Source organism: Bacillus jepli (assembly GCF_047238305.1).
Lineage (GTDB): Bacteria > Bacillota > Bacilli > Bacillales > Bacillaceae_L > Ferdinandcohnia.
The window spans coordinates 1,557,130-1,614,800 of record NZ_JBDFMO010000001.1 but is presented as its reverse complement, the minus strand read 5'-3'; the positions used below and the strand labels follow the sequence as shown (position 1 = coordinate 1,614,800).

The 57,671-nt window shown below is 37.0% G+C and carries 50 protein-coding genes and 1 riboswitch (2 of these 51 only partly in view); of the genes, 9 read left to right on the top strand and 41 right to left on the bottom strand.

Annotated elements, in window-relative coordinates:
• The 4 genes from ABC371_RS07980 to rfbB form a co-directional block, all read right to left on the bottom strand.
• On the bottom strand, positions 1–258 hold the 5' portion of the coding sequence (locus ABC371_RS07980) for an acyltransferase (RefSeq protein WP_412896310.1). The gene continues 303 nt to the left of window position 1, outside the view; 258 of the gene's 561 nt are visible here — the first part of the coding sequence; its start codon is at positions 256–258; its stop codon lies off the left edge, out of view.
• Between the two features lie 184 nt (positions 259–442).
• On the bottom strand, positions 443–853 hold the full coding sequence (locus tag ABC371_RS07975; RefSeq protein WP_412896309.1) for a sugar 3,4-ketoisomerase: 411 nt from the start codon (positions 851–853) through the stop codon (positions 443–445).
• Positions 854–863: 10 nt separating this feature from the next.
• A complete protein-coding gene (locus ABC371_RS07970) occupies positions 864–2,441 on the bottom strand; it encodes a glycosyltransferase family protein (RefSeq protein ID WP_412896308.1) in 1,578 nt (525 codons plus the stop codon).
• A 15-nt stretch (positions 2,442–2,456) separates the two neighbouring features.
• The gene (gene rfbB / locus ABC371_RS07965; RefSeq protein ID WP_412896307.1) at positions 2,457–3,491 is read right to left on the bottom strand and encodes a dTDP-glucose 4,6-dehydratase; all 1,035 of its coding nucleotides are present in this window, start codon (positions 3,489–3,491) and stop codon (positions 2,457–2,459) included.
• 517 nt (positions 3,492–4,008) lie between these two features.
• Here rfbB and ABC371_RS07960 point away from each other — a divergent pair.
• Positions 4,009–4,953, top strand: coding sequence for an LCP family glycopolymer transferase (locus tag ABC371_RS07960; RefSeq protein ID WP_412896306.1), 945 nt, complete (start codon positions 4,009–4,011; stop codon positions 4,951–4,953).
• A 72-nt stretch (positions 4,954–5,025) separates the two neighbouring features.
• Here the strand turns inward: ABC371_RS07960 and ABC371_RS07955 are convergent, their stop codons facing one another.
• Positions 5,026–5,466: a hypothetical protein gene (locus ABC371_RS07955; RefSeq protein WP_412896305.1), complete on the bottom strand. Its 441-nt coding sequence runs from the start codon at positions 5,464–5,466 to the stop codon at positions 5,026–5,028.
• A gap of 260 nt (positions 5,467–5,726) precedes the next feature.
• Between ABC371_RS07955 and ABC371_RS07950 the strand changes: the two genes are divergently transcribed.
• Positions 5,727–7,163, top strand: a complete 1,437-nt coding sequence (locus ABC371_RS07950) for an oligosaccharide flippase family protein (protein WP_412896304.1) — start codon at positions 5,727–5,729, stop codon at positions 7,161–7,163.
• A gap of 81 nt (positions 7,164–7,244) precedes the next feature.
• Here ABC371_RS07950 and ABC371_RS07945 read toward each other — a convergent pair whose 3' ends face one another.
• From ABC371_RS07945 to ABC371_RS07920, 6 genes are all read right to left on the bottom strand, one after another.
• Positions 7,245–8,183, bottom strand: coding sequence for a glycosyltransferase family 2 protein (locus ABC371_RS07945; RefSeq protein WP_412896303.1), 939 nt, complete (start codon positions 8,181–8,183; stop codon positions 7,245–7,247).
• Positions 8,184–8,229: 46 nt separating this feature from the next.
• The gene (locus ABC371_RS07940; protein ID WP_412896302.1) at positions 8,230–9,210 is read right to left on the bottom strand and encodes a glycosyltransferase family 2 protein; all 981 of its coding nucleotides are present in this window, start codon (positions 9,208–9,210) and stop codon (positions 8,230–8,232) included.
• Positions 9,211–9,424: 214 nt separating this feature from the next.
• Positions 9,425–10,432 (bottom strand): LCP family protein, encoded by a 1,008-nt coding sequence (locus ABC371_RS07935; protein WP_412896301.1) that lies wholly within the window; start codon positions 10,430–10,432, stop codon positions 9,425–9,427.
• Between the two features lie 392 nt (positions 10,433–10,824).
• Positions 10,825–13,779, bottom strand: a complete 2,955-nt coding sequence (locus ABC371_RS07930; RefSeq protein WP_412896300.1) for an N-acetylmuramoyl-L-alanine amidase — start codon at positions 13,777–13,779, stop codon at positions 10,825–10,827.
• A 104-nt stretch (positions 13,780–13,883) separates the two neighbouring features.
• The gene (locus ABC371_RS07925) at positions 13,884–14,687 is read right to left on the bottom strand and encodes an SGNH/GDSL hydrolase family protein (RefSeq protein ID WP_412896299.1); all 804 of its coding nucleotides are present in this window, start codon (positions 14,685–14,687) and stop codon (positions 13,884–13,886) included.
• A gap of 150 nt (positions 14,688–14,837) precedes the next feature.
• Positions 14,838–16,853: a penicillin-binding transpeptidase domain-containing protein gene (locus ABC371_RS07920; RefSeq protein ID WP_412896298.1), complete on the bottom strand. Its 2,016-nt coding sequence runs from the start codon at positions 16,851–16,853 to the stop codon at positions 14,838–14,840.
• 154 nt (positions 16,854–17,007) lie between these two features.
• Between ABC371_RS07920 and tagU the strand changes: the two genes are divergently transcribed.
• Positions 17,008–17,964, top strand: coding sequence for a polyisoprenyl-teichoic acid--peptidoglycan teichoic acid transferase TagU (gene tagU / locus ABC371_RS07915; protein ID WP_412896297.1), 957 nt, complete (start codon positions 17,008–17,010; stop codon positions 17,962–17,964).
• A gap of 167 nt (positions 17,965–18,131) precedes the next feature.
• Positions 18,132–18,218, top strand: a riboswitch (cyclic di-GMP riboswitch).
• 21 nt (positions 18,219–18,239) lie between these two features.
• A complete protein-coding gene (locus tag ABC371_RS07910; protein ID WP_412896296.1) occupies positions 18,240–18,371 on the top strand; it encodes a hypothetical protein in 132 nt (43 codons plus the stop codon).
• Positions 18,372–18,468: 97 nt separating this feature from the next.
• Here the strand turns inward: ABC371_RS07910 and ABC371_RS07905 are convergent, their stop codons facing one another.
• The 18 genes from ABC371_RS07905 to ABC371_RS07820 form a co-directional block, all read right to left on the bottom strand.
• Positions 18,469–19,353 carry an ROK family protein gene (locus ABC371_RS07905; RefSeq protein ID WP_412896295.1) on the bottom strand — a complete coding sequence of 295 codons (885 nt, stop codon included), beginning with the start codon at positions 19,351–19,353 and terminating at the stop codon, positions 18,469–18,471.
• Positions 19,350–20,039 carry an N-acetylmannosamine-6-phosphate 2-epimerase gene (locus ABC371_RS07900; RefSeq protein ID WP_412896294.1) on the bottom strand — a complete coding sequence of 230 codons (690 nt, stop codon included), beginning with the start codon at positions 20,037–20,039 and terminating at the stop codon, positions 19,350–19,352. Before ABC371_RS07900 ends, ABC371_RS07905 begins: the two co-directional genes overlap by 4 nt.
• A gap of 115 nt (positions 20,040–20,154) precedes the next feature.
• Entirely contained in the window at positions 20,155–22,173 is a 2,019-nt protein-coding gene (locus ABC371_RS07895) for an exo-alpha-sialidase (protein ID WP_412896293.1), read from the bottom strand.
• An 80-nt stretch (positions 22,174–22,253) separates the two neighbouring features.
• Positions 22,254–23,195 carry a dihydrodipicolinate synthase family protein gene (locus ABC371_RS07890; RefSeq protein ID WP_412896292.1) on the bottom strand — a complete coding sequence of 314 codons (942 nt, stop codon included), beginning with the start codon at positions 23,193–23,195 and terminating at the stop codon, positions 22,254–22,256.
• A complete protein-coding gene (locus ABC371_RS07885; protein ID WP_412896291.1) occupies positions 23,192–24,217 on the bottom strand; it encodes an ABC transporter ATP-binding protein in 1,026 nt (341 codons plus the stop codon). The genes ABC371_RS07890 and ABC371_RS07885 overlap by 4 nt, the downstream gene beginning before the upstream one ends.
• On the bottom strand, positions 24,204–25,214 hold the full coding sequence (locus ABC371_RS07880) for an ABC transporter ATP-binding protein (protein WP_412896290.1): 1,011 nt from the start codon (positions 25,212–25,214) through the stop codon (positions 24,204–24,206). Before ABC371_RS07880 ends, ABC371_RS07885 begins: the two co-directional genes overlap by 14 nt.
• Before the next feature lie 16 nt (positions 25,215–25,230).
• Entirely contained in the window at positions 25,231–26,160 is a 930-nt protein-coding gene (locus ABC371_RS07875) for an ABC transporter permease (RefSeq protein WP_412896289.1), read from the bottom strand.
• Positions 26,161–26,173: 13 nt separating this feature from the next.
• A complete protein-coding gene (locus ABC371_RS07870) occupies positions 26,174–27,133 on the bottom strand; it encodes an ABC transporter permease (RefSeq protein WP_412896288.1) in 960 nt (319 codons plus the stop codon).
• Between the two features lie 101 nt (positions 27,134–27,234).
• Entirely contained in the window at positions 27,235–28,932 is a 1,698-nt protein-coding gene (locus tag ABC371_RS07865; RefSeq protein WP_412896287.1) for an ABC transporter substrate-binding protein, read from the bottom strand.
• Between the two features lie 104 nt (positions 28,933–29,036).
• Positions 29,037–30,047 carry a succinylglutamate desuccinylase/aspartoacylase family protein gene (locus ABC371_RS07860; protein ID WP_412896286.1) on the bottom strand — a complete coding sequence of 337 codons (1,011 nt, stop codon included), beginning with the start codon at positions 30,045–30,047 and terminating at the stop codon, positions 29,037–29,039.
• Positions 30,044–31,540, bottom strand: coding sequence for a M81 family metallopeptidase (locus tag ABC371_RS07855; RefSeq protein WP_412896285.1), 1,497 nt, complete (start codon positions 31,538–31,540; stop codon positions 30,044–30,046). Before ABC371_RS07855 ends, ABC371_RS07860 begins: the two co-directional genes overlap by 4 nt.
• A gap of 18 nt (positions 31,541–31,558) precedes the next feature.
• On the bottom strand, positions 31,559–31,945 hold the full coding sequence (locus tag ABC371_RS07850) for a RidA family protein (protein ID WP_412896284.1): 387 nt from the start codon (positions 31,943–31,945) through the stop codon (positions 31,559–31,561).
• A 44-nt stretch (positions 31,946–31,989) separates the two neighbouring features.
• The gene (locus ABC371_RS07845) at positions 31,990–32,724 is read right to left on the bottom strand and encodes an MBL fold metallo-hydrolase (RefSeq protein ID WP_412896283.1); all 735 of its coding nucleotides are present in this window, start codon (positions 32,722–32,724) and stop codon (positions 31,990–31,992) included.
• Between the two features lie 16 nt (positions 32,725–32,740).
• On the bottom strand, positions 32,741–33,745 hold the full coding sequence (locus tag ABC371_RS07840) for a Gfo/Idh/MocA family protein (protein ID WP_412896282.1): 1,005 nt from the start codon (positions 33,743–33,745) through the stop codon (positions 32,741–32,743).
• A gap of 29 nt (positions 33,746–33,774) precedes the next feature.
• Complete coding sequence (thrC, locus tag ABC371_RS07835; protein WP_412896281.1) at positions 33,775–34,893, bottom strand: threonine synthase; 1,119 nt, start codon at positions 34,891–34,893, stop codon at positions 33,775–33,777.
• 43 nt (positions 34,894–34,936) lie between these two features.
• Positions 34,937–35,764 carry an IclR family transcriptional regulator gene (locus ABC371_RS07830; RefSeq protein ID WP_412896280.1) on the bottom strand — a complete coding sequence of 276 codons (828 nt, stop codon included), beginning with the start codon at positions 35,762–35,764 and terminating at the stop codon, positions 34,937–34,939.
• The gene (locus ABC371_RS07825) at positions 35,758–36,672 is read right to left on the bottom strand and encodes a fumarylacetoacetate hydrolase family protein (RefSeq protein WP_412896279.1); all 915 of its coding nucleotides are present in this window, start codon (positions 36,670–36,672) and stop codon (positions 35,758–35,760) included. Before ABC371_RS07825 ends, ABC371_RS07830 begins: the two co-directional genes overlap by 7 nt.
• Positions 36,673–36,690: 18 nt before the next feature.
• Positions 36,691–37,998, bottom strand: coding sequence for an aspartate aminotransferase family protein (locus tag ABC371_RS07820; protein ID WP_412896278.1), 1,308 nt, complete (start codon positions 37,996–37,998; stop codon positions 36,691–36,693).
• A 448-nt stretch (positions 37,999–38,446) separates the two neighbouring features.
• On the opposite strand from ABC371_RS07820, the gene ABC371_RS07815 reads away from it, so the two are divergent.
• From ABC371_RS07815 to ABC371_RS07805, 3 genes are all read left to right on the top strand, one after another.
• Positions 38,447–41,104 carry a tetratricopeptide repeat protein gene (locus ABC371_RS07815; protein ID WP_412896277.1) on the top strand — a complete coding sequence of 886 codons (2,658 nt, stop codon included), beginning with the start codon at positions 38,447–38,449 and terminating at the stop codon, positions 41,102–41,104.
• A gap of 185 nt (positions 41,105–41,289) precedes the next feature.
• Positions 41,290–41,850 (top strand): sigma-70 family RNA polymerase sigma factor, encoded by a 561-nt coding sequence (locus ABC371_RS07810; protein ID WP_412896276.1) that lies wholly within the window; start codon positions 41,290–41,292, stop codon positions 41,848–41,850.
• Entirely contained in the window at positions 41,834–42,883 is a 1,050-nt protein-coding gene (locus ABC371_RS07805; RefSeq protein ID WP_412896275.1) for a hypothetical protein, read from the top strand. Before ABC371_RS07810 ends, ABC371_RS07805 begins: the two co-directional genes overlap by 17 nt.
• A 144-nt stretch (positions 42,884–43,027) precedes the next feature.
• Here the strand turns inward: ABC371_RS07805 and ABC371_RS07800 are convergent, their stop codons facing one another.
• The 6 genes from ABC371_RS07800 to ABC371_RS07775 form a co-directional block, all read right to left on the bottom strand.
• A complete protein-coding gene (locus tag ABC371_RS07800) occupies positions 43,028–43,570 on the bottom strand; it encodes a D-lyxose/D-mannose family sugar isomerase (protein WP_412896274.1) in 543 nt (180 codons plus the stop codon).
• A gap of 474 nt (positions 43,571–44,044) precedes the next feature.
• On the bottom strand, positions 44,045–45,172 hold the full coding sequence (locus tag ABC371_RS07795; protein ID WP_412896273.1) for a M15 family metallopeptidase: 1,128 nt from the start codon (positions 45,170–45,172) through the stop codon (positions 44,045–44,047).
• A 10-nt stretch (positions 45,173–45,182) separates the two neighbouring features.
• Entirely contained in the window at positions 45,183–45,923 is a 741-nt protein-coding gene (locus ABC371_RS07790) for a TraX family protein (protein WP_412896272.1), read from the bottom strand.
• Positions 45,924–46,267: 344 nt separating this feature from the next.
• Positions 46,268–47,221: an FkbM family methyltransferase gene (locus ABC371_RS07785; protein ID WP_412896271.1), complete on the bottom strand. Its 954-nt coding sequence runs from the start codon at positions 47,219–47,221 to the stop codon at positions 46,268–46,270.
• A 539-nt stretch (positions 47,222–47,760) separates the two neighbouring features.
• A complete protein-coding gene (locus ABC371_RS07780) occupies positions 47,761–48,711 on the bottom strand; it encodes an IS110 family RNA-guided transposase (RefSeq protein WP_412896270.1) in 951 nt (316 codons plus the stop codon).
• Positions 48,653–48,886 (bottom strand): hypothetical protein, encoded by a 234-nt coding sequence (locus tag ABC371_RS07775; protein WP_412896269.1) that lies wholly within the window; start codon positions 48,884–48,886, stop codon positions 48,653–48,655. The genes ABC371_RS07780 and ABC371_RS07775 overlap by 59 nt, the downstream gene beginning before the upstream one ends.
• 529 nt (positions 48,887–49,415) lie before the next feature.
• Here ABC371_RS07775 and ABC371_RS07770 point away from each other — a divergent pair.
• Together ABC371_RS07770 and ABC371_RS07765 are read left to right on the top strand one after the other, a co-directional pair.
• Positions 49,416–49,790, top strand: coding sequence for a hypothetical protein (locus tag ABC371_RS07770; RefSeq protein ID WP_412896268.1), 375 nt, complete (start codon positions 49,416–49,418; stop codon positions 49,788–49,790).
• 54 nt (positions 49,791–49,844) lie between these two features.
• Positions 49,845–50,585: an N-acetylmuramoyl-L-alanine amidase gene (locus ABC371_RS07765; protein ID WP_412896267.1), complete on the top strand. Its 741-nt coding sequence runs from the start codon at positions 49,845–49,847 to the stop codon at positions 50,583–50,585.
• 68 nt (positions 50,586–50,653) lie between these two features.
• Here ABC371_RS07765 and gloA2 read toward each other — a convergent pair whose 3' ends face one another.
• The 6 genes from gloA2 to ABC371_RS07735 all read right to left on the bottom strand — a co-directional run.
• Positions 50,654–51,040, bottom strand: a complete 387-nt coding sequence (gloA2, locus tag ABC371_RS07760) for an SMU1112c/YaeR family gloxylase I-like metalloprotein (RefSeq protein WP_412896266.1) — start codon at positions 51,038–51,040, stop codon at positions 50,654–50,656.
• 531 nt (positions 51,041–51,571) lie between these two features.
• A complete protein-coding gene (locus ABC371_RS07755; RefSeq protein WP_412896265.1) occupies positions 51,572–52,582 on the bottom strand; it encodes a LacI family DNA-binding transcriptional regulator in 1,011 nt (336 codons plus the stop codon).
• Positions 52,583–52,695: 113 nt separating this feature from the next.
• Positions 52,696–53,592 (bottom strand): myo-inosose-2 dehydratase, encoded by an 897-nt coding sequence (gene iolE, locus ABC371_RS07750; RefSeq protein ID WP_412899297.1) that lies wholly within the window; start codon positions 53,590–53,592, stop codon positions 52,696–52,698.
• Between the two features lie 22 nt (positions 53,593–53,614).
• Entirely contained in the window at positions 53,615–55,540 is a 1,926-nt protein-coding gene (gene iolD / locus ABC371_RS07745) for a 3D-(3,5/4)-trihydroxycyclohexane-1,2-dione acylhydrolase (decyclizing) (RefSeq protein WP_412896264.1), read from the bottom strand.
• A gap of 74 nt (positions 55,541–55,614) precedes the next feature.
• Entirely contained in the window at positions 55,615–57,075 is a 1,461-nt protein-coding gene (locus tag ABC371_RS07740) for a CoA-acylating methylmalonate-semialdehyde dehydrogenase (RefSeq protein ID WP_412896263.1), read from the bottom strand.
• A gap of 29 nt (positions 57,076–57,104) precedes the next feature.
• Positions 57,105–57,671, bottom strand: the 3' portion of a protein-coding gene (locus ABC371_RS07735; RefSeq protein ID WP_412896262.1) for a class II fructose-bisphosphate aldolase. The gene runs 297 nt beyond the window's last position; the window shows 567 of its 864 coding nt (coding positions 298–864); its start codon lies off the right edge, out of view — the gene reads right to left on this strand; it ends in the stop codon at positions 57,105–57,107.

The following is a 57,671-nucleotide window of genomic DNA, read 5'->3' as shown; positions in this document are numbered from 1 at the left end:
ATCATTAGTAAACGTAACATTAGGTCCTAAAAACACCTCATCAGCTATCTGAACACCATTCCAAATATAAACCCCTGATTTTACTGTTACTTTATTTCCGATTTTTACCTGATTTTCAATGAATGTATGACTACAAATATTACAATCTTCTCCGATACTTGCCCCAGAAAGAATATAAGAAAAGGCCCATACCTTAGTTCCCTTTCCAATATCATTACTCTCTACTTGTGCTCGTGGATGTATAAAGGCTTCGTGCATAAGTGCACCTCCGTATTAATAGTTGGATAGAGGTATGATCTCCATTAATGTCATTAGATAATAATTGCTCCAATGAACCACTTTTTACACTATTTCCAATTTTAACACCATCGTAGAGTGTACACTAGCATTTAGGTCTTGGGTTATATTCATTTTTTTCTCCCCCGATTACATAGAACTCTTTTTATTTATAATGCCCTCTACTAACGTATTCTAGAAATTCCTCATAATCCCTTATATAATCATCTGCATTATAAAAGTCTGAAGTAGCTACACATAGTACAGATCCTTCTTTTCTCCAGTAAATATCCCGCCAGATTCCCTTTGTTATTAACAAGCCTTTTTCAGGAGAGTCCAGTAAGAACTTTTCTTTATTATATCCATCATCTAAAATTACCTCAATTTTCCCAAAGGGGCACCATAAAATTTGCTGTAAATTTTTATGAGCATGCATCCCCCGCTTTGTATTAATTGGAACATCATAGGTATAATAAACTCTTTTAATTTCAAACGGAACGTCCTTTTCAGACTCAAAAAATGATAGATATCCTATCTCAGGATTCCCATTTTTTTTTAGACTAATTATCTTATTCATATTTCTACTCCTATGTCATTAATTTTTTCAGTATTTTTTTAACACCATTTGGTAAAAGTAATTTACCAATCTTAGGTTCCTTAGTAGCAGTTTTAACTATTGCTGGAATATAACCTAATTTTTCTGAAAAGGGAAATAACACGAAGGAGTTGCTAAAAGAACTAAGCAATTCGTATTCTTTACTTTTGTGTTTATGATGCATATAGACTAGGGGATAATCAAACTTATCAATTATTTTTGAAGTATCCTCTTCTTTCCTTATTTTTCCCGTATTCAATACTTTATTAAAAATTTCATCTAATATCCCCACCCAGCCAGGGTTTAAATGGTATTTGCTTATCTCATCAAAACATTGATTACCAAATTCTTCTCTTTTTTTCTCATCTTCAATATACATTTGCAAACTCTCATAAAGTTCTTTTAAGGAACCTGATTTATAATTTAATTGATCTAATGAAATATCATCTAAATCAAGCCCTTTAGAGCCCTTTTCAAGACTAAATATCGGTAATGAATACTTGCCCGCATCTAACAAGGACGTTAAAGAGCTTACAGGATATGAATCTAAGTATAAGTCAGAAGCTTTATAATAATAATCAACATGTGGCTTTATCCCCAATGCTTGAATTTTCCCATTTGACTTTTTACTAAGATCTTTCCAGTACTCTTCTGAATGATTCGGCCCTACAATTAAAGCTTTTAAATTTGAATATCTATTCACTAATGGCAATAAGACCTCACCTAAACCACCATCATGTAGTGGTTTGTATTTATACGATGATGCTACTGAAAAAATGACAAAATCATCGCTATTGATAGATAATGCTTTTCTTGCTTTTTCTTTAGTTATTTCGACTGGACCTTTTAGTGGGATTGGCAATATAGACTGATTTTCAGGACTGATTAATCGTCGTTTCATTGAAAGTGATTTTCCTGTTTCTCTTAGTTCTAATACCATATTAGATATACTTCTCCCGATCCAAAAACGGTGATCTGCATGATTCATTAACAATACTGGAATTTGAGAATTTGAAAAAGCAATTAAAGGAATTACATCATAAGAATGAATATGTAAAACGACTGCATCGAATTCTTTAGCAATTGAAACCAAATCTATAGCTCTCGATAGAATTCCCTCACTCTTACCTTTTAAGAATGTTACGGTAATACCCTTTTCAGCTAATTCTTCAATAATTTGTTTTGGACTTTCCTCCATTGTCTGATTAGTAATGACTAATTCATTATATCTTCCTACATCATAATTAATCCAATTCTGTAATAGTCTAGTGTGACCACCAACTGCATATAGTTCGGAAGCGATATGGAGTACCTTTTGAATTTTATTCTTTGAACGGTCAAGTTTATCGTTTTTTATAACCTTTAGTGAAATCTCACTTAGTATTTCCTCTAGTTTATTCGAATAGAAGAATCCTGCATGACTATAACTCACATAATCAGCAGCAATTTGACAGTACAAAGACGACAATTCAAGGTTATTTAATCCCAGATGTTCTTCAGATTTTTCTATCATCTGATTAAAGAGTATTTTTCTTTGATTCATTATGTTTATTAAGTCATTTTGTTCCATTAATATGGTCCCTTCTTACTTTTCCTCTTTATTAAAATAGTATTGAGAATCAAAATATTTTTGATATTCTCCACTAATAATTTGTTTCCACCAGTCCTCACTCTCAATATACCATTTAATGGTTTGAGCTATACCTGTCTCAAAATTATAGGTAGGTCTCCATCCCAAGCTTTCCAATTTAGTCGGGTCAATTGCATATCTTTTATCATGTCCTAAACGATCTTCAACAAATTCGATTAAATCATATGGTTTGTCAAGGGTTTTAATAATGGTTTGGACTACTTCTAAATTAGTTTTTTCGTTATGTCCGCCAACATTATAGACCTCTCCATTTACACCTTTGTGCATAACTAAATCGATTGCAGCACAATGATCAAAGACATGCAACCAGTCACGTATATTTTCTCCTGTACCGTACACCGGAACCTTTTGGTCATTCAGTACACGCGAAATAGTTAAAGGAATTAATTTTTCTGGAAAATGATATGGACCATAGTTATTAGAACAACGTGTAATATTAACTGGTAAAGCAAATGTTTCATGATATGCTCTAACCAACAAATCCGATGAAGCTTTACTTGCACTATAAGGACTATTTGGCTGTAGTGGAGTCTCTTCCGTAAAAAAGGTAGTTGGGTCGAAATCCAACTCACCGTATACCTCATCTGTTGAAACATGCACAAACTTTTTAATACCAGATTGCCTTGAGGCTTCTAATAGCACTTGGGTACCAAGTACATTTGTTTTAATAAATATCCCTGGATCCTTTATAGAACGATCCACATGACTTTCCGCTGCAAAATGAATAACATAGTCAAACTTATTTTCTAAGAATAAATTGTTTATTATTTGATAATCAGCAATATCAGCTTTAATAAAATGATAGTTCTTTTTAAATTCAATCTTTTGATGCTTAGTAAGATCACCTGCATATGTAAGTGAATCTAAGTTGAATATATCATATTCGGGATATTTCCCTACCATATACTGTACAAAGTTTCCTCCAATAAAACCTGCCCCACCTGTAATTAAAACTTTTTGTCTCGCCACTTTATTCACCTTCTACTAATTCTTAAAAAAACGTTTTAATTCGCCTGCCATTTAAAATGATCCGGCTATATATGTAAAATCATTTTAACTAACCGTAATTATAAATCATAATAAGGAAGAATTACCATCATAACCCATTAATATTATATTAAAAATTTTATTACCTTTATACCTAGTATTTCCCATAATAAAACTTAATAAAAGAAATTTATTTACTTTGATTAATCATTTTGGAATCTATAAAGGCGTTAACACTTATTACTATACTTTTTTCACACCCTCATTGACTATTAAAATCACTACCTGATATTATAACAGAGGACATCTCATTATAGTATTATGAAAATATTTTAGCGAAAGGAAAGTATATACTCTTCCACTTGGGAAATGTATAATAGTACTTAAAAATTTATATAGGACGCACTTTAACTTTACCACATAACTATTTGTTTTAGTTTTTATCATAATCTAAAAGCACTATAATTGAAAATTCATTAGGATTGAAAGAAGGTAAATTATGCGGCAGGAAATTAAAAAAAAGAAAAAAAGAAGATTTAAAATAATAATATATATATTACTTCTAATGTTACTTGCAGTTTTAGGCTATGGATATTATTTATTTAGTTCCGTATCAAATACTGCTGAACAAATGCATGAACCATTAGAAAGGGAAAAATCCGAGAAACGTGTTGAAGACGTTTCTATTGATAAAAAACAACCTGTATCATTTCTCTTAATGGGTGTTGATGAAAGAGAAGGAGATGTAGGCAGAACAGATACACTTATTATTACCACGGTTAATCCAGACACTAATAAAATGACAATGTTTAATATTCAACGTGACACATATACCACAATTGTCGGAAAAGGAATAAAAGATAAAATTAATCATGCTTATGTATATGGCGGTACAGAAATGACGATTAATACAGTGGAAAACTTTTTAGATGTTCCTATTGATTATTACATTAAAGTTAATATGGAAGCACTTAGTGACATTGTGGATGCCGTTGGCGGAATTACTGTTGATAATCCTCTACAATGGATCGACGATCGTTACTATAAACCAGGATATGTTTATCAAAAAGGTATCATCCATTTAGATGGGCCTCAAACTCTTGGATATGTAAGAATGAGATATCAGGACCCTAGAGGTGACTTTGGAAGAAATGAAAGACAACGTCAAGTTCTTTCTGCAATTATAGACAAAGGAGCAAATATAACTTCCGTTACAAAAATTGATGACATATTAAATGTACTGGGATCCAATATTAAAACAAATTTAACGTTTGATGAAATGATGGGCTTACAAAGTAAATACTCTGATGCTAGACATAATATCGAACAATTTGAAATCAAAAGCACTGGTACTACAATAAATGGGGGATCTTATCAACTCGTTTCTGAGGAAGAAAGAAATGCAGTATCTCAAAAAGTAAAACAAGAACTTGAAATAAAATAATATCATCAAAAAAATCCTGAACTAAGAATTATGGTTCAGGATTTTCATTTAACTTATTGGACATATAAATGTCTAATGATTAGACCTTGTTGACCTTTTTCGTTTATCTTCATCTTTTACATTAAGTAAAGCTAATGTTCTTTTTACTCCAAAAACTATTAACCTTATGAGCATATATGCCGTAAAAAACAGCAGGAACCCCCATAATCCTATTACAGCATCAAGGAATTCCATATTTCCTCTACCAGTTATTTTTTGTTGTATTTCAATTGCAAAAACAATGACTACTAAAACAGTGAAGGTATAAACAAATGAAATAGATGTAATACTCCATTTCGCCAATAACTTAAATATTACTTGCACTATAAAAAAGATAAGAATACCTAAAATACCCATTACCCATAAATGAAGGTCTTTATCAGTCAAATCCCATCCAATTTCGCTTGTGAAATCCATCAACAGATCATGGAAGAGATTAACTATCTCCACAATCAACGTAATTAATTCTTTCATACAATTGCACCCCAAAATTTATTTCTTTACTTCTAATTATACCATTAGTAGATTCATTTTCCGCCTTAATAGTTTTAACTTAGTAACTTTATTAAATTTGTCCCTACCCTTCAAAAATCCCTCGGAAGTTGCTAAAAGTCACTTTTCCACTAACAATAAAACAGTTAAAAACCGTTGTTAATACTTATTACTTATGCTAAGGTAAAATTCGAAATCTATTCCAAATTTAAAAAGATAGATTCAAAAGGGTGACAACATACATGAACAAATTAATATCAAACTATTTATATACAGTTCTATATCAATTATTGTTAATATTAACTCCTTTTATCACTACCCCCTATGTCTCACGAGTACTAAAACCAGAAGGAATAGGTATCGATGCATACGTCTTATCTATCGTGCAGCTTTTTCTTGTCTTTGCGATTCTTAGCATTCCTTTATACGGCAGTCGTCAAGTTGCAACTAAAGGGAATCAAAATGATACTTCAAAAGAGTTTTGGTCAATATACTCTGTACAATTATGCATATCACTACTTACAGTTGCAATTTATTCAATTTTAGTTTTCACAATTGATCAGCATAAAATATTATTCCTTGTACACATTTTTACTTTGATCGCATCTCTATTGGATATTTCTTGGTACTTTATAGGGAAAGAAAAAATAAAAAGTGTAACATTGCGTAATATCCTTGTCCGTGTAGTAAGTATTATTATGATTTTCACTCTAGTTAAGGACATTGATGACTTAACTATCTATGTAATGATAAATGCAATCACTCTTTTTGTTGGTCAATTGATCATGTGGGTTCCACTATTAAAGGAAGTGCGATTTGTCAGAGTTAAATTTCAAGATGTAAAAACCCACATTGTACCTATATTAAGTTTATTCATACCACAAATAATGGTACAAACATATATTCTTGTCAATAGGGTTGTATTGGGACAAGTATCTGGAGAAACTGAGGTTGGTTTTTATAATCAGGCTGATAAAGTTGTGAGGATTGCTTTAGGCTTCATCACCTCATTAGGTACCGTTCTATTACCAAGAATGGCGAATGAATTCGCCCAAGGAAATAAAGAATCAATGAAGAAATATATACAATACGCATTGCAGTTTGTCTTAATAATAACATTACCCATGACATTTGGATTAATGGGAGTAGCACCGAATTTTATTTCGTGGTTTTTGGGTAGTGATTTTGCCCCCGTTACACATTTATTAATTATTATTAGTCCAGTTATTTTCTTTGTTGGACTGGCAAATATATTTGGGATACAAATATTAGTGGCCACCAACCAAGAAAATAAATATAGTATTTCTATAACATTCGGAGCTATTTTGAGTTTGATTATAAATGGTATTTTAGTTTTTCATATTGCAAGTACCGCAACAGCTATCGCGTTGTTAGTTGCAGAAGCCACTGGAGCATTAATACAAATGTATTTTGCTAGAAACTATTTTAATATTAGACACTTTATTGTTTTATTTAGCAAATACTTCATATTAAGCGTGTTTGTTTTTGGAGTTGTTTATATGGGAGGTTTTTGGTTTAGTGGGAACCCGATAATAATAACTGTTTTACAAATCGTTATTGGAGGAATTACTTATTTACTTGGTTTAATCATAATAAGAGATACAATGGTAACAAGAGTATTAGCTTTGATAAATAAAAAGCTAGCGTCTAAGGGTTAAGTGCAAAAAAAAAGAGTGTAGACAAAGTTTTGTCTACACTCTTTTTCGTGCAATGATTTGGCATCAACTAAATAAGTATCCTCACCTAGCGTTTTTCATTAAATGCTTCCATGTAATTTTCAAAAAACGAATATATTCTTTTCGTGTTAAATTGTACTTTCCCTTCGTTTTTTTCATGATTGGAGTTACAGCTCGATCCAAATAGATAAAAAGAAGTCCTAGAAAATTCATTTTATGATATCTCGAAAGAAAATACAATTCACTTTTAAACATTTCTGTATCAACAAACAAATTATCTTTTCCGGTTGTGAGTCCGTGATGATGAATAATCTTTGAATTTGGTAAGAAATAGGCTTCATATCCTGCTAGGTTTATTTTTTGACACAAAATATCCTCTTCATAGTACAAAAACGTATTTTCATCAAAAAGTCCAACTTCTTCCAACATTTCCGCTTTGGCCATAAAACAACAACCTGAAAATTTATAGATCGAAATAGGTTCATCATGGATTGAGTCTGGATTTAAATAATATTTATTTTCATATTCATTGAATTTCTTGGATGATGAAAACTTACTGATTTTAGTATTATATAGAAGATAATCCTTGGTTGTGATTGGCTTTAAAAACGGGAGATTCTGAATATGACCTTCCGGTGATAAAATATATGGTGAAGCCACTCCAACGTCCTTATTACTTAATAAAAAAGAATACATGGTATCGATACTGTTTTCTAAAAAGATGACATCATTATTCGCAATTGTTATGGTTTTGTAGCCATCCTTAATTGCTTGCCTTATTCCAATATTATTACCTCTTGCATAACCTAGATTTTCAGATTGAATTACAATTACTTCTTTTTCGTCCTTATATTTTTCTGTAAGGATAGGATACGATTCATTTGTTGATCCATTGTCCACGATGTAAATTTTAAAGCCTTGTTTACAGGTAGAATAGATTGAGTCAACACATCGTGTCGTCATTTCCCACGTATTAAAATTTAAAATAATAAATGCAATCATTTTGTCAACTCCACTATAAAGCTAAAAAAAGAACCAATATACGCTGTCATAGCTCTTTTTTAATCTTATCCCAATATAGGCTGTAGAATACAACTAGAAGCTTAGGCGATACATTTGCTATTTTTAATAGTAGCCTTTTTTTGGGATTATAATAATTGTCCTTGATTAAGGGTTTAAGTTTCTTCCTATCTACATGAACTAAGTAGCGGTACTTTGCCGTTTCTTCTTTAAAGTATTTTTTAATATTTATATATAAGAGCAAGCCTGTCAAAAACCATTCTGCATAAACTTCATTTGCAATATGAGGATAATGTTGCTGATAAAACAAATACATATCTTTTCTAATCTCATATTCATCAAGTCGTTTTTTTGAAAAGACTTTTCTCATTGTACTATTTTCATTAAAACGATAGTAGTACAATGCTTGAGCTGAATAGTAAATGGTATCGGCTTGATGAATGATCCTATAAGCGAAGTCCATGTCTTCCAGAATAGAGCCTTCTTTAAATCTTATATCTGTCAACAATTCTTTCTTATAAATCTTATTACACGGGCTAAATGTCAGCTTTTCGTTTTTATAAAGCTCCTCCATTGCAGATCTTTTATCATATAAAAAATCTGAGGAATTGTCATAGTAAAGGCGACTAGTTCCATCTTTGCTAAATATTTTTAAATTACAGGCGATTATATCGGCATTTTGTTCGATTGCGTTTGAATACAAGACTTTAAACATTTGCTTATTTACCCAATCATCACTATCAACAAAGCCTATAAAAGAACCTTTGGCAGCATCAATCCCTCTATTCCTCGCAGAAGATTGACCTTCATTTTCTTTATGGATAACCTTAACTCGATTATCCTTGGATTCATATTCGTCGCAAATATTTCCACTTCGATCAGTTGAACCATCATTTACTAAAATAAGCTCAAAATCCTTAAACTCCTGATTTAAAATACTTTCAATACACTCCTGAAGAAAGCTTTCAACATTATACACAGGAACAATAATACTAATTTTCGGATTCATTATACTTTCTCTCCAATAGAAACAATAATTTTCATTAATTTTAACGTAACTACCTATAAAAATGAATGTAATCATTATCGGTAGTCTCTATCATTATTCCATAGCGAAAAAAATATAACAAGAAGCATGGGATACCCTAATATAAGAATATGGATTTTCTAATCACACTTTTTTATTGTTATTGCATTGATCAAAAATAAAATAAAAACAGCAATTACTCAGTGGTGCTCTCCTTATTTGAAGCTTCATCGATCATACCATCTTCTGCAACAATATCGACTGGTTTATTTAAAAACTCATCTAAGGCCTCTGCATTTTTTTCCATATCGATTTCCAAGACAGCCCCTGCATGATCGTAGGTAGCATCTACGAAAGAATGATCAATTGGTATCCGTAAGGTTTCAATTGTTTCAGGTGAATGCAATAAAACATCCGCTAGAAGTCCCGTAATTTCTTTCCTTGTTAAATTTGTTTCTACATAGGGCTGTGCTGTTCCTACTAGTTTTGGAATCTTTGTAACACCGGTAATGCTAAATAGTTGATCTTTTAATTCCGAAATCACCTTCTGTTGTCGTTGGACACGACCGAAATCTCCTTCAGCGTCATGACGGAACCTTGCATACTGTAAAAGCTCCATCCCATTTAATTTTTGTAAGCCAGGTTCAAGAACGACATCTATATACTCTGACATTTGTTTTTCAACATTAATTTCGATTCCATTTGGAGCTAATGTATCAATTACTTCTTCAAACCCTTTAAAATCAATTAAAGCGTAGTAATGAATATCAACATCAAAGTTTTCTTTAATTGTTTTTCTAAGTAACTCGGGTCCTCCAAGAAAATATGCTGTGTTTAATTTATAACTATTATGATTGGGGATATCAACGTATATGTCTCTCATTAGAGATACTAGCTTTGCCCTATTTTCCTTCGGATCATATTGAGCAATCATAATAGTATCCGTCCGTGATTTTTCCTCCCCTCTTGAATCAACCCCTAATAATAATACATTTACTTTACCTAGTTTATTTTCAACTTCTGCTCCATTGAATTCTACTTCTTCCTTATTTGTAATAGTCTCCGTTTTTCTTGTATTTGATAATCCCTGATAGTATTGATAGAAGATATAAAAAGAAATTAGTACTAGTAGAGTCACAACAAATAATAAAACTCCCAAAATTTTATTTCTATTTCTTCTTTTTTTCGTTATTTTTCTATTCATAAAGTCACCTGTACTTTTATAATTTGTCCACTGAATTACTATATCACTTAATTAATAATAATTAAATTACAATCATATTACTACGCAAAATGGCTTTTTCAGAAGGTTATGTGCCCACTAACTTTTTTAGTTTAACAAGATTTCTAACACCATTTACCAAGCTACAACTTAAAAAACTACCACAAGCTATGTATCTTACAATATTAATAGAAAGTCATTCTTTGGAAAAAAATTAAGGAGCTGTCCTATTAATGTCACATTTATTTTGTATGACTCTCTAGGACACTCCCTGTTTTTTTCTTAAAACTCTTATTTATAGTTCTTTTCTACTTTGTTCTTTTACCTAGTCTTATAAAAAACGGTACAAAAGCGACAAAGTTGTCGAAAACAGCCTATCTATATATTTTAAAATATTCATCTATCCCATCAGCAATAGCTTTTGCTAATGTATTTTGGTAATTATCAGTGGTTAACTTTTGACGTTCTTGTGTATTACTAATAAATCCGAGCTCAAGTAAGGTAGCGGGCATTGCAGCCTCACGAACAACAGAATAAGCCCCACCATCTGTTCCACGGTTATTTGCTCCAGTATAACCGATCAAATAATGTTGAATTAAATTAGAAAGTGCCACACTCTTTTCAATTCTTTCTATATTATTATGCAAATTTTGATTAATCTTAGGTGGATAATTAGAATCGTACTCGTAATAATATGTTTCGATGCCGTTTGCATTTGTTGATCCGGCATTGTTATGATGGATACTTACAAAAATGTCTGGTGCTAAGCTATTTGCCATTATTGAGCGATCCAATAATCCAACGTAGGTATTGTTAGTTCGTGACATAATAACATTATAACCACGATTTACTAAGAGTGATTCAACCTTTTTAGCGACCGCTAAATTCAGCTCTGCCTCACGAACATTAGCTGAGATGGCACCAGGGTCGTATCCACCATGTCCTGGGTCTAAAAATACAGTTCTAGATTGTTTAATTATTACATTTATACCAGGTAACGTTGTAACACGCCCTGTTTTATTTATTCCTCTTACGGTTATGGTGTGATGACCATTACTAAACAATGTTGTGTCTAATGTATAGTGATATCCAGACGTTCTATTGTTAAAGTCCGGGAAAGCGTATAGTACATCAAGTCTCTCTTCTCCATAAGACGCATGGCCAACTACTTTACCGTCCACCAATATTTCTACCCTATCTATTCCTTTTACATCTAAAAACCAACCTGATATTCGTTTGTTTCCTTCAAGATTTTCACCCGTAAACAGATTGTCAATATATCCTTTGCTATTTGCAAAAGTTACTGTTTGTTCAGGCAAAACCGTGACTTGGCCATTTTCACCAGTTTCCCTAATTGCTAAAGTGTGTTGACCATCACTAAATTGCGTTGTATCTAGCATGTAGTGATACCCTGAGTGCCCGTTATTAAAATCAGAATAGCTATTTTTCACATCTGGTCTTTCATCCCCGTAAACTGCCTGTCCTACTACTTTACCATCTACCAATACTTCGATTTTTTCTACACCATTTGCATCCAAAAACCAACCCGAAATTCGTTTTGTTCCAGTTAGTGTTGCGCCAGAAATAGGATTATCAAGATATCCCTTTATGTTTACGATTGTCACTTTTTGTTCAGGTAACGTTGTAACTTGGCCTTTTTCCCCAGTTTCTCTTATTGATATCGTGTGTTGACCGTCGCTAAACTGGGTTGTATCTAGCATAAAGTGATACCCTGAGTGTTCGTTATTAAAATCAGGATAGCTATTTTTCACATCTGGTCTTTCATCCCCGTAAACTGCCTGTCCTACTACTTTACCATCTACCAATACTTCAATTTTCTTTACACCTTTTGCATCCAAAAACCAACCTGAAATTCGTTTTGTTCCAGTTAGTGTTGCGCCAGAAATAGGATTATCAAGATATCCTCTAATGTTTTCGATTGTCACTTTTTGCTCAGGTAACGTTGTAACTTGGCCATTTTCCCCAGTTTCTCTTATTGATATAGAGTGTTGACCATCGCTAAATTGGGTTGTATCTAGCATATAGTGATACCCTGAGTGTCCGTTATTAAAATCAGGATAGCTATTTTTTACATCTGGTCTTTCATCTCCATAGACTGCCTGTCCTACTACTTTACCATCTACCAATACTTCGATTTTTTCTACACCATGTCCATCCAAAAACCAGCCTGAAATTCGTTTTTCCCCAGTTAATGTGGCACCCGAAATTGGATTATCAAGATATCCTCTTACATTTGTAATGGTCACTTCTTGTTCAGGTAATGTTGCAATACGGCCATTTTTCCCTATTTCCCTTATTGTAATAATGTATTGACCGTCGGTAAATTGAGTTGTATCTAGCATGTAGTGAAAACCTGATTGTAAGTTATTAAAATCAGGATAACTATTTATAACATCAGGTCTTTCATTTCCATAGACTGCCTGTCCTACTACTTTACCATCTACCAATACTTCGATACTTTCCACACCATTTGCATCCAAAAACCAACCGGAAACTCGTTTAATCCCAGCAAGCGATTCGCCAGAGAATGGATTATCAAGATATCCTCTTAGATTTGCAATTGATAGTTTATGCTCAGGTAATGTTGTAACTTGACCATTTTTTCCAGTTTCTCTTATCGATATAGTGTGTTGACCATCGCTAAATTGGGTTGTATCTAGCATGTAGTGATATCCTGATTTTAAGTTATTAAAATCAGGATAACTGCTTCTTACATCTGGTCTTTCATCTCCATAGACTGCCTGTCCTACTACTTTACCGTCGACCAATACTTCAATTTTTTCAACGCCACTTCTATCTAAAAACCAACCACTTACTTTTTGAGTACCTGTAAATGTTGCACCATCCACTGGATTATCAATATATCCTATAGGATTTTCATTTTCAAAAGTCACATTGATAGCTGGTAGTACAGTAATTCGACCATTTGTTGCTATTTCCCTTATTGTAATAGAATGTTGACCGTTATCATATCTGGTTGTGTCAAGTGCAAAATGAAAGCCAGGATTCCCGTTATATAACTCAGGAAATGCATTTTGAACATCTGGCCTTGCATCTCCATATGTTGCCTGACCTACTACCTTGTCATCTACCAAGACTTCAATTGACGCTATACCTATCTCATCCAAAAACCAACCGGTAATATTTTGTAAACCTTTTAGGATTTCTCCAGAGGTTGGGCTATCCAAATAACCTAATGTCCTACCATTTACATTTGATTGTGCTGAAACAGATAGTTGAACTCTTGTATCAAATAAGATCACAATTGCTAATAACAAAATTGCCAAAATAGGTTTATAACCTTTCATTTCTTATTTTCCTTTCTAGTTGTCTATTTATTTATCTGTAATTATTATATATGAGTATTTTTTAAGATTATAATTTAAACTTATAGTTGAATCTTAGGCAGCCATTATTCTTTTGCTATAAAATAGTTCCCCAAATACTCCATCCAAAGTTTATGACCTCTTTGGCTTGGCAACCCTTCATTTAGATACTCTACGATCTTATCTGACTGATAGTCTGGCCAAGCTTCCCAATGATTAAGATAGGTAAAGTTATTTTCTGCCGCAAAAGCTTCTAATCTCTCCACCTCTTTAGGATAATGCTTTGCATTATGCAATGGATTTGCCGGCTGAAGTATGACAGATAAATCAGCAAATTCAGCTTTTATGGCCTCAAGTATTTGATGAATGTTTTCTAACCTTACATCAATAGAGATAATCTTACTGTTATCGTAGAGTATAAATGGTTCAAGTAATAATATATCAGGAGACAGGCTTATGATTTCTTGATATAACTCTTCCTGCAAAACTTGGGTTGATGTTTTGTCGGAAATTTCTTTGATAGTTATGTTTAAGAGATCCTCACCATATGTATTTTCTAGTTCTTTCTTTAATAGTGTAGGCCATCCAGATGGATCTTCTGGTGTAGAACTAGAACCCGCTATGACAAGGTTAACTGGTTTACCATTTTGAACGGCGGCAATTAACTTTGTTTGAATATCCTTTGGTAAATTCTTTGAATATTTCTCTACATTTGCGACTTTTTTCTTGTCTTCTTGATATTCCTCTGTAGCATTTTTTATTTGAACATCTGGCTTTTCGGCCTGAGCTGTTCTGGCACTTGCCTCTATTTTGTTATTCCAGTGCATCTTACCTACAATTATGACAGCAAATGAAAGGATAACGACAACAATTACTAGGATTTTTTTCAAATCCTCAACCCCCTTACAAAACACGACTAATTTACTACATTATACAATAAAAATCTATATTTTTTGGATTTTATGGGTAATTTATGTAATATTTCCTCGGAAATTGCAAATAGAAAGGAAAAAGCTGACGAAATTCGTCAGCTTTTATTATTATTTGAGACTCGATTCAAACACGGCTTTTACCTTTGGTGTCACATCATGACTCCCATTTTTCACATCTTCTATTAGCATCGCTACCAATAGACTTGGATTTTCTGTATTGACAGCTACAAACAACCCATTTTCTTTTCCAGCTTCATCTTTACTTGTCTTTAGTTCAGCCGTTCCAGTTTTACCCGCTAACTTAATACCATCAATTTTTGCATCCCGTGCTGTACCATTCGGTTCTTCTACGACTTGAACTAGATCGTCTAGAAGGAGTTGTGCAGTTTCAGGTGATATCACATTTTCTTTCCACACTTCTGTTTCCGTTTCATTTAGGATGAGTTTTGGCTTTAAAAGATTCCCTGAATTCAGTAATGGTGTATAGGAAATGGCTAAGTGAACAGGACTCATTTCAAGCTGTCCTTGCCCATAGCCTGTATCTGCAAGTAAAACCTCGGACTTAAGACCTTCATTTGAAATTTTCGATTCATATAATGGATACTCAAATGGAAACGACACACCAAATCCATATTTGGTTAATTCGGTTTCGAATCGTTCTCCGCCAATTCCTAATGCTGCTTGAGCAAAATAAATATTATCAGAGAACACTAGCGCATCCTTTAAGTTCACAGGTTTCCCAGGGTCCGTTACCCTAGTTATCGAATAGCCTCCCCAAGAGCTGTCCTTCTGCCATTGCTTACCTGTTATATTAATTGAAGTTTCTGGTGTAATCACATCATTCTCTATTGCGATACCAGCTGTGATTGGTTTAAATGCTGAGCCAGGAGCATAGGTTGAACCAAAGCGATTGAGCAATGGCTTAAGTGGATCTTCATTTAATCGATTCCACTCTTCTGTTGAAATTCCAAGTACGAAATCGTTGGGATCAAAGGATGGACTACTTACAAGCGCAAACGTTTCCCCAGTCAATGGATGGATAGCAGCTGCTGCACCTGCATTTCCTTTGAGCTGGTCATATGCTGTAAGTTGAACATCGATATCGATAGCTAATTTAATCGTCTCTCCATCTTTAGCTTTCTTTTCAGCAAGAACAACTTCACCGGCATCATTCGCCTTTTTGATGTAGACTTTAGCTCCTTTTTCTCCTCTAAGTCGATCTTCAAGTACCATCTCAAGACCTTTTTTCCCGACAACATCATTTGTAGAATATCCTTTTTCCTCAAGCTTTTTTAGATCCTCTGCTGTTACAGTTCCAATATAACCAATCAAATGAGCGGTTGCTTCATTAAATGGATATACTCGAGATTCTACCTTTTTCGATAGTACACCATTAAGTTGGGTTACTTGTGTAGCGAGCTCCTGTTCTTGTAAGGAGAGTCTTTTAATTGGCACAAAATAATCAGGTTGGACCCATGAAGCATTTAATGCTTTTTCGATTGACTCCGAAGTAAGTTTTAACATTTCTTCCACAGTAGCGATCGTTTTTTCCTTTTCTTCACCAAGGTCTTTTGGGACTAATCCAATTTCGTATACAAGTCCATTTTCAGCTAATGGGACACCGTTTCGGTCGACAATTTCTCCTCTTGTTGGAGAAGAGATCGATATACCAATCCCATCCCCTTCCTCCATGTCAGGGAAGAACATTGATGGTCGCCATCTAATTGTCCACTTTTTTTCGTCATCCTTTTCTTCTAAAACAAGTGTCACTTTTTCTGAAAATTCAATGGGACCTGCGACTGTTTCCATTGAAAGATCATATGGGAAAACAACTTCACCTTTGTCATTAGGTTTGACTTCCTCTTCCGGAGCCTTGAAATTGATTTTTAAGTTCTGAACATCAATATCGTTGTAAATTTTCGTAAAACGCTCTTCAAATTCATCTTTTTGAACATTTGCTTTTGCATCAGTGGAAAATTGATCATATACTTTTTTGAAATCCTGCTTTTCCCAATCTTGAATAAATGCTTCAAATCTGTCTTCCGGAAGAGGGTCTTGATTGCATGCAGTTAACAAACCCAAACTTAATGTAAAAACCGCAAAGAACCATATGTACCTTCTCATTTATTTTCACCTTCTATTTTCCAATTTTATGTTTTCTACCTATATAATACATTTTATAGTAAATTTAGAGACTTATCGATTATTTATTGTCTATTTTTACAAATAGGTCTATAATCATATGGTATTTACATTTTCATACAAAAGGGAGATATGTATGGAGAAAAACCAAAAGAAAAAAATGAGTAAAACCAAAAAATGGATTGTTAGTATACTTAGTATAGTTGGCATTTTTATACTCGCTGTTGGGGGATATGCTTTTTACCTATATAATTCGGTTGAAAGTACAGTTGCTTCTATGCATAAACCAATTGATAGGGAAAAATCAGCGAAACGAACTGAAGTTGTTGAATTTAAAGAACAGGATCCGATTTCCATTTTATTAATGGGTGTTGACCAAAGAAAAGGTGATCGTGGTCGTTCCGATTCATTAATTATTCTCACTGTGAATCCTAATGAAAAATCAACCCAAATGGTAAGTATCCCTCGTGATACTAGAACTAAAATTATCGGAAAAGGATTCGACGATAAAATTAACCACGCTTATGCATTTGGTGGACCTGAAATGGCAATTGATACAGTTGAAAACTTTCTTGATATTCCGATTGATTACTATATTCAAGTTAATATGGAAAGCTTTAAGGATATTGTAAATGCAGTTGGTGGTGTCACAGTCAATAATTCATTTGCGTTTTCATCTGGTGGGTATTCCTTTAATGAAGGCAGCATTACGTTAAATGGTGACGAGGCTCTTGCTTATTCACGGATGAGATATGAGGATCCAAGAGGCGACTTCGGGCGACAGGAACGCCAACGTCAAATTATTCAAGCCGTTATAAAGCAAGGTGCATCACTTTCAACACTTTCTAAAGCAGGCGATATTCTATCTATATTTGGAGAGAACATCCAAACAAACCTAACTTTTGACCAAATGATAGATATTCAAAAAAACTATAAAGCTGCTTCTACTAAACTAGAGCAAAGCCAAATTGCCGGTAGTGGTACTAGAATTGATGGAATCTATTATTATATCGTTCCTGATGAGGAACGTTCAGCGCTATCCGCAAAGTTAAAACAACACCTAGAAATAAGTGAAAGTGTAACAAAGCGATAGGCTCCTTGTCCCGCTCTTTCAATACAGCCGATAAGCACAAGCTTATCGGTCTTTTTTTATCAGTTTTATTCTTTCGGTAATTACCATTTACTAACAATATAATAGTAATTTATACCTATTAACATTTCTACAAAATGTGACGATAATAGTATCGATTTGTAATATTCGTTCGATAATAGCAAAACCACTGAAAAGTCGGTGACGCAAAGCTAAAGGGGCTAACGTCCAATTGACAAAGCCAGCCAGCTACCGAAGACGAGGAGGAAAACAGAATAATGAGCACATGGGTTACACCAGAAGAAATGGAAAGAAAACGTAAGAGAAATAAAATTCTTTTATACGTTTCTATTCCAGTTCTTGCCATTCTAGTTAGTGCAGCTACGACTTTACTCGCAAATGGTTTATAATATGTTTAAAGGGTCCAATAAGATTTTTTCTTATTGGGCCCTTTTCCACACTTACTTAATCACACCCCAAAAAAAGCATGAATTTATTTCGTTAGGATCAAAAAACCTCTGTCCCATCGTGTAAAAAATGATAAACGGCGCCTATTAGCCCCGCTTGATTGGATAACCTTGCTAGGACTATCTCTGTATTTTCATAAAAACTTGGCTTAAGATGTTTTTTAATTTCGTCTTTTACTTCTAGTAAAAACCTTTCCCCTCTTGTGGTAATTCCTCCTCCGATGATTACTTTCTGAGGGTTAAAAATGTAGATCAAGTTCGAAATGCCAATCGCAAGGTATCGATAAAATTGCGCAACTGCTTTTTTGATCTCAATATCCCCTCTATCATATAGTTCAAAAATTTCCTTCCCAGTCCAATTTCGATTTTCTTTATATTCCTGCGCAAAACGAATAAGTCCTGTTACTGAAGCGTTTTTTTCAAAGGGTTCACCCTCAATTTGCATGAATCCCCATTCCCCCGCACTAAAGGTATGCCCGGAGTACATTTTTCCATTAATGACAATTGCCCCGCCGATTCCAGTACCAAGTGTTAAGACAATAAAATTTTCCGATTGATGCTCTCCAAGCCATAACTCACCAAGTCCGGCACAATCAACATCATTGCGTACACTTACAGGTAATTCTAAAGCTCTGCTCATTAATTTTTTTATCTCCACACCTGCATAATTAGGAATCGTATCAGAAGCTGCTAGGATTTTTCCAGATTTACTATCGACTACCCCCGCTGTACTGATTGCAACCCCATCCACTGTGTGACTTTCCAGTAATAATTTACCTAACTCTATTACTTTCTCAATGATAGCTGGACCTCCAAGATGCGCTTCAGTGTCTGCTAATCCCCTGGAAAGAATGATTCCTTCCTCATTCACAATACCATGCTTAATATGGGTTCCACCGATATCGAATGCTAAGAACTTTCTCATACTTCGAAAATACCTTTAGTAAATGTTCTAGTAATAAGCTGTGGTCTCGTAATGGCACTTCCGACTACAATTGACCAAGCCCCCAACTCTAACATTTTACGGGCTTGTTCTGGAGTACTGATCCTACCTTCAGCGATGACTGGGACATTTGCTACCTTACATAATTGCTCCACCAATTCAAAATCTGGTCCATCCAGCTTGGGACTGTCAGTGGTATATCCGGAAAGTGTGGTCGATACCATATCAACACCACATCGAATCGCATAATCTGCATCCATCAATGTCGCAATGTCCGCCATAACCAATGCATTACTTTTTTTATGTATATAACTAACCAACTCCTCTAACGTTTCCCCATTCGGCCTTTTGCGAACTGTGGCATCTAATGCAATTACATCTGGCTCTATAGCAAGGAGCTCCTTCACCTCTTTAAGTGTAGCTGTTATAAAAATTTCGCTGTCGGGATAATCCCGTTTCAAAAGTGCAACGACAGGAAGTCCTGTTTGTTCTTTAATTGCTGAACAATCAGCAGCTGAGTTACAACGAATCGCAACGGCTCCCCCCTCTTTTGCAGCCAGGGCCATCTTTGCCATCATCATTGAGCCATGGAGTGGTTCATGATCAAGCGCCTGGCAAGAAACGATTAAGTGTTTATGTATGATTAAAAAAAAATCTTCCTTTTTCACTGTACATCTCCCTATCTACTATTTAGTCGAAAAAAAACAACAAATTGCAAAAGTAAAGTTACCTTTGCAATTTGTAATGTCTTTACTTTACAGACACGAATCCTGTCCCTTGTCGCTATTTAGCTTGAGTGAATTTCACGTGAATGTCCTCTCTTGTATTGCTAATGACAAATCGATAGGATGTGTTTGTGTGAGACTGGTGAATCTTCAGGTAGTTGTCCGCTACATTAAGCCCTGAGAAAACATGGATGATACGCCCTTCTTCCGTTTTAGTTGTAAATGTCCAATCTGTTACTTTTGTATAATGAATGTTATCAGGACTAGAATATAGTTCGTAGTTATTGCCATTCAATCGGTTTCGGTCATCGCGATTTCGCAATTCAACAGTATCAATTACTTTAGTATGTGGTTTATTTACTTCGATTCCCAGGCTTCGTGAATTATAGTCAAATGCAATCGGTCCACTCGCACACGCATTATCCCAACTATATATATGTCGCGTTTCTGGTGAAACGTCCATTTCTGCAAATCCCACTTTAAAATGATTGCTTTGTGGTTTTCGATCTAAAAGTTGAAGAACATCTCCATTTTGAACTCCCACCTCTGCCAACGTTTTGTCAGGATCAAGTGGAATCCCGTTACGCAAAAGCTGCATAGAGTTCGATGGAATACAACTTAATTTTGGCGCTTGGTCAGCAATAACATCTTTAACAAATGTGGTAGCATTGGATTGTGTTTTACGAACAGCAAATGGCCATGGCCATTCGTCACGATCGCTTCTTTCAATAAAGAATGTAGGATTTGTTTTTTGTCCTTCTTTTGCCACGTTATACTCTGAAATACAGTCTGATGGATTACTAGAATCTTCTATTATATTTGCCACAATCTTAAATGGTGCCCCATTAAGGGAAACTTGGAAAAGGACGAGTAACTGAGTATCATTTAGATGATGGAATGCTATTTCACCAGTTGCTGCACCCAAATTGGCTTCCCCGCTAGGATCTTGCAAGTAAACAGGTGCTTCCCAAGTAACACCTGAATCATAAGAAACACTAATTGCTGCCTTACCAACCCTTTGACCAGAATCAGAAAGATAGCGGTGCCCCATTAGCAGCTTTGATTCACCCTCTGGAAGGTATTTCGAGCAAGCTGAGAGTGTTAAGGATAGTGCCTCTGCTTGTTTACCAGTAGCTACAGGCTTCGTCCATGTTGCTCCTTGATCACTGGAGTAAGATAAGTAAACTTGCCCCTTATCTGGACCAACGCCAGCTGCATAACGAATAATAGAAACAATCCGACCATCGGGTAATTCTTGTAATGATAATTCATTTGCACCACTTGTATATTTAGATCCATGGAATGGTGGATATTGCGGTGGATTATTCGGATCATAAGCAATTGTCCGATAATCTGACCACGTTTCCCCTCCATCAAATGATCGTAATACACCGGAACGCCACCTCATCGGATTTGTTTGCCAATCCTCTACAAGTTCAGTAGCACCCCAAATCGGTAATAACAATGTACCATCTTCAAGCTCAAGAATTTGGCTGCCCCCGATATGTGCTTCGCGAATCGGTATTGGAAGTTCTACTTCTTGTTGAGTTCCTTCCCATGTAAAGCCGTTATCTGTTGATTTTGCAATAAACAGCCTTGATTCACGGTTATTGTAATTGGAATGATTGACAGCATCGTTATAGGGTAATAAAATCGTTCCGTTTGTTAATGTGGTCATTCCTCTCGTTGATGAAATGCTTCCTTTCTCCCCAAAAAGAAACGAGGTTGCAATAAGTTCAGATGGACCCCATGTACGCCCTTGATCTGTAGAGCGTATCATCCTAAGCTCTCCACCGGGATGAGCATCACCAGATGTATTGAATACTGCTAGCAAATCTCCATTAGGCGCTTCGGTTAGAGCGGGACGTTGTGCTTGAAGAAGTACTCCATCTGGGAAAGTGTTTTGGTCGGTTACATTCCAGGAGTCAGTTACATGTAAGCCTAATGGCGTATTAGCTTCAATTGCATGTACCGGATTCTCTGGGTTACCTACTAGGAAAGCAAAGAAAAACAATGACAGTATGGCTAAGCAACATTTGAACCTTTTTTTGGAAAGATATCTTCTGCTTTTTACCACTGGTAAAGTCCTCCTTGTTTATTTTTTATATGTAACTACTTTCAAAGTTTACATATCTGGCTAAGTTGTTACATACACACCTACCTATTCACTTCCGTAGTTAAGGCTCCTAGAAAATCTACTCCTTGAAGATTCTTTGCGTTTTTCAACTCTATGAATTGCTCTCTTAATTTAGCAACCTCTTCTTTATCGTAATTGATAAATGGCCTTCTGCAGTATCCTGCATCTACACCCATCCATGACATCGCATTTTTCATGACCGAAAAATAATCACGGCTTAGTGAAAAGTTAATGATTTCATTCGCGATCGATTGTTTTTCAATAGCTTCTTTTAAGTCTCCCTTTTGAACAGCTTGATAGATACTGATAAACAATTCGGGAATTAAGTTATAAAAGGATCCAATGATTCCATCTGCACCAGAAGCCAATCCTGACATGGCCATTTCATCAGCACCCGAAAACACAACGAAATCGCTTCCAATCTCACTTTTAATCCGCATGATTTCATGATGAGAATGGTTCGTATATTTGATTCCTTTTACACCCTCAATCGTGGCAAGTTTTAGAATAAGCTCAAATCCCATTACTCCAGCTAATGGAATATTATAGATAACCATTGGCAGAGGTGTTGCCTCTGTTAGCTCCTTATAATATTGATAAATATGTTCATTATTAAAACGCCAATAAAACGGAGGAACCGATGATACCGCATCCGCACCACATTTATAGGCATGCTGAGCAAGCTCAATCGACAATTTTGTACTTATCGCCCCTACATGAACCATCACTGGAACACGACCTGCAACCTCATCCACAACAACTTCTACTACCTTCTTCCGTTCTTCCAACGACATTAAAAACGCTTCACCTGTACTTCCAGTCAAATAAAATCCATGCACACCCTTTGAAAGCAATTTCCTAACTACTTCCCTTTGTCTATGTTCATCAAATTCTTCTTTTGCATCAAAACAAGTGATTAAAGCTGGAATAACACCTTTAAATTCCTTAATTGAGTAGCTCATTGTTTTCCCCCTACTTGGTATTTTTCGTCAACAAGATGACATGAGGCAAAATGCTCTTTTCCATTTACACGATATTTTTTCAACTTGGGCACTTCATGCTTACACCTTTCAACTGCCTCTTTGCACCTTGGATGAAAGGGGCAGCCTGAAGGAGGATTTATTGGGTTAGGCACATCACCTTCTAATACAATACGCTCTGATTTACGGTCAAGATCAGCAATCGGTATCGCAGAAAGAAGTGCTTTTGTATAAGGATGAAGAGTGTGTGAATACAAATCTTCTGCGTCTGCAAGTTCTACTATTTTTCCTAAATACATCACAGCAATCCGATCACTGATATATTCAACAACGCTTAGATCATGTGTTATAAATATATAAGTTAAGTTTCTTTCTTCCTTTAAATTTTTTAAAAGTTTGAGGACTTGCGCTTGTATCGACACGTCGAGCGCACTTACTGCCTCATCGCAAACAATCAATTCTGGTTGAACACTTAAGGCTCGTGCGATTCCAATACGCTGTCGTTGACCTCCTGAGAATTCATTCGGGTATCGGTACATATAATCTCTGTTCATATTAACGGATTCTAAGAGATCTCCTATTATTTGACGTCTTTCCTTTTTTGACTTTATCCCGAACTTTTTTAATGGGTCTTCAAGAGATCCAAAAATGGTGAAGGCAGGATTTAACGATGAATGAGGATCTTGAAAAATAATCTGCAGTTTTTGACGTAATTTGTCCATCTCTCTTTTCGGAAGCTTCACTAAATCCTTTGGTTCACCGTCAAAATGATAGATCATGGAACCTTCTGTGGGTTTTATCAATTGTAAAATTGATTTCCCCAATGTTGTCTTTCCACATCCACTTTCCCCTACAAGACCAAGCGTTTCTCCTTTATATACTTCAAGATCAATTCCATCTACAGCCTTTACGTATCCTGCATTTCTTTTAATTACACCCTTTTGTACAGGAAAATAGGTTCTTACATTATTAAGCTTTAAAAGTACTTCTTTATTTTTCTCCATCTTGTAACACCCTTTCGTAATTCCAACACCGAACAGAATGAGAATTACTAATAAAGTTTTCACTAGGCATTTCCAAACATTTTTCGGAAAAATACTTGCATCGAGGATGGAATTGACAACCTTGAGGACGGTCATAAGGGTCTGGTGTAGAACCCTTTATTGGCTCAATCTCCTGTTTATGCCCTTTCCCTAATATTGGAATAGATTTTAATAACGCCTTGGTATATGGATGTGCAGGAGTTCGTAAAACCTCTTCCTTGGTACCGCTTTCGACGATATTGCCCATATACATTACAACGACATCATCAGCTAACTCAGCCACTGCACCCATATCATGAGTAATCATCATTATGGCAGTTTCATGTTCTTCTTTTAATTTTTTCATGAGTTCAAAGATTTGAGCTTGAATGGTAACATCAAGGGCAGTGGTCGGTTCATCTGCAATTAAAACTTTTGGATTGCACGCCATGGCCATCGCAATCATAGCACGCTGGCGCATCCCACCCGAAAATTCATGAGGATAGTCGTCTATTCTCTGTTCGGGTAGAGGAATTCCCATCATTCGAAGTAATTCAATCGCCTTTTTTCTGGCCTCCTTTCTACTCAAATCCGTATGGTACCTTAAATTTTCAATGATCTGATATCCGATTGTATATACTGGATTTAAGGCAGTCATCGGATCCTGAAAAATCATTGCGATATCTGCGCCACGTAGTGACCTCATTTTTTTTCCGTTTTTAGGCAACTCGTTTATTTTAATATCACCGTGGCTGCTATGATAAATGATTTCACCTTCTTCAATTCTTGAAAATTCTGGTAACAACTGCATCATTGAAGCAGCTGTTACACTTTTGCCACAACCACTTTCACCAACAACACATAGCGTTTTTCCTTTTTTAATTTTGAAGGAAACACCATTCACTGCTTTATTACATCTTTGATTTGTGTAAAAAAAGGTTTTTAGATTATCAACCGTAATTACAGTTTGATCACTCATGTGAATTTCCTCCAATCTATCCTTGTTGAGATGGATCTGTTGAATCACGAAGACCATCCCCAATAAAGTTAACACTTAGTACAAATAGTGAAATCACAATCCCTACCGGGAACCAAATCCACCAATTTTCTTTTAAAACATTCAAATCATTTGCTACATTGAGGATATTCCCCCAAGTGGCAATTTCAAATGGTACTCCCAAACCTAAAAAACTTAACGCAGCTTCCTGAAGGATAAACATGGCTGTATTTAAAGTAAGGGCTACCATAACTACACCAATAGCGTTTGGCAGCATATGTTTAAAACAGATAATAAAATCATTTAACCCAAAAGCTCGTAATGCCTGAACATATTCTTCTTCCTTGATGGATAACATGCGTGCTCTTACCATCCGATAAACACCGCACCATCCGGTAATCACAAAAATAAAGATCAAATTCATCATACTTTGCCCTAGAAATGCAACGAGTAACAACACTAAGATAATTTGTGGGAACGCCATAAAAATTTCAGAGATTCGTAGAATAATGGCGTCTATCCATCCTCCTTTGTACCCCGCATAGCTGCCAAGAATAACTCCGATGATGGCGGAGCCAACAGCACTTCCAAATCCAATTAAGATCGAAATTTGCCCCCCGTATAAGATACGTGATAATATGTCTCGCCCAAGTTTATCAGTGCCTAGCCAGTGTTCACTAGACGGGGGCTGCAGAACACTGCTAAGATCAATGATTAATGGGTCATAAGGAGCAATGATAGGAGCTAATACACAAACTACAACAAGAAAAATAAAGGTTACGAGACCGAATACAGATAACCTGTTATTTAACAATTTCCTTAGCGCGCGATTACCTAGACGTTTTTTAACTTTTCCCGATTCCTCTGCCAACCTGACTTTATCCATTTTTTTATTTAAACCCGAATTATTAGAAGGTACCAACTTCATCTGATCAACCCCTTTATCCTAAACGAACTCTCGGGTCCAACAACGCGGTTACAATATCCACAAGAAAGCTCGATAGCAGCACAATTAATACAAATAATAATGCAATCATCATCACTAATGGATAATTCTGTCCTTGAATCGCTGAGAGGAACTCACTACCTACACCTGGCCATTGAAAGATTTGCTCGATGACAACAGTTCCGCCGATCAGCATGGGTAACCGAAAACCTACTAATACAGCAACAGGCGTTAAAGCAACTCTAAATCCATGAACTAAGTTCACTCTCCATTCCGGAATACCTTTACTGCGGGCTGTTCTTATAAAATCCTTGTTAATTGCATCCAGCATGCTAGAACGCGAATAGCGCATTACACCTGCAATCATAGCAATTCCTAAGACCAATGATGGAAGTACAAGATGCGGAATTCGATCCAAAAAGCCATCTTGTCCTGGAAGCATCCGACCACTTACCGGAAACCATTGTAAGTCAATCGCAAAGATTAAAAGAAATACAAGCCCAAAAAAGAATTCTGGAATCGATAAACCAATCATTCCCATTACGGTTAACGAATTATCAGCAATCGTACCCCTTTTAAGTGCACTAATTAGCCCAAAAATGCTACCTATAATTAATGAAAAAATAATTGCAATAAATGATAATTGCAATGTTGCTGGCAAACGGCTTAAGACAATTTCTTCAATAGGTGTTCCACTTGTTAAACTATAGCCGAAATTACCTTGAAGAATTCCTACGAACCAATTAAAATACCTTACGATAAACGGATCATTTAATCCCAACGATTCCCTTAAAGCATCTAACTTTTCAGGAGACAAATTTGCCATCGCATCTGGGCCTGCGATAAAAGATATGGTATCGCCAGGCATAAGTTCCATGCCGCCATAAATCAGAAAGCTAACGATTATTACCATAGGGATCAGCATCAGTAACCTGCGAATGATGTAAGTTAGCATCGCCATCTTCCTTTCTTAATCATTTTCCTTCAATATTGAAAAAGCAATAGAGCTGCTGGTCGTAATGCGCAGCCCCACTGCTCATCAAAGTCAACTAACGTTTATTCTTTGGGAAACTTATTAATAAAGAACAGACGAGTGTATCGAATGTCAACCGGTGTAATCGTCATATGAGACATATCCTCTAAAGACAGGACATCTTGAACACTCTTTGTATAAGCGTAATCTAGCTGTTTGGCTGCAGCATTTTTAACTAGATTTGGATCAGACTCTGCACTTGGGTACATTTGAATCTCCTCGATTTTGGCCACACCACGATGATAATCTTCAAACGGAACAAACGTCGCAAAGTTGTTCATGGAAACTTCCTTAATCTTAAATGGACCAGAACCAATTGGTGCTTGCCAGAATGCCGATTGTTGCATTTGTAACGGATCTACACCATCAAAATGTTTCTTTGGTAATGGTGGTAACTGAGTAAACATAAGTAATGCGTCTGGAGCAAGATTTTCAAAATTGAATGTTATAGTATTTCCCTCGATCACAATACCGGAAATTTCATCAGCAGCACCATCGACATATTCTTGATATCCTTCTAATTTGTTTAAAGATGACATGAATACTGCGTTCAAGGTCGGAACCTTGGTCGCAATTTCAAACGTCCACTTTACATCCTCTGGTGTAATTGGCGAACCGTCGTGCCATTTTATTCCGTCTCTTAATGTAAATGTAATTGTTTTTCCATCTTCACTTACTGTATAATCTGAAGCTAGTTCCCCCTCTTTAGGGTTTAGATTTTCATCTGCAACAATCAGATGATCAAATAGAACCTTTGTACTCATGTAGTTGCCCGGATTAAGAAATGGTGTTTCAAAAAACTGTACCGGACCTCCATTTGTTTTCATAACCTTCTTTCCACTGCTATCAGGTTTAATGTCCCAATTCACGATATTCCAATCATAGTTGAACTGCTCATTACCATATGGAGAATTCGCCCGATCAAGGCGATCGCTTTGTGCAACAAATACTTGCTGATAATATAAAGGAATTAAAGGTAACGATTCATTTTCATATTTTTGTAACGCGTAAAAGGCTTTTTTCTGCTCTTCTAAATCAGTCGTAGCATTGGTTGCTTGAATGAGTTCATCTAACTTAGGATCTGTTGGGGTATGAGAATTACTTGGAAACCCGCTCATGAATCGATCATAGTATTCGTGCATAGATAATGCTGCGATAGCACCGTAAGCAATATCCCACTTCACCGCCGATGGTCCATTTTTCGGATCACTTGGAGGAACCCAGAGCTGCGCAGCTAAATCTCCCTCTAATTTTCGAAATTCCATCTTCATTCCCACTTGTGATAGGTATGCTTGAACGGCTGTCATTAAATCAACCGTCTGTTGGTCTCCATAATAAACGACAGCATCAATAACGTAATTCGGGTCCCAATTGGCTTCTTTTAGTAGTTGCTTAGCTTTCTCCGGGTCATAGGCATAGTCATCTAATCCATCCGTTTTCCAATCGCCATTCGGTGTAAGACTATCCGCCACGATTGCTTTACCTTGTAATATTTGCTCTACTATCGCCTGTTTATCAATTGCATAATTAATGGCTTGCCTTACTCGTGGATCTGCCAATGGATTTTCGTACTCCGTTTCTTCTGCTGGATCGTTTGTAACTGTTTCTTTAGATGGTTCATTTGAATCAGGTTCTTTTGTGTCAGTGCTGCTGTCATTTGTACATGCAGCAACGACTAACAAAAGAAATACAGCTAACAAGAAACTAAAAACTTTTTTCACTAACTAACCCCTCCTTATAATTTGAAAAACTTTTTTATTTATCTCAAGGCTATTCAGCCTTAAAATACGAATCTTTCACTCTTTTATTCTCAAAGCATCTTTATCTAATTTTCTATTTCGGCTAAAGCATACAAGCCATCTCCCTTATTAGTAAATGGAGTTTCCCTTAACATGACGACCACACCTGGCTTTTCCGCCATGATCCATTGCAGTTTATTTCCAAATAGGTCATATAGTATCCCTACCCTATCGTTTGTTTTTACTTCATCAAGCAAGTTGACTGAGGGAATAAAAAAGCCGTCCTTTTCTGCAAATGCAGCCTTATCTAGATTTCCATCACCTAACAAACGAAATTCTATTTCTTCCTTTGGCTCGTTCACCCATTTATTTGGTACAGTTAGCAAACTTAAATAGTTTAATAATCGATAAACTCCAATTTCATACTGCTTTTGTTCTTCTCTTTTTATACGTTTGCCACCGTATCCTTCTGTATAAAGCCATGGAACATTAAGTGAAAGTGCTGAGCTAATCGTTCTTCCTGGACCGACTTGTTCATGGCCCCAAATCACTTTCATTCCAAATGCTTCAGCTGCCGCCTTTGATATTTGGCTAATTTGAGAGTTGGAATCATAATAGTAACCAACTAAGGCTGGCATGGCATAATGCGTTCCTCCACTATGTAAATCTAGTAAGAAATCTGCATTTCGAATAAACGTCTCATGTAAATGCCAGGCAAGTCTTGAAGTAAAATTACCGTTTGAATCACCAGGAAATGCTCTAGCAAGATTTTCTCCATCAACACCAGTAGTTCGAGTGCCATTTATATAGGAGGAAACGTTTACAACAGGAATCATGACTAATGTACCAGTAATATCGGTAACGGAAAGATCCCGAAAAACTTGGATAATCGTCTGAATCCCTTCATATTCATCCCCGTGAACACCACCTAAAACTAATAGTGTTTTTCCTTCTTTTTGTCCCTTGATTACATTAACTGGGATAAAACCTTCCTTAACTTCCCTATCAAACACTAATTCAAAGCTTGCTTTCTCCCCTGCTTTAACCTGTTTGAGATCGAAATTGTCGATAGACTTTCTAGTCATAGAAGAAATCATTTACCACTACCCCCTGCTATCACTTCTAATGACTCAGGAATATTTTTGTACTCAAAATAATTGAGATTTGAACTGCTTGAACCTGGTGTATCTAATTCAATTGCATATTTTGCAATATCGCCGAACGCCGATCTCCAAGCAACCGCTGCTTTCACTACGATAATTTTAAAATCAATTGGATCGACTTCGACACTTTTGAGATGATTGATATCCCACGGTGCAACTCTCTTTTCAGTAAGAATGATGCTGGACTTATTATCTTCAATTTCAATTACCGCGGTCTTTCCCATATTGGCTAACATTCCTGTCATATACGGTCCACGATGTCTATAAACACCATCGGATAGCAGTTTAATCTTTCCAAAGACGTTGACAGGCCGACCATGAAGCGGATCTTTATTGTCTTTTATATCCTTTTTTCCTCCTATTGGGTAATCAAGCTCCCCACCCACACCAATAGCGAATGCAAGGTTAACAGCTTCATAATCATGAATGACTATCAAAAATTCGTTCATTTCATGTTCAATTAAATATCGTAGAGTGTGAGTAGCATCTGCTGGTGTTCCTGCTCCAACATTATCTGAGGATTCAATGAAGACAATTGGAAAATCTGTTTGCTGATTTGCATATTCTTTGGCCTGTTCGAGATTATATAAAACCGGCCGAAATTCGTTTTGATGCAATCTCATCCATTGGGATAATTCACATGCAATTCTTTCTGCCTTCTGAGGATTGTCATTCGTTGTCACAAGTACATTGGCCCCTACACAAAAAACATCAGCAAAGGCAAAGCCTCCTACGATAGAAATCGTTAATACATCAGCTTCTTTTTCATACTTAAACACTCTCGCCATTAACGTACTCATTGGTTCGATATTTGTGTTCATTAATGTCGGAGCAATTAGCAAATTAGTTCGTTCGAGATGACTAGTAGGCTTTACTTGATTAGTAATGTACTTTATCAATAGTTCAGTCGCTTCTATCGCTCTTTCATAAGCATCTATATGAGGGTATGTATCATAGCCTACAATAAAGCTTGGTATTCGCACCATATCCTCACTTAGATTTGCATGAAGATCAATTGTGACAGATATCGGCTTACTCTCAACAACTTCTTTTAGCAGTCGAAGTAACTCACCCTCGACATCTTGACACTTCTCACTAGCCATTGCTCCATGTAAAATAACGAGTAAGCCATCCAAGCTTTCTTGTTCTTTTCTAACTTGATGGATTATTTCCTTAATAATCGCATTTTTTGCATCTTCACTAACAGTACTTGATGGGAGAGTTTGGGTATAAAAGAGAGGAACAAGTTCAAAATTGAATGTTTCACTTGCATCTATTACTCCACCCATGCTCGTTTTTGTCCCTTGAAATGCTTGATAGAAAGATTGTTTTCCTATATACCATTCCTTTTGAAAGTCATCTAAGGGTGTGATTCCTGGTGCAAATGTATTGGTTTCATGGTAACAACCTACAACCCCTATTCTCATAATCCCAATCCCCTTAACTTACTTTTTCAATTTTGCAATGACATCAATCTCAACTAACATCCCTTCTGCTAAGCCACTTACAACGGTCGTTCTTGCAGGAAATGGGATTGAAAAATACTCTTGATAAATACTATTAAAATCTTCGAAGTTTGCGTGATCCGTTATATGGGCTGTTACCTTGACAACATGGTCTAGTGAAGAACGAGCTTCTTCTAAAATGGCTTTAATTGATTCCATCGTTATTGTTGTTTGTTCTTTCATATCTAAACCTTGAATGACATTACCATCCCGATTGAGAGCACCTTGACCTGAGACAAACACCCAGTCATCGACAATGATTGCTTGAGAATACAAACTGCCTGGTTTACATGCTTTTTCTGATATAACTTCCTTACGAATTGTCATTTTCTCCTCCGTATACCTTTTGATTTTGAAACAAGAAACTTGAGCTACACTATACTCTCGGGAATCTTGTGCTGGTCAAAGATTCCTTTTGCTTTTCTGATAGCATCATGACCATTTCTTACCACCGGAGACATATGGCCTGGGAGTAAAACATCAATACTTAAATCGGCTACTCTATTTATACTTTTCTTTAAATCTTGTAAAGAGAAATCCCATGTTGATAATTTTGCTATCTTTCCCCTATCAAATACTAAATCTCCTGATAGAAGTGTATGTATTTCTTCCATATAAAAACTAATAGAGTCGTGACTATGACCAGGGGTTTCAATCACCTGAATGGTTAAACCACCAATTTGCAAAGTATCTTGATCACAAACCTCGATACAATCTGTTACACGATGAAAGGTATAATCTCTTGGATATACACCCGTTTTTTTCGATGAGACAAGTGACATTTTTTCTTCATCTGCTTCTTTTATCATGTTTGCTGTGTCTTTTGAACAAACAATTTTGGCTCCACTTATTTGCTGAAGACTGTGAGCTCCCCCGGAGTGATCGGCATGGGCATGTGTCAAGAGGATGTAATCAATCATCTCAGGGCGATAGCCATTCCTCACTATCTCTTCCACAATTTTTGAAGGATTAATTCCCGCACCACTATCGATTAGGATCAATGAATCTCCTCCATCCACCAGATATACATTACAATCGTACTTATCCGTTTGATTCATGCCTAAAAGGCCGCTTCCCACCAAGTAAATTTGATCATTAATTTTCAACTTAGCCCATCCCCTCTCACTTATCAGAATTATGAATAAGGATTGGCTTTTTCTCTTTAATAGATTGAACAATAGCTTCGGCAATCATTACAGCCGATAACGCATCTTCTGGGTTTAGTATATGTGAATGTCGATCTGTAAATATACATTGATAAAAATGCTTCAATTCTTCAAACAAGGCACCAACTGGAACTCCATGCACATTACTCCATGAGAAGATAGGTGGTGTACTTAGGCCCTCATTGTCCCAAAACGTGATCGTTTGGTCAGGGTCCTGAATATGTACAGTACCATCTTCCCCGACGATTTCCATTCTTACGTCCATAAATGAAGGTGCTCGATCTGGAACAAGCCAGTTATTCTCAATCATTCCAACCGATCCGTTATCAAATGTTAACATTGCCCAAATAAGATCAACATCTCCAGTGGTCGATGGTGTGCTTTGTGCATACACTTCTGTTACATGTGAATCTGTGTACCAACGCATTAAATCAATATCATGAATCCCTAATATAAAAACTGGATTTGACCTGCGATAAATGGAAAAATATTTTTTAGGGTTATTTCTTCTTGCATAAAGAGATCGGATTTTTCCAATTCGACCCGTTTCTAATTCCTCTTTAATAAGAGAATATCGGGAATCAAATCGACATACATGACCAACCATTAATTGTTTTCCGTAATCCTGAGCGACTTTCATCATCTCTTTTGCATCATTGCTATTCGTAGCAAGTGGTTTTTCAACAAAAACATGACAGCCTGCTCTTAGTGAGAAGATGACTGGCTCAGTGTGTAAACCTTCTGGTGTTAATACATGAACCACATCTAGCTCCTCTCTTTCCAACATCTCTTTCCAATCTGTATATCCATGACAACCCAGTTCAGACTTTGCTTTGTCTACAATCTCTTTTCGTACATCAGCTACTGCAGCCAATTTTATATTTGATATGTTCAACAAGCATTGAATGTGTAATTGTGAAAATCGTCCTAAACCTATTAGCCCTACCCTTACATTTTTCATGTAAACACTCCTAAAAGTACACTAATCTCTTAGAGTTGAAGATTTTCTATTTCGATCAATTCCACCTCTGGCACTTTTTTAGCCATTGCCTCTAGTCTTTTTGAATCCTTAAATCCCGCTCCAGTTAGAATACAAACCACCTCTGAATCCGTGGTAATTCTTCCTTCTATAAGAGCCTTTTCCACACCTGCTAAAGAGATAGCTGCTGCAGGTTCACAGAGAATCCCCTCATCGATTGCAAGTTTTTCCTGCCATTTCCACGTGGATTGATCGTCAATCATTTCTCCCCATCCATGTTGTTCATTCAGTACTTTGAGTACTTCACTTCCATCAGGAGGGTTCGGAACTTGCAATCCTGATATTTCTGACGTGGAATCTCCTCCTAAAGGGATCGAGCTATCTTCCTTCCATGCTCTTACAATATTTGAACAACCAGATGGTTGTACCGCAACAAGTTGTGGTACCTTTTTCGAAAGATTTCTTTCGTTTAAGGTAGAGAACCCTTTCCATATACCAGTAAATAACCCTCCACCACCTACAGGGACAAAAACGGCATCCGGAGTCTGGTTATTTAAATTTTGAAAGACTTCAAAGGAGATGGTTTGAACGGCTTCCATGGCAATTGGGTTATATTTGTAAGCAGTGATCATTAATTCCCAATTCTTTTTTTGGGCTTGTTGTTCAATATATTCAAACACAAGATTGCCAACTTGTTCACTTTCACCAAATCCATTAATTCTTGTTACGTTTGCTCCATAAATGACTATTTGTGTCATCTTGGCTTCTGACATTTGTTCTAGTACCAATAAATGATAGGGGATACCTGCCCTTGCTGCATAAGCTGCAACGGATGCTCCCGCATTTCCTGAACTAGTTCCAATACATGCTGAGCGATTGTTTTCGAGAGCCCACGATATTCCTAGAGCAGCAATCCGATCTTTGTAGGAACCAGTAGGATTGGTAGATTCCAATTTAAAATACAGGGAAGACAAGCCTAGTTCCTTAGCAATTCGTTGACTTTTTACGAGCGGAGTATTCCCTTCTCCCAAAGTGATTTGATTATGTGCAGAAACAGTGGGCAACAAATCCTGAAACCTCCAGATCCCATTCATACCGTTCAACATTCTATTCCTTTGAAGTCGACTCATACGCGCCTCCATTTACAATTTGTGAGGTTATTTTTACTAACCATCATTTTTCTAACGATTGTTTTTTAGAATCTATATACCCTAGCTTTTTAGAAATTTTCTTTGCAACTGAGACCACATCATTAGCAATTAGTTTTAAGTTCCCTTCTGGGAAACGATGGATGACGCCCGATAAACTGACTGCTCCTTCTACTTCTCCATAAAAGTTATAGATTGGAGCTGCAATGCATCTTGCTCCAAGAACACTCTCCTCGTTATCAACCGCATAACCAAGATTCTTAATCTTCGAAACTTCTTCTAAGAAAACATCTTTTGATCGAATCGTGTTAGCAGTAATCTTTGGGAAGCCTTTTACTTCTATTAGTCTTTCTAATTCATTCGCAGGTAAAGATGACGCAATGGCCTTCCCAATAGCTGTGGAGTGAAATGGCACTCTAGAACCAACGCTTTCATTCATTCTTAGTGAGTGAGTTCCTTCTATAATTTCCACATACAACACATCATCCTCTGTCATCACACCTAGATTCACAGTATCTCCATATTTTTCAGCCAACCAAATGATGTCATCCATGGCACATTTCCTGAGTGCATTATCGTGTAAAATCTTTTTCGTTAACTCCAAGGGTTTAAAACCAAGACAATACTTTCCGTCACGAGAGTTTCGTGTAATATATGCCCGTTTTTCCAAAGTAGCTATAATTCTAAATAATGAGGATTTAGGCCTATTTAGTAATTTTTCTAACTCAATCAGGCTAAGGGATTCATTTTCTAAGAACGCTTCCAACAAATCTAGAGCATTTTCCACTGAACTTATTGTATATCTCTCATTTTTTTCTTTAATTGCATCCTTGGGATTTCCTTTTTCTACCATATTTCGTTTTGGTCCTTTATTATGTTAGTTAGTTTTCCTAAGCCGTCGATCTCAATTGAAATAATATCTCCGTTCTTTAACCAAACTCTTTCACTTTTTTCATATCCCAGTATGACCCCTTCTGGTGTTCCACTTAAAATCACATCACCAGGAAAGAGAGTCATATGACTCGAAATAAAACTAATCAGTTTTTCACAATTAAAAATCATTTTAGACGTATTGGAATTTTGTCTTATATCTTCATTCACATATGTTTTGATCCCCAATTCATTTGGATTCGCTATTTCATCCTTCGTTACAAGATAGGGTCCTAATGGACAAAAACCATCACAAGACTTTCCAAGTAACCATTGTGATGTCAGAAATTGAAGATCCCTTGCTGATAAGTCATTTGCAATTGTATATCCATAGACATAAGATAGAGCATCTTCTTTTTTAACATCTTTCGCTTCTTTACCAATTACAATAGCTAACTCCGCTTCATAATCAACTTGTGTTGAATGTGTAGGAATCGAAACTTCACTTTCGTTTCCAATGAGAGCATTATTAAATTTACTAAACAATATAGGATAATCAGGTAGTTCCATCCTGGATTCTTCAACGTGAGGTTTATAATTTAATCCCACACATATAATTTTTTGAGGATTTACAACACTTGGCCCATATTGTATTTCGCTCTCATCAAGAAAAAAACTCTCATCTAAGCTTTCCGAAAAATCCAAAATATCTTTTAATGCATGTTCAGCACTTTCTGCCGCTACTAGTTCCTGTACTGTCAGGGGATATGTTGAAACATCATGATGTGATTGCTTCATTTTCTCAACAACTCTTTGTACCTCTAAAATTCCTCGTTTTGTTTTTACACCTAGCTTTGGTTTACTGGATTTGATAAATGTTAAGGTAATCACCCTGAAATTATCCCTCCATTAACTATTTTTGAATCGCTGAAATGATTTATCAATTATTTCTAGTGATGCATAAATATCTTGCTCAGTGTGTGCAGTTGAAAGGTACCATAAGCCACTTGGTCTAACAGCTAGACCTTCCTCTAAAAATATTTCCGCTAATCTTTCAAATGCTTTAGAATCTCTTTGTTGGAATTGAGAAAAGTGTGTGATTTCTGTTTCATCGGTGAACATGGTGTGGAAAACAGGGCCTGCTCTGTTGATAAGCAGTGGTAGATTATATTGTTCTGAGAGGTTGTTTATTTCTGTAACTAAGATATCAACTAATTTATTCATTTGAGTGTAAGCATTATTTTTTTCATCACTTAGATAATCAATGGAGGCAATAGCAGATGCTGTACATAGTGGGTTACCGTTCATCGTCCCCATATGATAAACTTCACTCCTGGAAATGAGCTCCATAATTTCTTTTTTGCCTCCAACTGCACTTAAAGGCAGTCCTCCCGCCAGTGCCTTTCCCATTGTAACGAGATCTGGTGTTATTCCCGTATACTCTTGAGCTCCTCCAAGACCTAGCCTAAACCCAGTTATGACCTCATCGAAAATGAGAACAATCCCGTATTTTGAAGTCAATTCTCTAAGCTTTTCCATATATCCTGGTAAAGGTAAAATACATCCAGAATTACACATGATTGGTTCTGTAATAACAGCTGCGATTTCATCTTGGTGTTCGACTAAAGTCTTTTCTAACGCTTCAACATTATTCCAAGGTAGTAAAATAGTATCCTCAAGCGCCTTTAGGTTTTGCCCCTTTGTGCCAGGTATAATTGAACCTTTATTCGTTGAACCTTCCTTATTTGAATTTCCAAACGCTGTAAAGATATTATCCATCCAGCCATGATAATGACCTTCGAATCTTACAAACTTTTGTCTCCCAGTAAAAGCTCTTGATAACCGTAAGGCCACCTGCACGGCTTCTGATCCTGTACTTGCATAACTGACTAAGTCAACGCACGGGACATACTTTTTTATTCTCTTTGCTAGTTCAATCTCACCTACATGCTGTGCTCCATATGTTTGGGCTTGTTTGACTTGGGAACAGATAGCATTCACAATATTCGGATGAGAGTGCCCAAGAATTTGGGGACCATATGCCATGATATAATCTATGTATTCATTTCCATCTACATCAAACAGTTTTGCGCCGTGTGCTTCTCGAATGTATATAGGAAATGGTTTCATAGCAAGCCGTAAGTTACTAGAAACGCCTGAAGCTAAATAGTTCTGCGACTCATCGAATAGAACCTTTGTCATATTCCATTTATCCATTTTATACCTCCATACATTTTAATCAGTGAAACCGTGGTTTCATTTTAATTTTAGCATTTAAAACTTTGGTTGTAAATGAATAATTCTGAAAATTATTTATTTTACCAATTAGCAAAATAGTTGAAATTAATTTATTCAATGTCAATCCTTTCAGCGTAGTATTCAAATTAGAGATTAAATTAATTGAGTTTTGTAGTATCCACCCACACTCATTTCCACACTAATATGTCTTGACTTTTGTTTGAAGTAAAGGCGTGTTGAAAGTTTTGCATTATATATAGTGCAAATAGTCCTATCCCCCCACAAAAAAGAAGTATAAAACGTATATTAATATGATAGGGTATCCTTATATCCTAAAGGGACTATAAGCAGGTTCCTTCAACCAATCAGACAAGAACGAGTTGGGAACGCGGGACCTATCCACTGTCCCACCAATGGAGGTTTACAAATGAAATCTGAACATGAGTTTATTACGAAAAGGTATTATGAGGCGTTCATTCCTGAAAATGATAAAAGACATCCGGTTGATATTCTTGGCGAGGCATACATGGTTGAGCAGGAAAAGGAAGTGTATGACCTGGCGAATATCCGCTTTGCCCAAGGAGAAATTTACTTTCATTCTAAGGATTATGAAGCAGCTATTTATAAATGGGAGAATATCACAAATGATCTCCAACCATGGGCAAAAAAGAATATTGCAGATGCGTATTATGAGCTTGGATTACTTTCAAATGCAGAAAAAATGTATGGCTCAATCATTTCGAAAAATAAGGTGTTAACAAGTGAGGTTTCATTATGCCTGTTTTCCCTTTATCTTGAGGACAACAAGATTGATGCCGCTTATCGCGTTTTACAGGAAGCGATTGAAGGAAATCCCGATTATCCGGAACTAACATCGATTGCCAAACGCTTTTATGAGGAACAGGAAGATTGGAAAAGTGCGGTTGAGCTAGCGATAAATGAAGCTAATCGCACTCGAGATTTATATTGGTTTGATGGATTAATTTCATACTTTGAAGCTGGTCATGGTGTTACATTTACACCTGATACGTTCGTTTCCTTATTACGAACACTATATGAATTGGACCAACCTAGATTTAAACAGCTCTTAGCGGCGATTTGGCAAAACTATAAAAATACGGACCACTACCTAGATTGGTTACATTCTGTTATTCAGATAATGAAAGATTTAGAGATTGATCCGTACGATTCCTGGCATAATATTTCAAGTTTATTTGAAGAGACGTATCTTCAATTAACAACAGGAAATTATTTATTGCGTGACATCGGAAAGTTGATGCCAAAACTGCTGATTAATTGGTTGAATACAACTACAGCAACGAATGGATTGAATGCGGCAGCTGCAATCTTAGCGTGGGATGATATTTTTCCTTCTGCGTTCAAGACTGTGATTGTCAAAGAGGCTGAAATTGTTCTAGAAAATGCACAAGGCCGCAAGATATCTACGGCTGAGTGTCATCACTTCATGAAGACCATTATCGATTGGGCTCAAAAAAATAATATTGAAACAAGCAAGCGCTTAGTATGGGGCTTTGAACAACTTTTTGATAAGGATACTACGAACTTGCTTGTTCTTGGTAAAGGAAAGAGTTCTTTCATTAATTCAATCTTAGAAGAGGAAATTCTGACTCCATCTCTTTCTTCTTTTGCCTGCATTCAATATGGAGAAAAGAAGGAAATTACTGAGATATCCGATACTGGCCGGAGTCTGCTGACTGCTTATGAAGAAGCTACAAATCCAGACTCAATTATCGAAACAAACCTACCTTCCACTCGTTTACAACAGTCAGGGCTAAGGCTGAATACCACTGGTTACAACGAGTACTTTATGGAGAAACGGAAAACCTTTGGCTATTTACCTGTCGTAGATGGCGTTCTATTTGTGCATGAAGCCGAAGTACTCACAGAATTGGACTTAGATTATTTTGCCCAACTCAAACATTCCGCCAAGGATACTCCGGTCCATTTTGTGCTTCGTAATATGTTTAACGAGGGAAAAATTAAGGAGTACTTCCCAGATGCGGTTGTTCATTCTTTCAGCAACGTCAACGTCCTACGTGACATTAAGGCCAGCTACCGTACGGTCAATCGCGTTGGAAAAATTCTATTTTTACTCAGAAAAACGATTTCTAACCTGCTTAAAAAGCGAGTTGACTCAGAAAACAAACTGATTGAGTTAATTGCACATAATGAAGAATTTATCACCAGACTAACTGGGTTTAACAACAGTCTGAACGATAAGGAAAGTAGCCAAAGTAAAGAAATTGTTGATTCGTTTACAGACGTAATTTCAGAGGTTAAACTTAACATCACTGAAAAAATACCGAAAATCCTAGCAGATTGCTCAAAGTATATAACGGAAGAAAGTAATCTAAACCAACTTCACATTGAGTTAAACGAAAAAATGAATGAAGAGATTCGAAGTTTATTTGATCAAGAGATTGTACCGGGTCTTACAGAAAAACTTCGGGAATGGATTGAGGATGCGAATCAAAAACTTGAAGCAACCCAGGATTACTTAGATGGTATGACCGAGTCATTTGCAGAAGGATATCCTGAAAAAGAACTCAAGCTTCAATGTGACTTCAAGGTGGTTGAGGACTGGCGTAGAGACATCGGTCGCATGACCTATCAAATTCAAATTGAAAAGGAAAACATCATGCTTCGTCACAATCCAGCACAGGTGTTTCTAAAAGGTGCAGGCAAAGTGTTAGGCCTGCTGCCACAAAAACAGCAAGCGTATATGCTTAATCAGTATAAACGCTATGTGGAAAATGAATCGTACATGGAAGTTGTCGAATCGGTCCAGAGAAAATTTTGGCAGCAATTTGACTTTTTCAATAAATCGCTGCAGCAGGATGTTTGCTTATTTTATAAGGAATCATTAGAAGAACTCTCAAGAGTAATTGATGACACGAAGAATCGTGTTGAGCAAGACAAAGAAATTCTAGCAAAAATGAAATCAAACCCAGAAATCTACTATGACCCGTTGAAGCTATTTGAAACAAGGCTAGTTCAAAATGAACGAATCGCGAGTCAAGGTAATAAGTCCCAGCATAAAAAAATTTCATATACCAACCTGTAATCTATTAAAAATAAATAGGCCCAAAGAGCGGATTTTATTATCTACTTTTTGGGTCTATTTTTATTCCGGAGAATATTGAAAGTTTTGTAATATGTAGGTACAACAACTATAGTACTAACTAACACAATTTAAAATGCATCAGTTTTGGTTTGAGATTCGTCTAATCAGTGTAAGGGGGGAAAGTTGTGAATGAAGAATGTATAGAGATGACAAAAGAGATAACGAATGAAGAGCTTGTAAATCAGCTTTTTGATATGTATGCGAATGATTTGAAACGAATTGCGTTTATGTATGTGAACGATCTTTCCCAGTGTGAGGACATCATTCAGGATGTGTTTATTTCGTGCTATAAAAATCTCGCTACGTTTCGTAAGGAAGCACAATATAAAACTTGGCTTATCCGCATCACAATCAACAAGTGCAAGGATTATCAAAGAAAATGGAGTTTCCGAAACCTCATATACAAGCCACTTATGGAACCCTTTATCCACTCCAAGGAAAAAGCAGCCGAGGATATGTATGTGAAATCAGTGGAGTCCAATCAAATTTTAGAGGCTATTTCCCAACTGCCGGCGATTTACAAGGACATTCTGATTCTATTTTATTATCAAGATTTGTCGATCAATGAAATTAGTCAGATTACAAATGTAAAAGTTAACACGGTGAAAGCAAGATTGGCACGAGGAAAGCAGCAACTAAAACAAAGACTGCTTAAGGAAGGTGTTGAGTATGGACAAATTCGATAAGGAACTAAAAGAAGAGCTGCATGCCTATTTAAAGCGCGAAATTAACATCGATCAAAAAGAGAAACAGCGGCTTAACGAAAGAATGTCAAGAATGAATCACAAGAAGCCGCGGAAAATTGGATACTACGCATCATTAGCTGGAGTCATCTTCTTGTTGGTTTTGTTGGCAACCCCAATGTTAAAGGATTTTGAAAACAGCAAGCCACATGCCGATAAAGAAAAAATTAGCGAAAACCTCCCTGATAAGGACATCCATTTGAATGAAAAAGAAGTGCCTGTTGTTGAGGATACAGATGATGACGATGATGAAGTAGAGAAGCAACAGGAGAACACGCCACTTGACAAGACAAACGAAGCTCCCTCTAACGTGCCTTTAAACACTGAAGAGGCATATGCCATAATCAAAGACCTATTCACAAACGTGGAGGATCTGTTTAGCCAGGCTACCGAAAAATACAACTGGGGTTATGAAAGAGGTTTTATCGAGGCTGAATATGGTCCACTCGCTGAAGAATTACGTGAATTTGCTACAGATGCGTTTGTTCAAGGGCATTTGCTTGGAGTAGCAAAAGACTATTGTTTTACAGGCTGTGATGCTCGATTTTTCCCGAATTTTTATGGAGCAGTGCGCTATAACCTCAGTGAAAATACGGAGGATAAAGTAACCCTATCTTTTCTTGAAACGCCGAACATGATCAATAGCGGCTATGAAACGACCATCTCGCTGCAAAAAGAAGATGGGGTTTGGAAGCTCGCTAGTTCAGAAACTAAACTTATGGAGCTAATTGATTACAAGATTACAAGAGAAGAAGCAGACCAAATGATGTCCAATTATGAAGGGGCTACATTTATAAAGGAAGTAAAAGATGTCCACGAAAGACCGTACTGGGATTCTTCAGGTAAGATATCAACGAAACCTTTTGACGCCACCATCTATATTTATTACTTGCCGGAACATGATATTTATACAGGGATGTACTCGGACGATGGCGCACCGCTAGAGGATTTTGTGATTGAAGAATATTTAAAATAAGTTTTGGTTGACGCATGGAGTCCATGCGTTTTTTAGGGGGCGGGAACAGATTCTGTCATGCCCCCTATCTCGTTGAGAATCAATCACACGGTTTCTTCTACCTCGTGCTTATTTTCGAAAACTGTGATGTCGTCAGGAATTCTCCTACTCAATCTCTGGAATCCTTTTTATTTCTTGATCAGTAAAAACGTCATATTCGTCCGTACTCATCGTAGAAAATTCAGACACAACTGCACCTTCATCGCCCGCTTGGAACCAGTGCAAAGTATTTGGTTCTAACGTGTACTGTTCACCTGGTTTTAGGACGATTTCATTCCACACGGTGAAGGTTTCCTTTTTATCTTCAGGAACTTTAGCTTTTGGTTGGTCGACTGCTGGTCCCGGAACATATAAGTAAACGGTTCCATAACGACATCTAAAAGTCTCCTCCTTACCTGGAGATTCTCCTACAGGTGGATGTAGATGTTCAGGACAAGTTTGGTTTGGAAGAAGCACTAAATCCTTTGCGCAGCAGCGCTCCGTGTTGATGTATACCATCAACTGTAAACCAAGCTCTCTAACTCTATTTAACCCAAAATCTGCAATCTCAAGTCTATCAATTTCTTCCTCTGTTAATACAATCTTGCATTTCTCGAAGTATTCCAATGTTTCCTGTTTAATAAGCTCAAACTCTTTGCGGGATATCATAGTAAGCCTCCTTGTCATATGTACTCTAATTAGAGTGTATGACATATTTAGGAAAATTACTATATCTAAATTGGTGGGATGCTGTGGGCGCGGGAACAAAAAAAGACACATGAGGTTCACTTCTATTTTTGAAACATAAGGGGGCTTAAGTATTTTATTAATAAACGGAAATTTTTCAGTTAAATGTAGATTTGGGCTCATTTCGCTGGATATAAGCGGAGGTTTTCCGTTTAAGCAGAGAAAAATCGCACATTTTTACGTTTTTTGAGTCCATAGCCGGAATCTGTCGTTTATTTTTGTTATTTTCAGTGCAAATTCATTATTAAGAGAAATTTCTCCTCTAATTACTGATGAGCTTGTACAACTTACGGACACTTAGGAAAAAGGAAATGTAAAAAGGCTTGAGAGATTTGAACTCCAAGCCTTTTTAGCCGTATTTTGAATGAATCCCTGGACGAGGCTCCCTCTGTCCCACTATGGAGTTACACTTAAGCATTCCGTTAATACATATCTCCCGTCGCTTGGATGCTGTTTGATGGCATTCAATGCATCTAGATCATTGAAGTGCCACCATTCTGAAGCTAATGGAGTTAGACCCGCATTTGTTAGATATTTTTGAAGTGTAATGGCAGATTCATTCATTGAATCTGCTAATTTAGCAATTTTCCAAGCTGTTGGAGATGTAGATGGAACTGGTTTGGCAAATGTGATAGATGCCAAACTTAGATCGTGCATTGGAGTTGGCATTGTGTATTCCGTGTAATCAGTGATATCATCTACTAAATATTTACCCACTGCTACCTCTTCTTTTGAATCAATTTTAGCTAGCGATACATCAATCGCATAGCCCATTTGATGGTTTGAGACACTTGTAGCGATAAACCAATTTGTGCTCCAAGGTGCTGTGTTTATCCCAGCCATCACGCTTTTATCGACGTTTGCTAGTTTTGTCAATGCTGCTACGACTGCTTTTTGAGTGGAATATGGTCGATACCCTTCATAGATGACCAACGTATTCCCATTAGTTAATGCTTCTTGCTGAGCGAGAAATATTTTTTTAGACATGGAATACAAGACAGGAACGATAAATTCCTCTTTTCCAAGTCTCTCGTTAACTGATTTTCCTTCGTACAAAGATTGTCCTGTTATTCCAGGAATAGTTTTTCCGGAAGAAACAAATTTGGAAGAATAGGTATTGCTACTATCATATGCAATGGATGGAATCACGTCCGGAAGGTTAATGAAACAGTACGTACTGTCAACCCAACCCTCTGAAGTCGCATTTTTGATGAACCACCAATTTCCTTCCTCTTTTTCGATTGTAAAGGCTGTACCAGCTTTCAACGTTTCAACCGTTTCAGATTCTATCGTTGAAGTTGACATTACGTTTAAATCGATAGATGTGTAACCTGTTGCCCCGTTAATCGGCAATTCCAAATCCCCTTCATATTTTACTGGAGTTGGGATTGGTTCTAATTCTTCTAGTGGATCTGTTTCCTGAACAGGAGCGATTGCCTCTTCAACAATTGGTTCTTCCACAACTGTAGTGGAACAAGCTGTCAGTACGAATACTAACGATATAAGTGCAATTAATTTTTTCATACTACCTCCACTAGGTAAAAACAATGTATTTTAACATATATAAAATGATTAAATGTAATGGATAAAAGACATAAAAGCCCCATTTTAACAGGTTTGATTTTTTACCACGTCTGCCTTTATACATAACCAACAATGGAACTGCCAAGAAAATTCCAAATTGATAGGCATGGTGCCAACCCAAATTGCTGATTTCAGGTATGATATGCAAAAAAAGCCCTATGAAAATAAAGCTGATCAATTGTTTATTTAGTTGTCCTCGAAAAATGCCAAAAAACACGATCCATAAAACCGCAATATAATTCCAATCGGCTGGATATGCAAGCATACAACACACAAACACCAAGGCTAGCTTCAGGTAAAGCGGCAGTCTTTCACTTTTTACAATGGTCAAAGCGATTAACCCCAACGCTAAACCCCACATGACGCTTGTTGCTTTCCACCACGGTAATTTAAAGTATAATACATACGGAAAATGAGAGATAGCTGCAAAAATAACCAATCTCTCGATGTACTTGTTAATATTGGATGTGTAAAAATATCCCATCGCGATAAAATAACAAAAAATCGGCGCAACGACCCTTCCAGGAATTCGTAAAACAAATCCCGCTACCGTTTCCTGAGGGATAAAACCAGCAAAAAGATGATCAAAGAACATGGCAATAAGTGCGATATATTTTAATGCATTAGAGGATAAATCCTTTTGATAGGTAGTGGATTCTGTTAGGTCTCTTCGGTAAGTTGTAGATTGCATGGTATCCCTCGCCTTACGTTAAATGGATTTCAACATTAGTATTTGTGCAATATCCAATTTTTATTTTTGGACGCATGCGAAAAAGGCACAATGAGTTTTTCAACTCTTTGCGCCATATAATACTAATATAATTTTCATCGAAAAATATCTGTTATAACATCAGATTTTAGGACCAATAAATTTCATTTAATCAAACGCTTGATTGAATTTAAAAATTTTTACCGTTATTTAGCTCGCGTGCCAAACAAACGATTGTTTGAAATAATAATTCTCGTTTAGTACAGATTTTCCCAAAAGAAGATTTCACTATTGTGAAATATCAACCCTATTGAAGCGCCCCGCTATCAATAGGGTTGAGACATAGATAAAATTCGGGAATCTCTTTCCTTGAGCCGCTTCGATAAAAGAATTAGGTCTGTATGAACATGCTCCGTTCCATATTGCTTCTGCAATTCAGAAAATGAAACAGCTGACAGCTCCAAAAGTTGATTATCCATATCATAAAACTGAATCTCAAAATACCTACCTAAAAAATTCATATATGACTCTAAGTTAACCCCCGCTTTCTCGAGATAGTGGCTATCAAATTCAACGATTCCTAGGACATCACGGCAATTACTTAAAAGTTTCCGCATTCCTTTCATAACCATAAATTCGTAGCCTTCCACGTCGATTTTAAACAGAAGCCGTTGATTGCCTAATGCTACTTTTTCAAAGAGAGAATCAACTGTAATCGCAGGCACTTCCGTTTTTTCAATCGAGTTTTTTTCTGAGATTTGCACGCCTGAAGAGGTGCCAGACCAATGCGTATCAATAAAGAAGTCTTGATCCTCTTTTACATGCTCTCCCGCGAAAGCATGAATAATTTTGATTTGTTTACCGTTAACATGCAGTTGGCGCGAACGCTCAATATAATCGATTAAATATTTATTCGCTTCAATTCCAACGATTGTCGTATCTCTTTCATACTTTGTAGAAAAAATGCACTCTCCATAGTTCACACCAATATCTAGAACCAGTGTCGGCTTGTACGATTCCACGGCATTTCCCCAGAATTCGGTAACGCGCTTTTGTGTAATCCCATCACTAATCAATAGCGCCCTTCCTCGATTTTCTGCATTATTAACATAAATAACATTTCGTGAAGGAAGAGTGATCATACTTGGAATTTTATTCAATTTCAACGTTTTATACTTTAGAAAAATACCAACATCTAAGATTACCTTTGAAAACAGCGGATAATTCTCCCATAATTTCATAAACACTGGCTTATTCATAACCCCTTTTGGAAAAGCCATATCGATAATCTCCCCTTTTGTGGTGGGACAGAGGGACAGGTCCCTGATATGAACGAAACTGTCAAGACCTCACCGTATCCCTTTTTATAAGTGCGCTTTTTGGGCGCACTTAAGAAGAGAAGCGTATTTAAGCTTCTTTTCTTTTATGTGTTAAATGTTTGAGACATTTTATGGCTAGGGATTTCCCTTCTTAGCTTACTGACGACTTCTCATTCTAAGGATTACCTGTCGAGTGCTCTCCTTGACTGGTAATCCTTAGAATGAGACACTCTTTGAAGCTAAGAATTAAATTCCTCCTTTTTTAAAAGTTAAGAACACGGCACGAAGGCAAAAATCTAGCTACGGTTAGCACTCTGATATTCGTGGGTTTTCACATTTTATCTTTCCGTATAAAGGATCTTCCACTAACTCGTCACGTGCGTTAGCCTATTAGACATAGCACAAAGGGACCACGTGGATAATCCTTTCCGGTGTTATTCTTTGCCTTCGAGCCCTACTCTTAAAATCTTTTCTTTAATTCCGGTATTCTATTATTTAGATTAAGATTCAATCATAATTTTTGAGTCAGTCTCTACTTCTTGGATAACCGCCCAGATAAAACCAGCTAATTCCCTTGCCACTGCTGTTATGGCTTTTCCACTTTCTTTACCCCTCGATAATAAGCGGAAATACTTCTTATGAAGACGATTTTGTGCTTTCCATGATATAGCTTGAACAGCGGCAGATTGCCCCTCTTGCCTTCTCTTTAATTCTCCTTTAACTGCTGGTTGATATCGATAACTCCAAGCAGCTTCAACCAAAAGGCGCCGAACATGTTTATTCCCTGTTTTCGTAATTTTTCCTTGCCTTCGACTTTCACCACTAGAATATTCGCTTGGAATGAGACCCACGTAGGACATAAATTGTTTAGGAGTGGCAAATCTTTTGAAGGACCCAATCTCAGCCACTAGACTTGTAGCTGTAATGGTTGTCACACCTCTAAGCGTTTGAAGAGCTTGAATTACAGGTGCGTGCACACCTTCGGTTGCTTGTAATTGTATCTCTTCTTCTAACCGTTTTATTCGTTGTTCGATTTCTTGAAGTTGATGGTAATATTCCTGGAAAACAACGCTAGATGTAGAACGAGTAAATTTTAATGCATTTAGCCATTCACGAAACTTATGGGTCCATTTTCGAACACCGACAGGTGGTTTTATATCATGCCTTAATAAAAACTTGGTTAATCGGTGTTTTGCCCTCAACTCATCCTCTTTTGCATCTTCACGTGCTCTAACCAAATCTCGAAGAGCTTCATCATCTTCAGTTGGTACATAAATTGATGTTAATTCACCAGCACGGAATAATTGGGCAAGTCTAATCGCATCCCTTCGGTCTGTTTTGATCCTCTCTCCCGGTTTAGAAGGAATTAAAGAAGGTGCAATTACAAAACACTCAATTCCTAAACTTATCAAGAAACGGTACAATGGATAATCTGTTGGGACCAGCTTCATAACATACTTTTAAATATTTCTGATCTCCTAATTTTTCAACTAATTTTCTAATAGCTTCTAAGGTGTGTGGAATCATTCCATAATATCTTGGTGATTCCCTTCCTTCCTCGGCAATGGCAACCGCAATTTTTTCCTTGGATACGTCTAAACCTACGTATTTTATGGTATCCTTCATATATAACTAGCTCCTTTCGTATAGTAGCTCTAATTTGGTCTGATTTTTAATCACCGTTAAACAGTCTAACCAAATTAACCTACGGGATTACGAGTAAGGAGCTAGTTTCGTTCATGATAACTCGTCCCAAAAACTGGTTACCTTCCATTATAGAGGGCGATTATTAAGGGGTTGTAAACGTTTAGTGAAAATTTAGAAATAACGTGTGACACCTTTCGACGATAAGGATTTATCCTACGTCAAACAAAAAACAGTTTAGAGATCTTCCTCCGATCTAGTTTCTATTCTTCTTATGAATGGTTTCTCGATCTTCTGATTCCCTTCATCGTATACTCGCGCCATACACGGTTTCCGTTATCGGTGTTTTCTGAGAATATCATATTTGTAAAGTTGCCCGAAGTCATCCCTCTGTCCCTTGTTTTAATTGGCCGAACACCGTCCGCATCCTTCTATCTTAAATATTTCTAAAACTTATTGCCCCTTTTTCCCCATTATCTACCTATAACAATGGTAAAAGGGGGTTCAAGTTATGCTGAGAATTAAAGTGTGCTCCGATAAGGCTATTCAAGTGTATTCACAGTTTCACGATTATGAGGAGTTTAAGCTCAATATGGAAATTTGGCTCATTGATCATCAATTGAAGTTCACTCGAGGAGAAGTATTCGGACTGAATCAGTTAATTCAATTATCATCAAAAGGCTCAGGAGTTTGCCACGAATCCATGAAATCGATCGTACGGAGTACCAACTTTGGCTTAAACGAACATGCCATTTCCCGCTCAACGTTTAAGCGGATGGTATGGAAATGTATTGAGTTTAATATGTTAACGGCTTATGAAACTGAAAATGTTTATGGAGCTCAATGTGGCAATCTATATGTTTTTCATCCATATCCTACTTTCTAAAATAGGATTTAGGTCTTTGCAAAATACCTTAATCAAAGAGGAGTGATTTAATAAATGAGCTGGATTCAAGATGCTGGGCATGGTGGTAATGATCCAGGAGCCGTAGCGAATGGGAATACAGAAAAGGTGTATACCTTAGAAGCAGCACTATATGTGGACAAACGTTTGGAGAGGCTCGGGATTGCGAGTGACTCAACTAGAACAAGCGATGTTACGTTAAACCCTGAGGCAAGAACTGCGAAGGTGAAGACATACAAAAAATGCATTTCACATCATTTTAATGCGGGTGGAGGAAGTGGGGCTGAAACCATCCATTCCATCTATTCTGACAGCAAGTTTGAGCAATTATTAATGGAAGAATTAAGAAAAGCTGGCTATCCAGTAAGATCGAGACCTGTGTACACCCGAAAAAATGCATCTGGCGGAGATTATTACTATATGCATAGACTCACAGGATTCTGTCGGACTACAATCCTAGAATACGAATTTGTGGATGGTCCACAATCAGAAAAAATTAAGGACAAAACCTATCGAGAAGGCATGTATGAATGTGTGGTGCGTGCTATTTGTCGGGAGGAAGGTGTTAGTTATAAAGGTCCTGATTCTGGACAAACACCTACACCCAAAAAAGCCAACCCGCCAAAAGAAACCATAACCGTTGACGGTTATTTGGGACCAACAACAATCAGTGCCCTCCAAAGATATTTTGATACTCCTGTTGATGGGGTCATAAGTAAACCATCTCTTGTCATTAAAGAACTGCAAAGACGACTAAATAAAGGGAATTTAGAATAAAGAAAAATAAATTAGGTGGAACAGGAAATCAAACTTACTAAGCTTCCTGTTCCACTTATTATTAATAGTTATCTCTCATAAACTTCCAAAGGCAAATCATCTGGATCTTTAAAAAAGGTAAATTTCTTACCTGTTATTTCATCAATACGTATATTTTCTACTTCGATATTTTTTGATGTTAACTCCTTCACCGCTTCTTCAATATCATCTACTTCAAAGGCTAGATGCCGAAGTCCAGCAGCCTCAGGATAACTTGATCTTTTCGGAGGGTTCATAAAAGAAAACAATTCAATCTGATAGGTATCCCCAACTGATAAATCTAGCTTGTATGAAGCACGGTCTTCCCTAAAAACCTCATTTAATACGGTAAATCCTAGCTTATTCACATAAAAGTCTTTGGACTTCTCATAGGCCGAACAAATAATTGCTACATGATGAATGCGGTTAATCTTCATAGTGAACATCCTTACCTAAAATTTTTTCCAATACTTATCTAATTTTAAGCCAGTATTATTATACTATCAAATACAGTTATTAAAGATGGTATTAGACCCAGCAATCACTTCAAAGCAACGTTCAGTCCTAATAGCACAAATAAAAAAGCTCCCCAGTTTCCATGGAGATCCACTAATTCTTTATTTTATAAATTGCTCAAGTTCATCAAATGTCTTACAGGATTTACAGTCTACTTCATCCTTCAAATGGGACCCATTGGGGAGGGCATTATCCCAACTGTCACCTGTCCTTGACATTAATTCGGTTTTGGCTAATTTCATAACTCTTTTTGAAATTCCGGATTACTTCGAATAGCGATGATGTATGTCGAATCCTATCCTAAATTTGACAATTGTGCGATAAAATTCAGAGTTTCATATTTAAGGAGATTAAATCGCTAATAGGAAATGACAATACATAATTTACAAGCAATCTACAAAAATGACAAACCAAATAAAAATAGCTAACTCCCCATAACTGATTGCTTTTATTTAATCCGCACCACCTGCAGGTACTCCTGTTGATCCTCTTACAATTAACTCCGGCACAAAAAGAATTTGTTCTTTGTTCTCTTTATGTTCTTCAATTTCTTCTAATAGTAAATCTACTATCTTTGCTCCCATCTCTTCTACAGGTTGCGCAATAGATGTTAAGGATGGAACTGTTGTCCTTGCTAGGATTGTATTATCGAAGCTTACAATCGATAGATCTTCAGGAATTCGCAACTGAAGCTCCCTTGCAGCTTGGAAAGTTCCTACTGCTAATAAATCATTTATGGCAAAAATAGCCGTCGGTCTCTCCGACCAATTCATCATTTGCGTAGCAATGGTGTATCCATTCGCCACAGATCCATCCGTTCGAACTATGTTTTCTTCATTAACCACTAAACCATTGTCTTGAAAAGCATCGCGGTATCCATAAATCCGTAAATTACTACTCCGAACATTCTCACCTATAATTCCAATATTACGGTGTCCTAAAGACAAGAGGTGATTTGTTGCCAAATAACCACCTTTATAGTCATCTATTGAAACCATATGAACAGCCATTGAAGGATTGTGCTGTGCAATCATAGCAACTGGTAGTTTATTATCAATTAGTTCTTGTAAGATATCATCACTACGAAAACCAGATGAAAGAATTAGTCCATCGACTTGTTTTCGACGGAGGAGTTCAATATATTTCGTTTCTTTATCAATGTTATAGTCGGTACTGCACATGATTACACTTAGGCCTACTTGGTGAGCACGATTCTCGATGTGCCGGGCAATTTCGGAAAAAAAAGGATTCGATATATCTGGAATGAGTAGACCAATGGTATTCGTACGTTTTCCCGTCAAGGCAGACGCAACCGCACTTGGATGGTAGTTTAATTCCTCCATTGCTCGAACTACCTTTTCTTTTGTTTCCGAGCCAATCTTCCCTCTATTGTTTATCACTTTTGATACCGTTGCGATTGAAACATTAGCTTTCTCTGCAACATCATAAATCGTGACTTTCATTCGTATAAATCCTCTCATCACATAATTCAGTTATTATAACACAAGCAAGCAGGCGAAACAGCTATTCATTCTGCTTGCTTGTGTATTTTAAGGACATAGATTTTGCTAAGCACTTAAATTCCCGCTGTTTCTTTGATATACTTCCTTGCGATCAACGCGAACTCGAGCGGATTTGCTTTTGCTGGATCTTGCTCAGCTTCGACTAACATCCAGCCCTTGTAATTTCGCTCTGATAATAACTGGAATACAGGTCTAAAATCAATGGAGCCATCTCCTGGAACAGTAAAGACTCCCTCTCTCACAGCTGTTAGGAAACTTAGTTTATCTTCTCTTACTTTTTGAGCCACATCTGTCCGAACATCCTTTAAGTGCACATGCTTGATTCTGTCAAAGTGACGCTCGAGTACCTCAAGATGGCTTTCACCTGAAAACACGAGATGCCCCGTATCATATAATAATGAAACTAAGTTTGGATCTGTAAGTTCCATAAGTTTATTTATTTCTTCTGTAGTTTGTACCCCCGTCCCCATGTGGTGATGGTAGACGATATCCATATCTTTTTCTTGGGCTAGCCTCCCCAATTCATGTAGGCCATCCGCTAGCTTCCCCCAATCTTCTTGGATAAAGACTGGCTTATTATCAAACAAAGGAGTTTCCATTTGACCTTGAATGCTGTGGCCTTGTTCAGAAACAACAATTACCTTTGCTCCCATCTCAAATAAGAAATCTCGACGCTTGATAAAAGCCCTCACAGTTTCTTCTAGTGGCTTTGTTGTTAAGAAGGCACTAAACCATGCACTTGCAATTTCCATCCCACGTAAGCTCAGCGCTTTTTTAAGTACTTCTGGATCCCTTGGGTACTTATTTCCGACTTCGGTCCCTGTAAAACCAGCAAGAGCCATTTCACTAACGCATTGCTCAAATGTATTTTCTCCACCAAGCTCTGGTAAATCATCATTGGTCCAACCGATTGGTGCAATCCCAATTTTTACGAATTCTTTCGAGAACATCATGATTGTCCCCCGCTCCATTTTAATATTTACGTGCTTTACTTAATTGTTGGTTTCGCTCAACAGAGACTTCGGTTACTTCTTCTTTCTGAGTGACTTCTGCAACCCCAACATTCCACCAGGAATCATAGCCATTTGTCATGGTCTTTGGGAGCACTTTAATGTCAAGTAAAGTTGAAACTGTTTGCTTTTTTGCATCCTCGAGTGCCGCACGCAGTTCTTCCATTGTTCTAATTGTATATGTTTTTACACCATACCCTGCGGCACTTTGCGCATAATCAATCGGGATGATTGGGCCGGTTAATTTGTTTGTTTCATTGCTTCGTTTACGGAATTCCGTTCCAAAACTACCCATACCGTTAGACATTTGTAAATTATTAATACATCCAAATCCTGCATTGTCCATTAAGACAATGTTGATTTTTTTCCCTTCCTGAATGCTCGTTACCAATTCAGAATGCAGCATTAGGTAACTACCATCACCAACCATTACGTAAACTTCCTTCTCTGGTTCAGCTATTTTAACCCCGAGTGCGCCTGATATCTCATAGCCCATACAAGAGTATCCATATTCCATGTGGTACGTATTGGGCGTACGGTTCACCCACATACGCTGTAGGTCGCCGGGAAGACTTCCCGATGCACCTACCACAACCGAATCTTTATCAATTCTTTGATTAACTTCACCAATAACAGCTGTTTGTGTTAATGATGAACCTAATACCTCTTCATATTCCACTAATAGTTCATCAAGATGTCCACTCACTTCTGGCTTATATCCCTCTTTGCCATAAGTAGTTTGATAGAGGCGATTTAATTCAGCAGCCCAAGCGTTCTTCGCGACTTCAATTTCATCTTGATACCCTGTCTGATAAGCAACTTTCTCTAATTCTTGGTCTAATGCTTGAAGGGTTGCTTTCGTATCTGCGACTACTTTTAATGCATCTAATTTGGATGCATGAAATTCAGAGACATTAATCGTTAAAATGTCTACTTCTTCATGTTGGAACAGCTGCTTTGATGATGTAGTAAAATCTGTGAATCTTGTACCAATCCCAATGATTAAATCTGAGTTTTTAGCAATTCGATTAGCTGCTAGATTTCCAGTTACCCCAAGGCCACCAAGATTCATTGGATGTTCACTTTCAACTGCACTTTTCCCTGCTTGCGTTTCTGCAAAAGGAATTTTATATTTAGTCGCAAAATGTTTTAATTCTTCTCCTGCTTCTGAGTAACGAACACCGCCTCCACAAACAATCAACGGCTTCTTTTTACTCGTTAGTAAAGCCACTGCGTCTTGTAATTCCGCCTGTGTTGGTTGTCTTCTTTCAAAGCGATGTACTCGTTTTTTAAAGAAATAATCCGGGTATTCATACGCCTCCCCTTGAACGTCCTGTGGCAAGGCGATTGTGACAGCACCTGTATCAGCCGGGTTGGTTAACACTCGTACCGCATTTAGCATTGCTGTCATAAGCTGCTCTGGACGATTTACACGATCCCAATATTTGCTGACAGGTCGGAATGCATCATTTGTTGAGATGGAAGCGTCATAAGTTTGTTCAACCTGCTGAAGGACTGGATCTGGCTGGCGTGACGCGAATGTATCACCTGGAAGTAAAAGGACTGGAATGTTATTAGCTGTAGCAGTCGCCGCGGCTGTGATCATGTTAGCAGCACCAGGACCCACTGAGGATGTACAAGCCATAATTTGTTTACGGTGCTTTTGTTTTGCAAATGCAACCGCCGCATGCGCCATACCTTGCTCATTTCTTCCTTGATAGACTTCTAATTCTCCACTATCCTCTTCTAACGCTTGACCCATACCTAGTACATTTCCATGACCAAAAATGGTAAAAATCCCTTTAAAAAGTCTTTGCTCTTTACCATCTACTTCTATAAACTGCTGATTTAAAAATTTCACAAGTGCTTGAGCTGTTGTTAGCTTCATACATATACACCTTCCTTACATGGACTTCTTTTATGAAAAACCGGATAGAACCTTCTATCCGGTTTTAGCATTTTTTACACCCAACGAGCCGTTATCATCTTTTTGCGAGTATAAAATTCTACTCCGTCTTTTCCATTCGCATGTAAATCTCCATAGAAGGAATCCTTCCAGCCTGAAAATGGGAAGAAAGCCATGGGTGCTGGCACACCAATATTGACACCAAGCATACCCGCGTCAATTGTTTCACGGAACTGACGTACACTACCACCATCTTTTGTAAAGATACAGGCTCCATTTGCAAAGCGAGATTGGTTTGCCAAATTTACCGCTTCAGCAAGATTTTTCACACGTGCAATTGAAAGTACAGGTGCAAAAATTTCATCCTGCCATAACTTCATTTCCTCTGTTACTTCATCAAAAATAGTTGGACCTACAAAATATCCTTTCGCTTGTAAAACTTCATCTTTGCGACCGTCACGTACAAGCTTTGCTCCCTCATTGATACCTTCTGCAATGTATTGTAATGTACGTTGTTTGTGTTGTTCTCGGATAACTGGTCCTAGGAAAACATCTTCTTCCAATCCATTTCCGATTTGAATTTCATTTGACTTTTGAACTAAAAGCTCGATTAATTGATCCGCAATTTCTTCCTCAACTGCTACGACTGCACAAGCCATACAACGTTCTCCTGCCGAACCGAAAGCAGCCCCAATGATTTGCTGTGCCGCATTCTCCAAGTTCGCGTCTTTTAACACAATGGAATGGTTTTTCGCACCTGCTAGTGCTTGCACACGCTTTAAGTTATCCGTTCCTTTTTTGTAAACATACTCTGCAACTGGTTGTGAACCAACAAATGAAATAGCCTTAACCATTTTATTTTCCAACAATCCATTTACAACATCGTGAGCACCATGAACAAGATTAAGGACCCCCTTTGGTAGCCCTGCTTCCTCAAATAATTCTACAAGACGGTTTGCTAATAAAGGCGTACGTTCAGAAGGTTTTAACACGAATGTGTTTCCTGTAGCTATCGCTAGAGGGAACATCCAACATGGAACCATCATTGGGAAGTTAAATGGTGTAATCCCACCAACAACACCAATTGGGTAACGGTACATCCCCGATTCTAAATCAGTTGCGATATCAGGTAATTGGCTACCCATCATCAATGTTGGTGCACCTGCAGCAAACTCCACACATTCAATTCCACGCTGAACTTCTCCATGAGCCTCTGTAAGATTTTTTCCATTTTCTATTGTGATGAGTTCTGCTAGTTCATCCCAATGTTCGATTAAAAGCTGTTGATATTTAAAGAGAATGCGAGCTCGCTTCGGTACAGCCACTTGGCTCCATGACTCAAATGCTTCTTTTGCAACTTTTACAGCATGATCAACCTCTTCACGTGTTGAAAGTGGGACATGGGCAATTACTTCCCCAGTAGCTGGATTATAAACTTCTTGTGTATTTGTTGTTGTTGACCCTACCCATTCTCCACCAATATAGTTTCTTACTGTTTGTACAACGGTTTTTGTCATGACATTGCCTCCTTAATTATTGTGACTATTTATCTATTTACGGTTGCCATTTGTTTCACGTAGTTGTCAAGATTAAGTAATCTCATTTTGTGTTTCGCTTCTTCTTTTACTGCTTCCATTGCATTCTTAAACCAATCAATACGATCAAAGGATGTAACATTTGCATTCACTTCCTGACGTAGGCTGTTACCAAACGCCATTCTTATCGCTGTCCCAATATTTACTTTCCCGATATTTGTGGATGCAAGCTTTTTTAGGTCCTCATCTGGAATACCTGTTGAGCCGTGCATAACGAGTGGGACTCTTACTAGCTGCTGAATATCATGTAATCTATCAAATTGGACATAAGCAGTTTGTTCTTCCATTCGGTGAATCGTACCTACAGCAACAGCTAATGCATCAACGTCTGTTTCTTCCGCAAACTGCTTAGCTTCGTGTGGATCTGTTAACGCTCCCATTCCTAGGGTCGGATCACTGTAACCTACTGAACCAATTTCAGCTTCCACTGGTATGCCATAGGCATGGGCCATTCTAACAATCTCTTTTGTTGTCCTAACATTTTCCGAAAAAGGTAATTGGGATCCATCATACATAAC

Bases quoted from the DNA above. Each gene is read 5' to 3' on its own strand.
- ABC371_RS07975 (WP_412896309.1), bottom strand. From the start codon at position 853: ATGAATAAGATAATTAGTCTAAAAAAAAATGGGAATCCTGAGATAGGA.
- ABC371_RS07785 (WP_412896271.1), bottom strand. From the start codon at position 47,221: ATGGCTTTTCCAAAAGGGGTTATGAATAAGCCAGTGTTTATGAAATTA.
- ABC371_RS07905 (WP_412896295.1), bottom strand. From the start codon at position 19,353: ATGAGAAAGTTCTTAGCATTCGATATCGGTGGAACCCATATTAAGCAT.
- ABC371_RS07940 (WP_412896302.1), bottom strand. From the start codon at position 9,210: ATGAATCCGAAAATTAGTATTATTGTTCCTGTGTATAATGTTGAAAGC.
- ABC371_RS07795 (WP_412896273.1), bottom strand. From the start codon at position 45,172: ATGAAAAAATTAATTGCACTTATATCGTTAGTATTCGTACTGACAGCT.
- ABC371_RS07885 (WP_412896291.1), bottom strand. From the start codon at position 24,217: ATGGAGAAAAATAAAGAAGTACTTTTAAAGCTTAATAATGTAAGAACC.
- ABC371_RS07890 (WP_412896292.1), bottom strand. From the start codon at position 23,195: ATGAGCTACTCAATTAAGGAATTTAAAGGTGTTATTCCAGCTTTAATC.
- ABC371_RS07815 (WP_412896277.1), top strand. From the start codon at position 38,447: ATGAAATCTGAACATGAGTTTATTACGAAAAGGTATTATGAGGCGTTC.
- ABC371_RS07935 (WP_412896301.1), bottom strand. From the start codon at position 10,432: ATGAATAGAAAAATAACGAAAAAAAGAAGAAATAGAAATAAAATTTTG.
- ABC371_RS07875 (WP_412896289.1), bottom strand. From the start codon at position 26,160: ATGAAGTTGGTACCTTCTAATAATTCGGGTTTAAATAAAAAAATGGAT.
- ABC371_RS07800 (WP_412896274.1), bottom strand. From the start codon at position 43,570: ATGATATCCCGCAAAGAGTTTGAGCTTATTAAACAGGAAACATTGGAA.
- ABC371_RS07780 (WP_412896270.1), bottom strand. From the start codon at position 48,711: ATGAAGCTGGTCCCAACAGATTATCCATTGTACCGTTTCTTGATAAGT.
- ABC371_RS07805 (WP_412896275.1), top strand. From the start codon at position 41,834: ATGGACAAATTCGATAAGGAACTAAAAGAAGAGCTGCATGCCTATTTA.
- ABC371_RS07820 (WP_412896278.1), bottom strand. From the start codon at position 37,998: ATGGATAAATGGAATATGACAAAGGTTCTATTCGATGAGTCGCAGAAC.
- ABC371_RS07945 (WP_412896303.1), bottom strand. From the start codon at position 8,183: ATGATTGCATTTATTATTTTAAATTTTAATACGTGGGAAATGACGACA.
- ABC371_RS07765 (WP_412896267.1), top strand. From the start codon at position 49,845: ATGAGCTGGATTCAAGATGCTGGGCATGGTGGTAATGATCCAGGAGCC.
- ABC371_RS07775 (WP_412896269.1), bottom strand. From the start codon at position 48,886: ATGAAGGATACCATAAAATACGTAGGTTTAGACGTATCCAAGGAAAAA.
- gloA2 (WP_412896266.1), bottom strand. From the start codon at position 51,040: ATGAAGATTAACCGCATTCATCATGTAGCAATTATTTGTTCGGCCTAT.
- ABC371_RS07770 (WP_412896268.1), top strand. From the start codon at position 49,416: ATGCTGAGAATTAAAGTGTGCTCCGATAAGGCTATTCAAGTGTATTCA.
- ABC371_RS07860 (WP_412896286.1), bottom strand. From the start codon at position 30,047: ATGATTTCTTCTATGACTAGAAAGTCTATCGACAATTTCGATCTCAAA.
- ABC371_RS07755 (WP_412896265.1), bottom strand. From the start codon at position 52,582: ATGAAAGTCACGATTTATGATGTTGCAGAGAAAGCTAATGTTTCAATC.
- ABC371_RS07830 (WP_412896280.1), bottom strand. From the start codon at position 35,764: ATGGTAGAAAAAGGAAATCCCAAGGATGCAATTAAAGAAAAAAATGAG.
- ABC371_RS07840 (WP_412896282.1), bottom strand. From the start codon at position 33,745: ATGAAAAATGTAAGGGTAGGGCTAATAGGTTTAGGACGATTTTCACAA.
- ABC371_RS07970 (WP_412896308.1), bottom strand. From the start codon at position 2,441: ATGGAACAAAATGACTTAATAAACATAATGAATCAAAGAAAAATACTC.
- ABC371_RS07950 (WP_412896304.1), top strand. From the start codon at position 5,727: ATGAACAAATTAATATCAAACTATTTATATACAGTTCTATATCAATTA.
- tagU (WP_412896297.1), top strand. From the start codon at position 17,008: ATGGAGAAAAACCAAAAGAAAAAAATGAGTAAAACCAAAAAATGGATT.
- ABC371_RS07930 (WP_412896300.1), bottom strand. From the start codon at position 13,779: ATGAAAGGTTATAAACCTATTTTGGCAATTTTGTTATTAGCAATTGTG.
- ABC371_RS07870 (WP_412896288.1), bottom strand. From the start codon at position 27,133: ATGCTAACTTACATCATTCGCAGGTTACTGATGCTGATCCCTATGGTA.
- thrC (WP_412896281.1), bottom strand. From the start codon at position 34,893: ATGAGTCGACTTCAAAGGAATAGAATGTTGAACGGTATGAATGGGATC.
- ABC371_RS07850 (WP_412896284.1), bottom strand. From the start codon at position 31,945: ATGACAATTCGTAAGGAAGTTATATCAGAAAAAGCATGTAAACCAGGC.
- ABC371_RS07960 (WP_412896306.1), top strand. From the start codon at position 4,009: ATGCGGCAGGAAATTAAAAAAAAGAAAAAAAGAAGATTTAAAATAATA.
- ABC371_RS07955 (WP_412896305.1), bottom strand. From the start codon at position 5,466: ATGAAAGAATTAATTACGTTGATTGTGGAGATAGTTAATCTCTTCCAT.
- iolE (WP_412899297.1), bottom strand. From the start codon at position 53,592: ATGTTCTCGAAAGAATTCGTAAAAATTGGGATTGCACCAATCGGTTGG.
- ABC371_RS07790 (WP_412896272.1), bottom strand. From the start codon at position 45,923: ATGCAATCTACAACTTACCGAAGAGACCTAACAGAATCCACTACCTAT.
- ABC371_RS07920 (WP_412896298.1), bottom strand. From the start codon at position 16,853: ATGAGAAGGTACATATGGTTCTTTGCGGTTTTTACATTAAGTTTGGGT.
- iolD (WP_412896264.1), bottom strand. From the start codon at position 55,540: ATGAAGCTAACAACAGCTCAAGCACTTGTGAAATTTTTAAATCAGCAG.
- ABC371_RS07855 (WP_412896285.1), bottom strand. From the start codon at position 31,540: ATGAGAATAGGGGTTGTAGGTTGTTACCATGAAACCAATACATTTGCA.
- ABC371_RS07910 (WP_412896296.1), top strand. From the start codon at position 18,240: ATGAGCACATGGGTTACACCAGAAGAAATGGAAAGAAAACGTAAGAGA.
- ABC371_RS07740 (WP_412896263.1), bottom strand. From the start codon at position 57,075: ATGACAAAAACCGTTGTACAAACAGTAAGAAACTATATTGGTGGAGAA.
- ABC371_RS07880 (WP_412896290.1), bottom strand. From the start codon at position 25,214: ATGAGTGATCAAACTGTAATTACGGTTGATAATCTAAAAACCTTTTTT.